This window comes from Shewanella sp. N2AIL (assembly GCF_022690845.1).
GTDB classification, from domain to species: Bacteria; Pseudomonadota; Gammaproteobacteria; order Enterobacterales; family Shewanellaceae; genus Shewanella; species Shewanella baltica.
In genome coordinates this window covers 1-57,671 of sequence record NZ_JALBYT010000016.1, presented here as the reverse complement: position 1 = coordinate 57,671, position 57,671 = coordinate 1, and the positions used below count along the sequence as shown (strand labels likewise).

Sequence of the window (57,671 nt, the reverse complement as noted above, 5' to 3'; positions counted from 1 at the left end):
GCAAATCGTAATCAATGCCTGAATCCACTAACGCAGCGGCATAGAAACGGCCTAAACGCGCCAAGTCACGGCCAGTATTGAACAAACCCGCATTGAAGAAATAAGGACTGATACGACCCGATTTAAGGGTAAATTCGCCAAATCGCAACACCTGACGTTCTAGGGCAAATTCAATAAACTCACGTTGATAGGCTTTCACAATATCTCCTTACGTCTTTGTATTTTATTGGTTTTTATTAGGTAATGTTTTATTGGGTAACATTTAATTCGGTACAGGGCTTGTCTAACACTAGCATCTTGCTGCAGATAAAAAGTTGCAGCTAATAAAAAGCCCCGCACTTATAACATGACGGGGCTTTTTCATCACCACACTATTAGTTCAGTGCGGCTTTCTGCACATCGACGATTTCACGAATACTGTTCTTCGCCAATGCCAACAGTTCGAGTAATTCTTCATGGCTGAATGGCTCGCCTTCGGCGGTGCCTTGAATTTCGATGATCTTGCCCGTTTCCGTCATCACCACGTTCATGTCAGTTTCAGCGGCGCTGTCTTCGATATATTCTAGATCGCTTATCGCTTCACCCTTGTAAATACCGACGCTGACAGCAGCGATAAGGAATTTCAGCGGGTTAGATTTAATGATGCCTTTACCACGCGCCCAGTTCAACGCATCCACTAAGGCCACACAGGCGCCAGTGATAGAGGCAGTGCGCGTGCCACCGTCAGCTTGGATCACATCACAGTCGATCACGATAGTGTTTTCGCCTAGGGCTTTCATATCCACACAGGCGCGTAGAGCACGGCCGATAAGACGTTGAATTTCTTGCGTACGGCCAGATTGCTTACCGCGAGCGGCTTCACGATCCATACGGCTATGGGTCGAACGTGGCAACATGCCGTATTCCGCCGTCACCCAGCCTTGACCCTGACCTTTAAGGAAACGTGGCACACCTTCAGTAAAACTGGCGGTACAAAGCACTTTCGTTTCGCCAAATTCCACTAACACAGAACCTTCGGCATGGGCCGTAAACTGGCGAGTGATAGTGATGGGACGAGTTTGTGCTGGCGTTCTGTTACTTGGACGCATGCGAGATTCCTGTATTCTGAGTCATTGACCGATTTTGGCAGCATATTATAAGGGCTTGAGCCTTAGGATGCCATGCTTAGGGTGATTCTCAGGCAAACTCATCTAGGCAAAGTACCCATTAACTTGCAGTCTTATACTGTATGCCTTTAATCCTAAAGCCATTGACTCTATAATCGCCTCTCATTATGACGATTACACCATTAGGACAACCCATGATCCAAAGCATGACAGCCTACGCTCGCATCGAGCACAAAGCACAATGGGGCACTGCCTCCTGGGAAATTCGCTCAGTCAATCAACGTTATCTCGAAACTTACCTACGTTTACCCGAGCAATTCCGCAGTTTCGAACCCGTACTGCGCGACCGCCTACGTAAACGCTTAAGCCGCGGCAAAGTTGAAGTCAATCTCCGCTACGAACTGGCAGACAACAGCAATAACGAGCTGCAGTTGAATCAAGCGCTAGCAAAACAGCTATTAGGCGCCGCCACTTGGCTCAAGCAAGAAGCGGGACAAGGCGATGTCAATCTGACCGACATCCTACGCTGGCCGGGCGTGCTAGCGAGCGGTGAACAAGATATGGATGCGATCGGCGCCGATCTGATGACAGCCTTCGATTCAGCCATAGATCAATTCATCGAAGCCCGTGGCCGTGAAGGCGAAGCCATCAAAGACATGCTGCTAAGTCGCTTAGATGGCGTGAGCGAGCAAATCGCCGTCGTACGCGAGCACATGCCTACTGTGATGCTATATCAACGCGAAAAGCTCACCAACCGCCTTGCAGAAATCAAAGGTGAACTCGACCCAGCCCGCATCGAGCAAGAAATGGTGCTACTGGCACAGAAACAAGATGTGGCCGAAGAAATGGATCGCCTCGAAGCCCATGTCGCCGAAGCCCGCCGCATCCTCAAAAAAGGCGGCAGCGAAGGTCGCCGTTTAGATTTTATGATGCAAGAATTTAACCGCGAATCGAACACGCTCGCCTCTAAATCCATCAGCACTGAGATCACCTCAGCCGCAGTGGAACTTAAAGTTCTCATCGAGCAAATGCGCGAGCAGATCCAAAACGTTGAGTAATGATAGTAAACACATTTTAGATACCAAAAAGCCCTTAATGTAAGGGCTTTTTGTATTTTATGGCACAGAGGAAAAACCTGTTAAAAGTGCTTTTGAAATGCTCAAAATCGGACGCTATACAGTGCTTTAATACACAAGGATTTGTAATGGAACTAAATACCATACCTACGATTGAATCGCTTTTAGAGCAAAATGCCATCCACTTTATCGGCAATCCTGAATGGACTTACCGTTTTATTGATTTAGTCACCCCAAACAATATCGCGTCACTTTTTTGCTATGGTGGACCCCATGCCCCGAGATTCAAACCTTTTGGCTTATTGGACTCTGTAGAACTATGTACGAATACGCCACTCATCGAGTTGGAGACTGAAAAAAACGATTTTTAACACCAGAGCTCAAACAGTATCAATCAGTGAAGAAAATCCATACATTGCAAAAAGATGAAGAATATTGGCCACATGTTTAATAGCGACACATGCCATACCTGTGCATCCAACTTATATGATGTCGTGTATTAATTTAACACCTAGTCCAAGCCACAGTGTTTGCCTCAACAAGATGAAAATGGGTACAGAAAATTAGCATAATTAAGTTGTGGCTGATGTCGATTCAATCGACATGTATTGCAAACATGTTTACAAAGCAGCAATTAATCGACACATACAACTGATTTAAAACTGGAGTAAAAATTGAAACGGCTTGAGTCGATACGATTAATGTCACCTAACCATTACCGTTTCTAAGCTATGCGCTTAATTCTGTCAGTTAAACCGTTCAATATTGAATCCTGTATGTGTGGTGGAAAATCATCTGGCAGCTGCGCTTTAACCTTAACAACCACAGCCTCTACCTTGTCAGCAATGTCGCGCATCATCTCCATCATAATCCCAGTATCAAAGCCCACAGCTTTGGCTGTTAGGATAAAGTGCCGTGGAAAAATTTGATTGATTTGATACTTCTTACCCTTAGCCGCTTTGAGGCCCATAGCGAGCTTGGCATCACGAATATTTAGACCTTTACCACCAATGACGGGGTACATGGATAAAATATCGTAAAAAGGCGTTAGTCGATATCCGCCATCGGCCTCGATGAAGAGTGAGAAGTTTTTAGCATGACCATCGGTTGCGGCTAAAAGCCAAAACAAAACCTGAGACTTGATGAAGTTATATCTGTCGCGCTCCGAGTTCATCGAACCCAATAGATAAGGCATAATTTGTTCAATACCCGGGCCACCATGGCTCTCATATTTCTTCGCTGGTGGGATATTTAATGTCTGACAAAAGTCTTCTTGGGGCAGCCGCATAATCCATGTGCCATCTGAAGAGAGCCTGCGATCGAATCGCTCCACAGCAAGCGCTTTAATATCACCCACTTTGATTATTGAGCACTGGGGTGCATCTAAGCCAAACTCTCTGACTATCATCATGCACAGGTATTCATTCTCGACACTGTCAGACATATCTATGCTGTGGGAGTGGGTGTCGATTTGATAGGTAATCGCCACTCTCCATTGAGTTTAAGTAATGCCGTCTTTTCTTGGGCACCGGCAATAGAAATCCTAAAGTCATCGTCATCGGCTAGCATCCCTAAGGGGATATTGGACTGATAACCCTTAAGTACTTTTTCCAACTGCTTATCGGATAGCGGTTTAGACTCAATCTTTTTTATATCAAAGGGAGGCTGACCATGGGGGACAAGCTGTAATGCACCCACACTGTCTTGACCAATTTTAGCCAGTAGGTCAAATGCTTGTGTCGAATCAGCATTATGACGAGCAACGACTCTGTTTCTCACGTCGTGATTGTCAGGTAGCAAATTATCGAAGAAGTTATAAACTTCATCACCTTTATAGGCTTGATTGCGTAGCGGCATAGACAAAGAAATTGGGCGACTACCGGGTATCGCTAGCCACTGCTGGGCATACGCAAACTGATGAGAGCCTGTGGATGATTTGGTCAATTCACGCACAAGGTAGCCATTCATATAAACATCAAGCACTGCCATTACCACTCCTCCTTCCATTCTTGCTCAGGCACTGTGGCGTTATCATGGCGGCGCTCATCCACCAGCTGTGGATTCCGAACCTTTATATCTAGCTCTAGGTTTAATGCAGAAAGGATCTTAAACAGCGTTTCTAATTTGGTCGAATCCGGGTTCAACTCAAAGCTTGAAACGGTATCCTGGCGAATACCTACCTTGCTCGCCACCTTGCTTTGCGAGAGCTGCGCGTTCAGCCGCGCATCTTTTAGATACGTACTCAACTGCTTTGCGTTGGTCACCTTCATGATAGCTTTACCTTTAAACTGTTCTTAACTCTTACTGTACACGCTAAGCAGGTAAGTCAAAGTTTACACGCCTAAACCGTTAAAAACACATTCACACGCTATAGGCGTTAAACATAGTTCACCCGCTACGGCGGGTAGCCTGACCATAAAAGACAAAAGAAATGGGGGGAGTCATTGCCAAGGAGCGCTGAATTTAATTGAAATGCAGAACCGACATTCAGTTTCAAATGTCGAATAGTGTGTTGTCGTGTTCAACTACAATCTAATAAACAAAAAACCTTATTTATCATGAATTTATCTTGGCTACTCAATCTAATTCACTTTTAATAAAGCAAAACACATCACTCGATCACAGCGCCATAGCTATTGGCATTAAAATAACTAAATCAAAGCGATAGCATAATTTTCTGTAACGGTTCTAACCGCTTAATCAGTGCTTTACGCTGTTTATTTTTGCTAATAAAAACATCAAAATTTTGTTTAAACTCGCTGGAAGATTGTTTTAGTTGATAAGCATCGAACAACACTTGCAAGGTACGGCCGGCATTATCATAGCCACTGGCACACCCACGAGCAGCCTCCTCAAAAGCACTATCCCAATGGCTTTGATGCGCTTTATAAACCGCTTCAAGATGTTCATTACGCAATAACGTCTCACGGGCAAGACGCTCGGCCTCTGCCATGCGATCTTCTTGCATCACTTCTTTTTCTGCTACGTGCCAGAAGGGATGCAACGATGCAACTGTTACCCAGTGGGAGTACTCTATTGGTGTTTCTTGCGTTCTGAGGAGCACATACGCATCCGCCGCAAATATTTTCCCTTCATCAAATAAGCGACAAAGCAACGCGTCCTTCTCGGCATCCGTTAGCTTAGCCACCTGCTGCTGTGCCGTTAATACTTTGGGTTGAGGAACATGTGCAGGCATTGACTGCAGCAAAAGATGTAAAGCACGTATCGATGGTAAAGGAATGTCAAAAAGTGTGGTAAATGCCAATTGCGCCTGGGTTAACTGGTGAAAATCAAAGGTTATAAGCGGCAAGGGCTCTAAGGCCATATCATCGTTGGCTTGGCTTAACCAATGAAAATACAAAGCACGATAATCGCCAGTTAATAGTTCTGTCCTTAGTGCCACCAAATGCAGCATAAAGGATTCGGCACTCTCATCGTCGCGGTAGCGATAATCATCTTCTAAAGTAAATATCAGTAATTGGTTCTGCTTATTCTCGACAAAAGACACATAAAAGTCAGCATTTATTGCCTTGAAATCACAGGGGATTGTACCGGCTGGCAATTTAATATACGCATTTACTTGCCCCCAATCGGCGTAATAAAAGCCAATATCAAAAAAATCCATCATTAAGGCTTCTGGGTCGGCCTTTAAATCACCGTAATGATATTGAACACAAAAGGAGTGGCTGGTGATCTCTGCTCGGCTAGAAATATTCCTTAATCTATTTCGCTGCGGGACCGACAAGCTACTGTTAACACATTCGAATCGATAATACTGATATTCACTCATAGCTAACTCACATTGATTTTCTAGCGCTGTCTAAATGCAGCTGGCCAAACGAACAGATATAGGTAGAACTAAATTTTAACTAGGCGACTCAGAAAGCTGAAGACAACTTTTGTGCTTGTTGTTCAGCCTGACTACACTCATAAACAATCCTGAATATGTCACTCGCTTGAGGTCACTAAAATTGGCAGCGGCTAAAATCCCTCTCTTTTATGACGATAGAGAACATGCAGAAAAAATCATCTATGAGCTGTCACTGCACGAAGATCTCTCACTCATCAAAAAACGCCTAAAATTGGGTGATTATCAACTCAATGGTTGGCTGATTGAACGTAAAACGTTGCCCGATTTCGTGCAATCATTATGCGATGGGCGCCTATTCTCACAGGTGGCCAGATTAGCCCAGAGCCCAAATCATACCGCCCTGCTTATCGAAGGTTATACACAAGATATCGCATGTTACCAGATACGCAGAGAAGCGTTAATCGGGGCGCTGTGCTCGATTTCAATCAATTTCCACATCCCAATACTGCGCAGTTTATCGCAAACTGAAACAGCCAAAATTCTGTATTTTTGCGCCACTCAGTTAAACCGTAGAGAACATGAATTAACCCTCACGGGACGTAAGCCCAAACGCAAGAAAAATCAGCAATTATTCATCTTGCAAAGCCTACCCGAGGTAGGCCCTAAACTCGCCAATAAACTTTTATGCCATTTCGCCAGTGTCGAGGCAGTCGTAACAGCATCTGAAGAGGCATTGATGCAAGTGGGTGGTATAGGTAAAAATAAAGCAAGTAAGATCCGTGAAGTGCTGACTCGCTAAGTGACTTCACAGCATAAGCTGAGTGCCTGTTGACTTACCCGAACAATAAACTATATAGCTCTTGGTGCGAGCTCACTTGATAGTGCGGGGTGATACCGGCAGGCACGTCGTGGTCGTGGACGTTATACCAACAAGTATGAATACCGGCGTTGATACCGCCTTGAATATCTGAATGCGGGTTATCACCGACCATGAGCACAGCATCGCGCTCAGGATGGCCCATGAGTTCGAAAGCATGTTCGAAGATGCCTACATCGGGTTTAGCGATACCGACTTTTTCTGAAATCACTAAAATATCAAAATGATGCTGCAAGCCTGTACGTTCTAATCGCACTGTTTGCAGCTCAGTGAAACCGTTGGTGATGATGCCCAATTTAGCTTTACCTTGCAGCGCGGCTAATAACTCACGGGCACCGGGTAGCGGCGAACAAATTTCGGCCATCGCCGATAAAAAGGCGCTATTGAGCGTCATGGCAGTAACGTCTAATTTGGCAGCCCAAGGTTCGAAACGTATGGTCTGCAACTCGGCGGCAGTTATCTTGCCATCTTGATAATCAACCCAAAGTGGTTTGTTAACTAACTGATACTCGTCAAAATCGGCTTGGGTAAAATCGACCCCAAACTCAGTAAACATCAACTTAAGCCCTTTTAAGGCATCGAAATAAAATAGGGTTTCATCGGCATCGAACAAAATCCATTGGTAAGGCAAGGACATAGGAACTCTCTTTCTGACAAAATAGCTAAGACCCATCCCCATGCCGTTCAGTGGCATCGAGAATGGTACATCGGCGATTGCGGCAATGCTGTGGCTAGCTGCCTAGCAGTAATCAAGATAAGCGATAAACATGAGCAATGAGCGCGAAAATAACTAGGCTCCACAGTCGACACCCGCAATCAGCAAGTGCATTAGTCTACCTTGCATCAAGGGCAATGATAACCACGATAATAAAAACTGACTATTGAGGTATCATCAACAATAATGGCAGGAGAACGTTATAATCTAAGGACACTATGGAGCACTTTTCGGCACTACCTATCTTTGTCACTGTAGTGGAATGCGGTAGCTTTTCGCTGGCAAGTCAAAAGCTTGGGCTGAGTAAATCGGCGGTGAGTAAACGCATTACCCTATTAGAACAAAGTCTGGGTATTCAACTCTTGCACCGTACCACTCGCAGCTTGAGTCTTACCGAGGCGGGCGCCCGCTACTTCGACTACGTTCGCCCTGCAGTTAAGCTCGCAGCAGACGGCTTGGACGCTATTTCCGAGCTACAACAAGCGCCTCAGGGCAGTCTGCGCATCGCGGTTCCTATGGTATTTGGCCGCTTGTATATCGCCCCTTTGATCCCCGAGTTTCTGCGCCGTTACCCAAAAATACAGCTGCAAATGCAGATGGATGATAAGACCACCGATTTAATTGCTGGCGGATTCGATCTGGCGATTCGCATCGGCGAACTGCCAGATTCGAGCCTGATTGCCCGTAAAATTGCCCCTTGTTTAAGTGTCATTTGCGCGTCACCCGAATATCTCGCTCGCCACAGCGCACCACAAACGCCGCAGCAACTGAGCCAACATAACTGTTTGTTCTACTCATATTTTCGTGATGGTGTTGAATGGACCTTCTTAAGCCCGCAGGGCTCCACTCGCATTCAGCCGAACGGTAACTATCAAGTCAACAATAGTGATGCCATCCACCAAGCCACACTCGATGGTCTAGGCATCGCCAACCTGCCCCGCTTCATGGTCGACGCCGACTTACAAGCTGGCCGCCTACAAGCTTTGCTCACAGACCATCCCCTCCCCGAACATGGCATTTATGCGGTTTACCCGCAGCGAAAATATTTGCCGACTAAGGTGAGTGTATTGATTGAGTTTTTGATGGAGTTGTTGGCAGAAAGACTGGGGAAGTAGTACTTAGCCCACTGCCAGTTTAGCCGCGTCATGCCACATTACATTAGGGATTGGTTGTTCTAATCGCCATGTGACATTCATGGGTTGTGAACCGTTATGACTGACATAATGTACTTTTCCAAAATTAACAAATCCCATTGTGCGGCCATTTTCGTCTTTTGACTGCTCTCGAACAAACAACAACACCGTTTTCCCCAGCTTTTGTTGCTCAATATAGCTTAGGCCCCTACCTCTTTCTGGCCGTGCGCTATTTTGTGATTGCCAATGGAATAGATGCTCGCTAATGGCATAGTCGTGATACATGGTTGTCGGTGAAAACTGCTTCTCTGATTTGTTTAACGTCACAAATAAACATTCAAGATTTTGCTCATTAATCGCAAGCACGCCCTCCCTAGAAGGCGATTTAGCTGTAAATGTGCTTGCTCCTATCGCCGCTAAAATTTGCTCACGGGTATAACGAGAGTGCACTTTCAACGCTGTGGGTTGGAGTAACTCCAAATCCATTTCTTGATGGTGTATCCGGTTGATCAGTATCGCCAATACGGCCAATAACTCTTCCTGTAATGGCTTGTTGCGTAGCATCAGCAAGCTAGCTGCTAAACTGTTAACGTTTAGAGCTGTACCTGACTTATCCCAAAAGTTGTAATGACACATCAAAGCAAACTGATTTTGAATAGGATCCACCCCATTAAAGACAAAATTATTTTGGCATAACTGTTTGATAAAGATTAAATAGGATAGTGAAGTACAACTGAGTAAATGAAAGTTAATCGCGCGATAATATGCTTTGGCTAAATCGGACTGCGCAGTAGGTTCAGCAATCTGATTACCCTGAACAGCCTCGACTAATAAAGTCCATCCACATTGGCCATTAATCTTTATTCGATAAACATCTTCCAAGGTCACTTGCGGGTTAAGGCGTAAAAAATTGCCTAGCGTGAGCGGCAAGTTAGTCTGATGTTTAAAGCTTGCTATTAGACTGGTTAATCGATTGGCATTGAGCGTTGCGCGGCTAATATTACGCAAAATCATTGACTGCGCTTTTTCCTCAAGCTCAATTCGACACCCTAGCGGTAGATGCGGAAAGTCATTGAGAATTTCATCTTTTATCGACTGATTCGTTTTACCGACTAATGCTCTAAATTTTTGCGAGAAATCATATTCATCACGTGAATTTCCGACAAAATCTAATATTGTGCAGCACTGCTTATCATCGGTGAGACGCAAGCCACGGCCAAGTTGCTGCAGGAATATGGTCAAGCTTTCCGTTGGCCGTAAAAACAACAAAGTATCCACTTCTGGAATGTCGACACCTTCGTTAAAAATATCCACCACACACAAAATGGATAATTTGCCACTGACCAAGCTCTGCCGCTTTTGTTGGCTTTCAGAGCGATTATCACTGGTCAGCACATCGGCGCTGATCCCCGCCAAATTGAACTTCTTCGCCATATACTCGGAGTGTTCCTTGGTAACACAAAAGGCTAACGCCTTAATATTGCCCACATCTGTTACGGTTTCAGCTAGGCTGCGAATAATACGCGTCACACGCTGTTCATTGTCAGTATATAAATTGCTCAGCTCAGCAACGTCGTATCGGCCACGGCTCCAATTTAACTTGCTAAGGTCGGTGTTATCGTCGATCGCAAAATATTGAAATGGACATAAATGCCGTTGATTGATGGCTTCTGGCAGACGTATTTCTGCGGCAATGACACCGCAAAAGTCCACTAAAATATCAACACCATCATGGCGTTCAGGGGTTGCCGTCAGCCCAAGTAAAATCGTCGGCTCAAAATGTTCTAATAGTCCTCGGTAACTACTCGCAGCAACATGATGGACTTCATCAATCACAATATAATCATAAAAATCAGCTGCTAATGGCAGGTTATCAAGTTGCAGATTCAAGCTTTGGATTGATACAAATAAGTGTTTGTAACTATTTGGTTTATGCTCTGCCACCCATAGCTCGCCAAATTGATTATTCTTTAACACACCGCGATAAGCGCCGAGGGCTTGCTGTAAAATTTCTTGCCTATGGGCAACAAATAGAAAATTGGCTTCTGGATGCAGTTTATAAAACCGCGCGAAATCGAACGCGGAAATAATAGTCTTACCCGTGCCGGTTGCCGCGACGATGAGATTTTTAAAACGGCCATGAACGCTTCGCTCTACTACAAGCTGTTCGAGGATTTCTCGCTGATGCGCAAACGGCTTAATGTCAAAATGAAATGAGCTCGATTCAGTACCACTGCCTTTCGCTTCTTTGAGCGCATTGTTTAACTTTTCTTTACTGCTCGCATCACCGCTAAAAAGCTCAAATTCGTTCGATTCCCAGTAAGTTTCAAAGGTACTGAGTGATTTTTCTATGATGTGTGGAATTTCTTGGGTGGTGATCTTAAGGTTCCACTCAAGCCCGCTGGTCAATGCAGAATGCGATAAATTTGAAGAACCGATATAACCAGTATGAAAACCCGTATTTCGTAGAAATAAATAGGACTTTGCATGCAGCCTTTCGCGTTTAGTGTTGTAACTTAATTTGACTTGGGTATTGGGTAAACTGGCTAGAAACTCGACGGCTTTAGCATCAGTCGCGCCCATATAAGATGTCGTGATGATGCGTAACTCTTTACCACTGCGTGTAAACTCCTCAAGTTCATTCTTGAAGATGCGAATCCCAGCCCACTTGATAAACGACACCAGCCAATAGATTTTATCTGATGATCGAATCTCACGTTTAAGCTCACTTTCAAGCGATAATCCCGCATTACTGCCACAGAAAAGCTCACTCTGAGTGAGCCCCGTTAATGGAAATATGGCGGCCGTATATTTAGGCAAATCAGTCGCAATAGGATTTTGCTTGTTAAAGAGAGCGGTGAGTATCCGACCTTGGCTATCGATGAGATTTTCATCAATAAAATCATCATCGTTAATGTGCTCTTTGAGCCACATCACTAACCGATTAGCCAAACTGATTTGATTGATAACTTGGTTTTCATCTGCAGGAACAGAATTAATTACATATTCAATAACTTTAGTCAGAAAACGCGACAGCCAAATACTTGCTTCAGCAACCTCTAGCTTCCTTTCTCCAACAAAAAATATGTCCTTATCTAAGCGCTGCTCAACGAGTTGAGTAATCAGCTTTTCGTAAATCCCGACCTGTTCCATAGCCAGATACGCCCCAAGACTAACAATCAAAGTTGTAGCGAATATATCACATAACAATTTGATTCAAATTGCGATTTGCAGAATGGTTTTGTCTTTTTCGATAGGGAGTTAATACTGCTTGGCTTTAGTGGAACATATTACCGATGACTGACTCAGTAGGAACATTTCCAAACGCGCTTTAGGCTATTGATAATTGAGTATCCAATACCAAGGTAAACTTGCCTCTATTTCCCACTCGGCAATAAGTACCTGGTACTTCGGCCGCTGACGTCGGTTTTAGACCAGTATCTATCTCAAATATTAGTTCTACTGGCTAACAGATATGCGCGAAGGCTAACAGGATCAGGCACTAGCATGGAAGTGACCATCCGTGACAGGACGTCACGGTTGAGCATCCAGGGATGGACTTGCTGCGAGTCACTGGAATGCAAGTGCTTGATAATATGCCTCACCCTTATCGTTTCAAACTGAGTGGCAATAAGTATCTCGTACTTCGTCCGCCTGCGTCGGCTTTTACTAAAAAGCGCTGTTCGACCATTTGCGCAAGATGACGGGTGGCGGTGGCGCGACTCACCTTCGCGACCTTTTGGTACTGGCTACTATTAATCCCTAGTTCAAAATCGCCGTCTAACATCCGATTGAGCACTTTAGCTTGCTCCTGACTCAATAAAGATTGGTCGACACTTTGCCAATACTGAGTTTTCGACAGTGTTCTGCTCACATCTGCCATCGCATTGAGTAAGCAGTCATTGAGGGTTTCAAAAAACCAGACTAACCAAGGAGTAATATCGACATAGCCCCTTTGAGTGGACTCTAAAATGTCATAGTAGGCTTGGCGACGGGCAAGAATACTGACCGACATAGCGTAAAAATGAATCGAGCGTTTCTCCGCTTGCGCCAAAGCTAAATCAGTCAATAAACGCGTGATGCGCCCATTACCATCATCAAGCGAATTTTATGCGCATTTTAATGCGCATTTTAATGCGCATAAAAATGATAAAATACCCACTTTTATGCGCGTAAATGTGTAAAATAGGTTATTGTGTAGGCCGATTAACAATCTTAATAGGCAGGAAAAGACAATGCAGCGCATCTTACTCAACGCCTTAATTGCGTGGAAAAACCAACCTATGCGTAAGCCATTATTGATCGATGGCGCGAGGCAAACGGGTAAAACGTACCTGCTGCAAGAGTTGTTTGGTAATACGTTTACCAACGTCCTTCGTATCGATTTCCTTGAAAACCCAGCTTACAAACAAGCGTTCGATGGCTCATTGTCTCCTGACGAGCTGTTAATGAACATTGAGCTGTTGACCAACCAAACGTTCAACCCAGAAACCGATCTGCTGATCTTAGATGAAATTGGCGAATGTGAACGTGCCGTTACCTCACTAAAGTATTTTGCTGAAAAAGCACCTTCCTATTTTGTCGCGGCCAGCGGCTCGAACATTGGTTTGCTCAACACCTTTCCCGTTGGCAAGGTAGAGCAATACAATTTACGACCACTGACCTTCCAAGAATTTATTTACGCATCCAACGAGCAAGCACTGATCAAAGCCTTTGAAGCCCAGGCAAGCACGGCGGCAGTACACACTAAATTGATGGAGAAACTGACGGACTACTTTTTTACAGGAGGTATGCCGGAAGCGGTTTCTGCTTGGTATCAGTTTAAAGAATCAAGCATTTTAGAGCGTGTTGAAAAAGTCTCTAAAATTCATGCCGATTTAGTTGAAGGTTATCGCCGCGATTTTGGTAAATACGCGGGCAAGGTCGATGCCACACTAATTGAATCGGTGTTCAATAGCATTCCAGCGCAGCTATCACTTGTGAGCGATGAGTCCGTTAAACGCTTTAAATTTAAACATGTGCATGAGCGTAAATCTCGTTATAGCGATTTTGAAACCGCAATCCATTGGCTTAACTGCTGCCGCTTAGCCTTGCCAAACTATCCTATTGAAGGGTTGCCGAAATCGCCTCTGGCGGCCTATAAAAAAGAAAATATGGTCAAGCTGTTTCTGTTTGATGTAGGCCTGCTCAATCATATGCTGAGTAGTAGTTATAAAGAGATCAAGCAACAAAACTATGAATACAAAGGGTATGTGGCAGAAAACTTTGTGCAGCAAGAACTCACCGCCATTGGCATTGACCCAAGTTATTCATGGAATGACGCCCGTGCCGAAATCGAATTTATTTTGGCAACGGATGAAGGGGATATCATCCCTGTCGAAGTAAAAAGTGGCAAACGCACAAGAGCTAAATCGCTACAGTCATATATAGAGAAATGCAATCCACATAAAACGATCAAGTTGACAGGAACTCAAGGCTCGTCGGCCCTTAAGCAAAAACATCTCGTTTTTCCGCTGTATTACACTGAGCATGTCGTTAAGAAACACTTATTAAGCTAAATGATCCGTCGCCAAGCAACTCAAACAGCTAGCTTCAACAACTTGAGGTTGCTTAGCCATTTATTTAGCGAATTAAGCTCATTGAAACAACCTATTTCCCACTCGGCAATAAGTATCTGGTACTTCGGCCGCCGGCGTCGGCTTTTACTAAAAAGCGCTGTTCGACCATTTGCGCAAGATGACGGGTGGCGGTGGCGCGGCTCACCTTCGCGACTTTTTGGTACTGGCTACTATTAATCCCTAGTTCAAAATCGCCGTCTAACATGCGATTGAGTACTTTGGCTTGCTCTTGACTCAATAAGGATTGATCAACATTTTGCCAATACTGCGTTTTCCGCAGAGTCTTGTTCACATCTGCCATCGCATTGAGTAAGCAGTCATTGAGGGTTTCAAAAAACCAGACTAACCAAGGAGTAATATCTACATCGCCCCTTTGAGTGGACTCTAAAATGTCATAGTAGGCTTGGCGACGGGCAAGAATACTGACCGACATAGCGTAGAAACGAATCGAGCGTTTCTCCGCTTGCGCCAAAGCTAAATCAGTCAATAAACGCGTGATGCGCCCATTACCATCATCCAGCGGATGCAGAGTCACAAACCAAAGGTGAGTTATCGCCGCACGGATAAGCGGATCTAAACCCAGATCTTGCCGTGAAGCATTAAACCATTCCATAAACTGCGAGAGTTCAGCGTCCAAAGTCGCTCGAGAGGGGGCCTCAAAATGCACCGTTGGTTTATCAATGCGGCCTGAGACAACTTGCATAGGCGTATCGCCACGTAGCGTTCCACCAATAACGGGGTTAAACAATGTATAACCCTGCGGAAATAACTGCTGATGCCAGCCCAATATCCGTTCGAGGGTTAATTCAGTCTCTAAATTTTTTAAAGCATCGAGCATAATGTCAGCTAAACCATCGGTTTGCGCTGTGGTCGGATACGGTTTTTCCTCAGTCACGCCGAGTTTTTTAGCTAAGGATGAGCGCACTGAAGCAGCATTGAGCTTTTCACCTTCGATGGCACTGGAATGGATAATGTTAGCGAGTAAGGTGTCGAGTGCAGCGTCTGACGTTAACAGGCTGTCGTCGTGACTTAGCATTTGCTTGCCAAGCAGTTGGCCCTGATTGAAATAGACCTGACGCAGCAAGGCATCAATGCTGCTGGTATTCCAATGAAACTTAGGCCAATCAGCTTGCTGCCAAATCCACATATCTTACCCCACGAGTCAAATAACAAGTCTATTCTACTCAAATAATGAGGCGATTAACAAGCATATTCGCCTCACTTTATGAGTCGAATAGCGCTAGTAATCGCCTCATCAATACCAACATGGCTATGCAATGCAGGGAAATGAGCCTTGTTGGTAATCCGGGAGCTCAGTTTCTAAGCCTTGTGGTCATCCATTTTTATCGTACAGCGGCCATACAATACTGTGGCGCATTGCCGTTGTTCGTGACTTTTATGTATATACCCAAGCTACCTGAATATACGAGTTTCAGAGCGTCTAGGGTGATTCAATTCAAGGCGCACCAATGACAGAATGTCGGCCACCTTTTGAATTGATGCAACACGGAAGTGGAGTGCCCTAGGCGCTCCGTCCCGGCGGGTTTTAACGCACTTTATGCTGTGTTGGTTATTTTTAACTTAGCCCGCTAGGTCTGCAAATAACCGCCTTGCCTAAAGTGCGTTAAACTCCCGCTGAATCCTGCATCTTCAGGTTGTTTGGGTATACTACCGACAAAGCCTTCGTGCTGAGATATACTGTCGCCGCTGATTTGACACGCCAATGCGAAACGCCGATATGAAAACTCATTGCTTACACTGCACCGCTTGCACACACATTCTGAGCCCAATCTATGCCTGATAATGCCTACAATTCAACAGCTTCTGCTCACGCACAATGTTCAGCTAATGCACAACATATTGGCAATGCAGATCATGCCGCAAATACGCAGCACACTGGTCATTCACAGATTACCACGCCAGATGAGATGCATCCCGAACAGTCCAGTACGCTCAGTAGTGAACCGGCAAGTGTAGAGAAACAGAAGGTTTTTATCATAGGTTTGCCGCGTACGGGCACGACGAGTGTGAGTGTGGCGTTGTTGGAGCAAGGGCTTAAAGTGGCGCACATGGCCTTTACTAAACAGGCGTTTATGCTGGCCGATGCGATTTCTGACGTGCCCTGTTTTAGTGATTATCGGCAGCTTGATGGTCTATTCCCGCAGGCCAAATTTGTCTACCTCGATCGTGAAATGGCGAAGTGGGTGCCTTCAATGCAGATGCTGCTGGGTAAAATGCTGCCGCATTTAGAAGCAAAATCGGGGCGATTTCACCCGATTATGAAACGCAGTTTTCGGCACACGTTTACTATTGATAAAGTGGCGAATCCCGCAGACGAGGCACATCTTGTTGATTGTTATCAAAGGCATCAAAACGAAGTGTTCGCTTACTTTCATGGCCGAGAAGATTTTATCTCACTCGATATAAGCCATGCGGGGAGTTTGAGTCGCTTGTTGCAATTTTTAGGGTTAACCACGGATTGCCCGACCTTAGGCCAAGTGACAGATAGGGCATTCTCGGACTCTCAAATAAAAAGTGCACCAACCCAGATATCACAGGAAGGAACGAGTCAGGCAAAGGCAGCCGTTCAACCACAGCCAGTCAACACCAGCGAGCATGGACTGGATTTCCCTAAATTAAACGCTGGCACACACGTTGCGGCTTGGCATGAATATAAACATCCCAATAAGGTGAACAGTAATAGCGCTGGCCCGCAAAGCCGTAAGTTTTTCGACTACACGCTTTAGCTGTACGCCCTATTGCTTGCGGCGTTTCACCACAGTGAGCCAATCGAGGCTCACGCCCGAAATAGCATTAAAGCCGCGGATACGGAAGATAAGTTGCAGTAACTGCGGCCTTGGACGCACTTTAGGTTCGACCGAGCGCGGAATAAACCAGAGTGTCACTAAGGATCGCAGCACGGTCGAAACTAAGAACACCACGAAGATAGGGCTAGATAACACGCTATCCCAACCCGACCAGACTAAAAAATCCGCCGCATGGGAGGCAATAGTGCCGCCCAATATCGCGCCAACAAATACACAGGCCGCACTCAAGGCTGCTTGCAAAGCGGCGTAGGTCGCAAAGTCACTGCGAAAGGGGCGGATATCATAAAGGTAATTTGCCGTGCTTAAGGTGAAGCCGCTCCACGCCAAGCCAGAGAAAGTTTGGATTGCTAATATATACAGATAGTTATCCGAGAATAGCCACATCAGCGGCAAGCTTGGGATCATACAACTGGTGATGATCATCACTAAACGATTGCCGAATTGATCGCTAAAGCGACCCCAAAATCGCAAGGTGACAAATTGAGTCGCTATCGAAGCCACGCTGGCGAACACAAATTCGAGATAAGTAAACTGCAAGCCTTCCAACATATAAACGGCAAAAAATGGCGCCGAGATCGCCACCATGCCCTGCATACTGGCGACAAATAAACTGTACTGGCGAAAGGTTTTATCCTTCCACGCCTCGCGAAAATGACCAATCGTCTGCAAAAATACGCCGCGCTGTTTGGGTTCGCGCGGATCGGGATCGTGCATCTGCAGCAGTAACCAAGCCGACACAAACCTTCCCATCGCAGCGATAGAAAACAACAGACTAAAGCCCAGCCACGCCATCTGCATCGAATCGGTTAAGGTAAGTATGCCGCCACCAATAAAGAACACACTCAAAGAAGCGCCCATAGTGAGCCGAGTGCGAGCGGCGAAAAAAGCACCACGGCGCCGTTCGGGAACAATAGAGCCCATCCACGCCCGCCAATGGGGTTGAATTAGATTGATAAAGCCATGGTAACCAACGGCTAAAGCGATAAAGATCCACACCGCATGTTCAGGGCCAAAAGCGGCTAACGCGCCCATCGCCAGCACAACACAGGCCTGAAAGGCGGCGCAAAAGACGATAAAAGTTCGGCGGGAGAAATGGCTGGCGAGCCAGACAGATAAAAGCTGGGAGATAGCGCCAAAAAGCTGAGGTAAACCTGTGACAAAGCCCATCTGCGCCAGGCTGGCACCGAGAAAAATAGCGTAGGCATTGAAGAAGTTATCGCTGGTCGCCGTCATCATAGACGAGGCAACCGCCTCCTGCTGCGAGCGACGCAGGGTACATCTTAACCAAGAGTTACGTTCGCTGCGCCGTGAACAAGTGACTAACGGCTGCGCCACAGGTGAATCCATACCAAGCACAAATCCATATAATATTAAGGGATATTGCTCGATTATGTCGGATGAAATGCCATCTGCCTAGGGCTTATACCAATCGTATTAAAGCAAAACGCCCAAAGCAAAGCCTTGGGCGTTTTGTTTATCAGTGCATTGGATCGAAAAACTGGCGCAATCACCAAGATCCATATCCTGACTTAGAAATAAGCTTTAAGTACCGTCTCTTGGTCGAGCAAACTTTGGTACAAGGTAAACTGGTTGGCGGCGCGGTCCAGATTGTGGCCTTCGCGGTGAATATGGAAATACACATCACCGTTAAGGTAATCCGTTAAAAAACGCACACCTATCATCAAACAAATCACCCGCGCACCGAGCCACAGACTGCGTTTTTCGTCTTCCGTTAAGACATCACCCAACTCGCTCAAGTAGCCACGGCAAATCGCGGCGAAGATATCTTGGCGCACTTGAACTTTATCCAAGGCTGTAGAGTCTTCTTCCTCAGGCGAGCAGAAGGTGCGGACCATATCGCCAAAGTCATACATCAGATGACCTTTCATGCAGGTATCTAAATCGATAATCGCCATACTGGACATGTCGCGTTTATCGAAAAGCATGTTATTGATTTTAGTGTCGTTATGACAAATTCGCAGCGGCAGCTTTGGCGATATTTCCGCGAGTTCATCCAGCAAAGCCTGCTGAGATAACGCGTAATCAACCCAATGACGGCAGAGATCTAAACGGTGTTGGCTATCGAGTTCGGCGGCCTGTTGCAACAAGGCCATGCGTCCCGGTAAATGGTGAAATTGAGGGATCACATCTTCAAGCTCTGTCGCATCAAAGTCACTCAAGGCTGAGGCAAAATGACCAAAGGCCTTGGCCGCCATTTCCGCTTCTTGTTCCGACTTAACCACTTCAATGCTGAGACTATGTGGCAAGTAACTGATCGCGCGCCAAAATCCTTGTTCGCCTAAATCAATAGCCAACTCGCCCTCTTGGGTTAAACAAGGGCTAACGACTTTCAGGCCGTATTGTTGCTGCAACGACTTAGCGCATAAATGATGGCTAATTTTATCGGCATTGCTAACCAAAGCGTTGGGCGTTTTAAATACCTCAGTATTAATTCGCTGCAATACTAATTCGCCCGCAGGCCAGCGCACCAAAAGGGTGTCATTGATGTGGCCATTACCGAGGGCAGAAATTTTTGCCTCGGCAGCTTCAATACCAAAATGAGGCAACACTGACTGCCTGATGAGTTTAATCACTCAATAACTCCGTTAATTTTTGTTTTACCCAGACAGTGTCCTGCGGATAAGTCACGCCGAGCCAGGGCTCGCAGGCAACATCGACATAGACAGGCAAACCTTGCTCAATGCCCGCTTGTACTATGGCGGGCAAGTAACATTCAGACTTAGGTTGTTGACCCTGTTGCCCAATAAATTCGGTGAATTCACGTTTAATAACATCAAATATGCTTGGGGAGAAGCCCCAGCAAGTCATAGAGACCAAGGACTCGGGCGGCAAACTCGCATGTCCCTGTGGGCCATCACCCACCAATTGCCCACCTTGCTCGGCGATATTGAGCCATTCGGCAACCGATTTAAGCTGACCATTTTCTACCTGACACAGACCACGGTTAACGCCGCCGTGCTCAGACAATGTGAGTTCTATGGGATAAGCCACCATCATCCACTCTGTCGGTCTCATTCTTAAGCCTTTGGCTAACGAGTCAAAAGCGCTATCACCATAAAAATCATCGGCATTGATAACGGCCATTGGCCCTTTAACGAGATGGCGCGCACTCCACAGTGCATGGGCCGTGCCCCAAGGTTTAAGCCTGTGACTGAAATCCGCCAGCTGCGCCGCTTCGGGTAAATCCGTTAGGGCTTGATAGCAAAAATGATAGGCAAAATCGGTGGGCAAAAACCGTGTCAGTATCTCAGTTAATTCAGTTTCTAACTCAGGGCGGATCACCAGCACAGCACGCTGAAAGCCACTGCGAATGGCCGACATGATCGATAACACCAACATGGGTTCGCCAGCGGGACCGAGCGCTGCCAATTGCTTATCGCCGCCGAAACGACTACCTAGCCCTGCAGCCATAATGACTAAGGTCAATTCTGTATTCATGCTGGATTGATATATTCAGTTCAAATTTAAAGATGTTTCCCCAAACCGCCGCGCTCAATACCAAGGCATAACGCATTTAAAACGCGGTTTGAGAAAAAGAGGAGCAAAAGTGTAATCTACCCCTCTAATTGTGACTAGCATTTAAGCAGAAATTTTATCGACTTATGTTGCTGACCTAACTTGCAGTCTAAATCAACGCGCGATGTAATCACCAAAAGTGCGATTCTGTTCCAATATCGCTTGGCTGCCCTTAAGGCTGAACTTATAACCGCACAGGCTGATACTGCCACGGCGCGCAAGGTCCACTATGATGGCTTGGGTGTCGAGTGGGGTGAATCGTGCCTCGGTTGCTGAGTCGGCTTTCAAGTCCACTGTCACAGGGCGATAGTCAGTGCCATTGTTAAAGGACAACAGACTACAGGTTTTATCGCCCTTTGCCGTCGCTAAGGACCACAGATTTTGCGCTTTACCTTTCTCCCCGAGCCAACGCATGATCAAGATGTCATCCTCAAGCGCTACAGAAAAACCGTCAGGTAACGCGAGCGTCACCCGCTCACCCGCATAGGGCGCAATCGCGTTAACCGTTACCACGTCTGCCCCGTCGCCTGTCTCAGCAGCGCCATTTGGCCAAAGGCCCCAGACTAAGGCGCACAAGGCCACAACACCACAACCTATCCCCGCAGGACGCCAATAACGGCGTTCCAGTTTAGGCAGCTTAATCTTAGGCAGTACGAAGAAACGTTTCAGCGGCGCTAAAAACTCGAACAAACCGCGAAACAGCTCGGTCATCGAGCCAGAATCTTTCGCTTCTGCGCGGCGTTGACGCACTTCTTCGGCATGATCTTGATCGTTAAAGCTGTCCGGCTCTTCATCTTCTTCGGCGGCAAAACGCCAACCCGGTTCTGTACTGCGTTCGGCGGGATCTAATTGGGCTGCGTTAAAGTCGACATGTTTTAAATCAACATTGGCGACATCAACGTCGACTAAATCAATGTTGGTCTGTTCGACACGACTGGCGTTAGCGGGGCGAAAATCCGCATGACTGTCGGGCACCACAAAATCGGCAGGATTTTGCGTCATCCGAGTAAGGGCATCAAAACGCAGTTCATCTTGGCGCTGGGCCTCAAGCTCGGCATCCGCCGCACTCATAGTCGAGGCGACAATAGGTTCTGCAACTATTGATTCAGCGACTATTGGTTCAGAGGCAATGGGTTCAACATGGGCAGATAAATCCACCACTGCCTCAGAGGCCGTTGCGGCGCTAATGGCCTGTGCATGCGACTGCTCAACATGCGGCTCATGTCGCTCAACTTGAGGCTGCGCTTGAATATGGGCGGTCGATTTAGCTGCCTGTCTTGCGGCAACATCTTGAGTTTCTATCTCTTTAGCCGCCTTTGGAACGATCGTCGGCTCAACACGGCGCCTAGGCATAGCTTGCGATGTCGGCGCATCCAGCTCAGGGCCGAAATAACCGTAGCGATAATCGACTATGGTTGGCGCAGGTAAACGCCAGCCCCAAAACGTCAGTCCAGCGGCTAACACTAAACTCAAGCCGATCAAGGCAATATGCACATCGGCCGTTAACAGCCCGATGAAAATAAATAAGGGTAATAGGAATACGCCAATCAAGCCTTTTGATTTATCGGCATCGGCCAAACGACGCAAACTGGCGAGCCCTAATAAAGGTAAGCCCAACAATGCCAGTAAATACATCAGGAAATTAGCCCCAAAAGCAGCGGCGGCAAGTGCAATACAGACGTAAACGCCAACACTGATTGCGACAAAGCGGGGACGAGAATCACGCCCGTGAAGGCAGAAAAGAGATTTTAACAGCACGACCCTTCCTTTATTGTTGTAAAAACGAGATACAAAAAGACACTCATTGCCTTATTCGCACGAGCGTAACCAATTTACCCGCAATTGTCAGTGCCTACGACCCTAGTCGGATAAAAATGCGCATAATATCGAAGTAAATCTAAAATAGGCTTAAATTGCTGGCCTACTAGCCCTAGTATTTCTATGGTCAAAATCGGTATAATGCTCGGCTTTCTGGGCCCTTCTTGCGTTAACCAATTGGATATTTAGCTCATGACCGCACGCGGAAATTTATTTATTGTGTCGGCGCCAAGTGGCGCAGGTAAATCCTCGCTGATCTCGGCCTTGCTTAAAGACAAGCCCGCTGACATGCAGGTTTCGGTATCACATACCACCCGCGCGCCACGCCCAGGTGAAGTCGATGGTCAGCACTATCACTTCGTTAATGTTGAACAATTCAAAGCGTTAATTGCTGAAAATGCCTTTTTTGAATGGGCAGAAGTGTTCGGCAATTACTATGGTACCTCGCGCCATGTGATTGAGCATACGCTCACACAAGGTATCGATGTTTTCCTCGATATCGACTGGCAAGGTGCCGAGCAAGTGAAAGCTGTGATGCCCGATGCCGTTGGTGTGTTTATTCTGCCACCCTCGAAAGCCGAGCTAGAACGCCGCCTCACTGGCCGTGGACAAGACAGTAGCGATGTGATCGCCAGCCGTATGGCACAAGCCGTATCGGAAATGTCCCACTATAAAGAATATGATTTTATTATCGTCAACGACGATTTTGACACTGCGTTAGCTGATTTGCGTGCCATCATTCGCAGTCAGCGCTTAACCTGTGCTAGTCAGATCCACGCGCAAAATGATATGCTTGACGATCTGTTGGCAAGCCAACTGTCATAGTGTACAATTTTGCGTCATTTTTTCCCTAGATAAACTGGAGTTTCAACACATGGCTCGCGTAACTGTAGAAGACGCCGTAGAACAAATCGGCAACCGTTTTGATATGATCTTGGTTGCGGCGCGTCGTGCTCGCCAAATCGCCGTGCAGGGTAAAGACCCTATGGTTGAAGAGATGAACGACAAACCAACGGTTATCGCCCTGCGTGAAATCGAACTCGGTTTAGTTAACGCTCACACCTTAGATGCCGATGAGCGTCAAACGGTACGTGAACGTGAAGCCGCTGAAATTGCAGCAGTTTCAGCCATTGCTGAAGGCCGTTCATTATAAGAGTTGTTGAGTAAACACCTGTTTAGGTAAAAGGAGAGCTGCCACTTGTATCTGTTTGAAGGTCTAAAGGAGTCTGCTTCCGGTTACTTAGAACCCGAACAGGTAGAATTGCTCAAGCAGGCGTACCAGATTGCGCGTGATGCCCACGAAGGGCAAATGCGCACGAGTGGCGAACCTTATATTACTCATCCGGTTGCGGTTGCCCGCATCCTTGCTGACATGCGTCTTGATCATGAGACGCTGATGGCAGCACTGCTCCACGACACTATCGAAGATACTCATGTCACCAAAGACGATTTAGCCGAACTATTCGGTGTCGCGGTGGCCGAGCTCGTCGAAGGCGTGTCAAAACTCGATAAGCTTAAATTTCGCGACAAGAAAGAAGCTCAGGCTGAAAACTTCCGTAAAATGATGATGGCGATGACGCAGGATATCCGCGTTATCCTCATCAAGCTTGCCGATAGAACCCACAACATGCGTACCTTAGGCGCCCTGCGTCCCGACAAACGTCGCCGTATCGCCCGCGAAACCTTAGAAATCTACGCGCCCATCGCTAACCGTCTCGGTATCCATAACATCAAGACAGAGTTAGAAGACTTAGGTTTCCAAGCGTATTACCCCATGCGATATCGGGTGCTTAAAGAAGTCGTTAAAGCTGCCCGTGGCAATCGCAAAGAATTGATCCAAGGTATTGAAGCCGCTGTTTATACGCGCTTAAACGATGCGGGTATTCCAGGAAAAGTTAAAGGCCGCGAGAAAAATCTCTACTCCATCTATAACAAGATGCAGAGTAAAGAGCTGCAATTCCAAGAAGTGATGGATATCTACGCCTTTAGGGTGATAGTCGATTCCATCGACACTTGTTATCGCGTACTCGGCGCCATGCACGGACTGTATAAACCTCGCCCCGGTCGTTTCAAAGATTATATTGCTATCCCTAAAGCCAACGGCTATCAGTCACTTCATACCTCTTTGTTTGGTCCACACGGCGTGCCCGTTGAGATCCAAATTCGTACCGAAGATATGGACCAGATGGCCGACAAAGGGGTCGCTGCACACTGGGCCTACAAAGGCGGTGCGCAAACAGGCCAAGGCACGACGACTCAAGTGCGTGCCCGTAAGTGGATGCAAAGCTTGTTGGAATTACAACAAAGCGCCAGCACCTCATTCGAATTCGTTGAAAACGTGAAGACGGAACTCTTCCCAGAAGAGATTTATGTGTTCACCCCTGAAGGTCGCATTCTGGAATTACCCGTGAATGCCACCGCGGTAGACTTTGCCTACGAAGTGCATACAGATGTGGGTAATACCTGCGTCGGTGCCCGCGTTAACCGTCAAGCGTATCCGCTCAGCCAGCCGTTAATTTCAGGCCAAACCGTTGAAATCATTACCGCCAAAGGCGCGCGTCCGAATGCCGCCTGGCTGAACTTTGTGGTAACAGGTAAGGCCCGCGCCAAAATCCGCCAAGTGCTGAAAAGCCTTAAGGGTGATGACGCAATTGCGCTTGGTCGCCGCCTGCTCAACCATGCGCTCGGCAAGACTAAGCTCGACAGCATTCCGCCTGAGCAGATTGAAAAAGTCATTCGCGATACTAAACATACCACGCTCGATTCACTGCTCGCCGACATCGGCCTAGGCAATGCCATGAGCATTGTTATCGCCCAGCGTTTGATTGGCGATAATCTTGAAAATCAAGAAAGCCGCGACGGCCACATGATGCCAATTCGTGGCGCCGAAGGTATGCTCGTTACCTTCGCCAACTGTTGCCGCCCAATCCCTGGTGATGCCGTAATTGCCCACGTGAGCCAAGGTAAGGGCTTAGTGGTACACATGGAAAACTGCGCCAACATTCGTGGTTATCAAGGCGAGCCTGACAAGTATATTCCTGTGCAATGGGATAATGTCGAAGGCGTTGATTACCAAGCTAACCTGAGGGTGGAAATTGTTAACCACCAAGGCGCACTGGCGAAGATTACCTCGATCATTGCCGCCGAAGGCTCGAACATTCACAACCTCAGTACAGAGGAACGAGATGGCCGCGTGTATTTGATCAACCTGCGGATTTCGGTGAAAGACAGGATCCATTTAGCCAACGTGATGCGCCGAATTAGGGTACTGCCCGAAGTGCTGCGTACGTCCCGTAATCGTTAATTAACTCAACATTAGAGAGAGCGTCATGGCAGAAAAAATCATCATAGTGACCGAAAACGCCCCTGCGGCCATCGGCACTTATTCACAGGCCGTCAAAGTCGGCAGCACAGTATATTTATCCGGCCAAATTCCGCTTGTGCCAAGCACAATGCAAATTGTCAGCGATGATTTTGAAGCTCAAGTGGTGCAAGTATTTGAAAACCTAACGGCAGTTTGTACTGCTGCGGGCGGTTCAATCAACGATATCGTTAAGCTCAACATCTTCCTGATTGATTTAAGCCACTTTGCAAAAGTGAATGAAATCATGAGCCGTTACTTCAGCCAGCCATACCCTGCCCGTGCAGCTATCGGCGTGAAGCAATTGCCGAAGGATTCTCAAGTTGAAATGGATGGCGTGATGGAGCTGTAAGCTCAAGCATGCCCCTTCAACCAACAAAAAGGCGCTGCGGCGCCTTTTTTGTTGCCGTCACCAGCCTCTCTGACGCTTGCCATTCTCTTCATCTTATTTTCATACTCAGCTTGTAGGCTTTGGGCTCCATTCTCATATTTTACAATCCTGTAAACTATTTGCGCAGGCTCACAAAACTCGCCATACTGGGTGCAGCCAAAATAACAATAAAGAACAGGAATTGCCAATGGATACAGCGATTAAGACGCCAATTGAAATGCTGGCGCACTGGGCTAAGACTCAGGGGGATCAAGTCTATTTACGCCAACCTATCGAGGGTCAATTCCTTGATTTTACTTGGGCCGAAGTTCAAGAAAAAGTTCAGCAACTGGCCGGTGCCTTACAGCATCTAGGCCTAGAGCGCGGTGATAAAATTGCCGTACTCTCTAAAAACTGCGCCGAATGGTTTATCACCGACCTCGCGTTAATGCACGGCGGCTATATTAGCGTGCCGATTTACCCAACGGCCAACACAGATACCATTCGCTATGTGCTGCAACACAGCGGTGCAAAAGCCATTTTCCTCGGCAAGCTCGACCATTGGGCCGACCAAGAAGCCGGTGTCGGCGGCGAGCTGCTACGCCTTGCTATGCCCTACGATACAATGCCAGCCCAATATCAATGGGAACAATTGCTTAAACTAGGTTATCCACTCGTCGATGCGCCGCTGCCGCTGCCTGATCAAGTGATGACGCTTATCTATACCTCTGGCTCGACGGGTCAACCTAAGGGCGCGATTCAAACCTTCGCCAGCTATGGCTGGACCTGCCAAGCGGTAGTGCGTGATTTACGCACCGACGGCAATGACAGACTGTTATCCTATTTGCCTTTAGCGCACATCACAGAGCGCGTCGCGATTGAAGGTTCATCCTTCTATTCCGGCAGCGTGGTCGCCTTCGTCGAGAGTCTCGACTCCTTCGTCGCCGACGTGCAAAGGGCAAAACCGACGGTATTCTTCTCAGTGCCGCGTTTGTGGAGCCTGTTCCAGAAAAACATCATAGACAAAATTGGTGTTAGTAAACTGAATCTATTGCTGAAGATCCCGTTAATCAGCAGCTTAGTGAAGCACAAAATCCATAAAGGCTTAGGTTTGAACCATTGTCGTTTGCTCGGCTCTGGCTCTGCGCCGATCCCGCCGTCGCTGATCCACTGGTATCACAGCATTGGTCTGAATATCTGTGAAGCTTGGGGTATGACAGAAAACTGCGCCTACTCGATTATCAACTACCCTTTCGATGCCCGAAAAATTGGCACAGTAGGTCGCCCGGTCGAGGATTGTCAGATCCGCCAAGGTGAAGATGGGGAGTTGCTGCTTAAGAGTCCAGGGTTGATGACGGCTTATTACCAACAGCCCGAAGCCACTGCTGCGGCCTTCGACGCCGATGGTTTCTTCCACACTGGCGATTTGTGCTCTATTGATGCCGATGGTTGCGTGACCATTACTGGCCGAGTGAAGGACAACTTCAAAACCGCCAAGGGAAAATATGTCGCGCCCGTGCCTATCGAACGTAAATTGGCGCAGGACCCGCATGTTGAACTGATCTGCGTGATTGGCTCTGGCCTGCCGCATCCGGTCGCATTAGTGCAATTATCCGAAGGCGCTAGTTTGCAAGCCCGCGAAGAAGTCCGCGCTTCACTCAAGGCGACACTCGATAGCGTGAATCCGCACTTAGAGTCACACGAACATGTGGATGCGATTATCGTAGTTAACGATCCTTGGACGATTGAGAACGATGTACTGACACCGACGCTTAAGATCAAACGCCATGTGCTTGAAAAAGCCTTTAGCGAAAGAGTTGATGGCATTCGTGGCGCCCAAGTTCGCTGGGAAGATGAGTTAACACAAAAATAACTCGGCTAAACAGAGAGATGGCCAATGTGGTTATCGACATAAATCAAGCACGCCTCGGCGTGCTTTTTTATGACATATTCTGTCAAACTCCGATAAAACCACGTATCATGTGCGCCTGTCGGCTAAGGGATAATTCCCTTGTACTTTCCCATTCAATATAGGTTTAACAAAGTCCCGTGATGCTCATTACACTCTCGATTATTGGCGGTTTTATTATTTTAACCTTAGGCGCCGAAGCCCTAGTGCGTGGCGCGAGTGCTATCGCCCTACGCTTAGGTATTACGCCACTTATCATAGGCTTAACTATTGTTGCCTTTGGTACTAGCGCACCAGAACTGGCTGTGAGCGTCAAATCTGCCCTCGCCGGAAACAGTGGTATCGCCTTAGGTAACGTTATCGGCTCCAACATTGCCAACATAGGTTTGATCTTAGCGATCACGGCTTTAATCCGCCCTATCCAAGTGCAATCCCAAGTGGTGAAGCGCGATATCCCTTTGATGATCTTGGCTTCTATGCTGTTCTGGGGACTCTTGTTAGACGGCGAACTCAGCCTTATTGACGGTGTGGTACTGCTGTCTCTACTGTTCGGATATTTAACCTTTAGCTATATCAGCTCGAAAAACAGCAAGAATGAAGAAGAGATTGAAGCGGGTCCCAATAACCCACTGCTTTCTGGCCTGTTCATCCTAGTCGGCATTAGCATGTTAGTTGGCGGCGGTATTCTATTTGTGAACGGCGCAGTCGATTTAGCAAAAACCTTCGGCGTGAGTGAAGTCATTATCGGCTTAACGATCGTGGCGATTGGTACCAGTATGCCAGAGTTAGTGACCTCAGTGATTGCGGCACTAAAAGGTCAAAGCGATATAGCTATCGGTAACGTTGTTGGCTCTAACCTGTTCAATATTTTGGGCATTTTAGGCGTTACCGCCATAGTTCATCCAGTGTCGTCACTCGGTTTCCAACCCTTCGACTTTATGGTGATGTTAGCTTTAGCCATAGTGATTCTGCCTTTTGCATGGACGGGATTACGCATCGGCCGCCGCGAAGGTTCTGTGCTGCTACTGACCTATTTAGGTTACATGGGTTACCTGATTAACCAAGCGAGCGCTCAAGCTTTGGTATAACACTCAGCGGTAATATCCACTTAGAACACCGGAGCCTCTCCGGTGTTTTGCTATCTGGGTTTCGCACTTTTAAAAAAGACAAATTTAACACCCTTAAACTGATGACATTTGTCATGCTAAAGCCATGACCTTTGTGTCTGCATTTTTCCTGTCGAATTTCTGATAATGAGTCCGTCCCCAAACACGGGGAAACTTACTCAATAAGGAAATACCATGAAAACATTATTAATCGTCTCAAGCTTAGCGCTTATCAGCAGCCACGCGTTTGCAGCGTCGCCCTCTAACGCCAACATCACCAGCATAGATGCGGCCTCAAACTCGATGAACCTAGCGCAGCTGCAACAACTGAGTGCCAGCACCCAAGATTACGATAAAGCCTATGCGAACTATCGCTTAGCCATTAGCGCCAATGTCATGGGACAAAAAGCCCTCGCCAGCAGTGCACTGACTAATGCGCAAACTGCATTAGAAGCCTTAGAAACCAGCCAAGCTGACGCGGAATCCCTCGCGCTGTTATCGTCGGTTTATGGCCTGCAAATCGCCTTAGACAATAGCAAAGGCGCAACTCTCGGGATGAAATCAGCCAATGCCATTGCCAACGCCGAACAGTTAGAACCCCAAAATCCACGGATCGCATTGGTTAAAGCCATCGCCGCCTATAACACGCCAACTATGTTTGGCGGCAGCATGCAAAATGCTAAGACGCTCGCCACTACCGCCATAGAAAGATTCACCCAACCTTGCAACGACATTTGTTGGGGTGAAGCCGAAGCTTACACGTGGCGCGGGCTCGCTAAACAGGAATTAGGCGATAGCCAAGGCGCGAGTGAAGATTGGCAACAGGCGATGAAAGTGCAAGCAGATTACGGTTGGGCAAAATTTTTGCTTCAACAAAATCAGCAATTAAGTGCAAACTAGACCAAGTTGTTAACAGGGACTGATGACGCTGACCCCAGCGCCAATCCCTAAACAGATGAATCAACACAGATGTCACCTTCGGGCATTCAACGAACAACGATTAACAGTCAACACAGTTTCATAGAGGCATTATGATCAGCACGCATCTTCAGCTCGAACGAAAACTCGCTTGGGTGTATTTGATAAACTTAGTGTTTTATCTTATTCCGCTTGCCATCAATACGTATCCAGCATGGAAAATCGCCCTTAGCTTTGCCGTGCTCGTTCCTTTTATTGCCAGTTATTTTTGGGCCTATAAGTGCAATCAGAATAGCGCCTATCGCCCCATTCTGATGATGGTGGCCATCGCCACAGCAATCACCCCAATCAACCCAGGATCTATCTCGTTATTCACCTTTGCCGCTTTTTTCATTGGCTTTTTTTACCCTCTCAGAACCTGTCTGTTGGCTATTGCCGCCTTAATCGGCCTGTTGTTTGCCCTCAATGAAATTTACGACTTTAACAGTTACTACTTTCCGCTTTACGGCTCAGGATTAGTGCTCGGTGTAGGCATGTTTGGCGTAGCCGAACGCAGGCGTCATCAACATAAATTGAAAGAACAGCAAAGCACGCAAGAAATTAGCACCTTAGCGGCTATGGTTGAGCGAGAACGCATTGCCCGCGATCTACACGACATCATGGGCCACAGCTTGTCTTCGATTGCGCTTAAGGCGGAACTGGCAGAAAAACTGCTGGCAAAACAGCAATACCAACTGGCCACAATCCAGCTTAATGAACTCGGCCAAATTGCCCGCGAGAGCCTCAGCCAAATTCGCCACACCGTATCTGACTACAAACATAAGGGTCTCGCGGATAGCGTGACACAACTGTGTAAACTATTGAGGGAAAAAGGAGTCAGTGTCGAGCTGACAGGCAATATCCCTAAACTGCCCGCCAGAATGGAGAGCCAGCTGGGATTAATTGTCACTGAACTGGTGAATAATATTTTACGCCATAGCGGCGCAAGTCAATGTATTATCGACTTTATTCAGCAAGCAGATAGGCTAGTCGTTGAGGTCAAAGATAATGGCACAAGTAAACCTATCGCTGAAGGCAATGGCCTCACGGGGATACGCGAACGTCTTGACAGCTTAGGCGGCAGCTTGAGCTATAATCTCGAACAGGGATATGCATTTACCGTCAGTTTACCTTTGCAGGGAGCAACAGATTAATGAAGATTTTATTGGCGGAAGACCAAGCCATGGTGCGAGGCGCACTCGCGGCACTCCTCACGCTTGCGGGAGGCTTTAATATCACCCAAGCGAGTGACGGCGACGAGGCCCTAGGCCTACTCAAACAGCAAAGCTTTGATCTCTTGCTAACCGACATCGAAATGCCCGGCCGCACAGGCCTAGAACTGGCAACTTGGTTAAAGGATCAACATAGTCAAACTAAGGTCGTGATCATCACCACCTTCGGCCGCGCGGGCTATATCAAACGCGCTATCGAAGCTGGAGTCGGCGGTTTTCTACTAAAAGATGCGCCCTCGGAAACCTTAGTCAACGCGATTCAACAAGTTATGGCGGGTAAACGGGTCATCGATCCTGAACTGGCCATGATGGCAATTGGTGACGCCGACCCACTCAACGATAAAGAGCGCCGCGCCCTACGCCTCGCCAGTGAAGGCAAATCCACCGCCGACATCGCCGAAACCCTTTTTATCGCCGAAGGCACAGTGCGTAACTACCTCTCCGAAGCCATAGCTAAACTCAATGCTAGCAACCGAATCGATGCAGCACGCATCGCCAAACAAAAGGGCTGGCTGTAATCACGCTCACGGTTAACTACTCTTTCGTTCATATCGACAATTTTTGCGGCCTTAGCCGAAACCTAAGGGCCGCAAACTGACGTTAGTTATGCTAGCAAATAAGTCCCTCATTCTGCTTGAGATTGCCTTACGCTTATTCTCTGTTAATATATGTATAAATTCACAGTGATTGAGTGCTAACGACTTGCAGCAATTGGATCTTGTTCCGATCACCGACCTCAAAGGCGTCGCCAAAAAGGTCGCGGAGAAACTCGCAAAGCTCGGCATCACAACAGTACAAGATCTGCTGTTTCACTTACCCCTGCGCTACGAAGACAGAACCCAAATCTATCCGATTGCCGCCCTTATGCCCGGCAGTTACGGCACCATAGAAGCTGAAATCCAATCGACGCAAATCATCCAAGGCCGCAAGCGTATGCTGGTCTGCAATGTGCGCGACGATACGGGTAGCTTGAGCCTGCGCTTCTTTAACTTTTCCGTCGCCCAGCGTAATGCCATGCAAAACGGTTTGATGATCCGCGCCTACGGTGAAGTGCGCCGTGGCGGCCATCAAGCTGAGATAGTGCATCCAGAATATAAAGTCGTGTATCCCGGTGAAGATGTTCATCTGAGTGATACCCTAACGCCGATTTATCCCACAACTGAGGGCTTAAAACAGGCAAGTTGGCTCAAGCTGACCGAGCAAGCTTTGGTATTGCTGGAAGATGGCGGCTTAACTGAGCTGCTGCCACCGCAGTTGCAACCGAATAACATTAGCCTTAAACAAGCGCTGCAGACGCTGCATCGGCCTCCTGCGGGGATATCTCAGTTCGATTTAGAGTTAGGCCAACACCCTGCACAGCAGCGACTCGTACAGGAAGAATTACTCGCCCACAATCTCAGCATGTTACGCCTAAGACAGCGCAGTAATCTAGACGCTGCCGTCACCATGCAGGCCACGGGGCAGTTGCTCAATCCCTTCCTTGCCGCTTTGCCTTTTAAGCCCACAGGCGCCCAGCAAAGAGTGGTGGCCGATATAGGCAAAGATTTAGAAAAGCCGCACCCTATGATGCGCTTAGTGCAAGGGGATGTAGGTTCAGGTAAAACCTTAGTCGCGGCGATGGCTGCGCTGCAAGCGATTGAAAACGGTTATCAAGTTGCCATGATGGCGCCAACAGAACTATTGGCCGAGCAACATGCGACTAACTTTGCCGCTTGGTTTGAGCCACTCGGACTTAAAGTCGGTTGGCTGGCGGGTAAACTCAAAGGCAAGGTCAGAGCGCAATCCCTTGCGGACATAGAATCCGGCGCCGCCCAGATGGTGATTGGTACCCATGCCATCTTCCAGCAGCATGTGGTCTTTAGCAAACTTGCGTTAATTATCATAGATGAGCAGCACAGATTCGGCGTACACCAACGCTTAGGTCTGCGTGAAAAAGGCGTGAGCCAAGGGTTCCACCCGCATCAATTGATCATGACGGCAACGCCGATCCCGCGCACGCTGGCGATGACGGCCTATGCAGATCTCGACACATCCATTATCGATGAACTGCCGCCGGGACGGACACCCGTGACCACAGTGGCGATTGCCGATTCACGCCGCAACGAAGTGCTTGAACGGGTACGTAACGCCGTCATCACAGATAAACGTCAGGCCTATTGGGTGTGCACTCTGATTGAAGAATCCGAAGTGCTCGAATGCCAAGCCGCCGAAGACACGGCCGAAGAACTGCGTCTCGCCCTGCCCGAGCTCAATATTGGTCTCGTGCATGGCAGGTTGAAGAGCGCCGAGAAACAGCAAATCATGGCCGATTTTAAGGCGGGCATAATTCATTTACTGGTGGCAACAACCGTGATTGAAGTCGGCGTCGATGTGCCTAATTCCAGCCTGATGATCATTGAAAACCCTGAACGTTTAGGTTTGGCACAACTACACCAACTGCGCGGACGAGTCGGTCGAGGCGCCATCGCAAGCCATTGTGTGTTACTCTACAAGGCGCCATTGAGCCATACCGCCACCCAAAGACTGAGTGTACTCAGACAAAGTAATGACGGTTTCATCATAGCGCAGAAAGATTTAGAAATTCGTGGCCCAGGTGAAGTACTTGGCACTAAGCAAACGGGACTGGCCGAGCTGAAAATTGCCGATCTGGTGCGCGATCAAGCTTTGATCCCGCATATTCAAAAACTGGCAAATCATGTGATGGCGCAGGCCCCCGAAAAAGTCGATGCGATTATCTTACGTTGGCTCGGGCACAAGCAGCACTATGTGCAGGCTTAGGCAGTAAAGGGGAAAGGCCGAGGAGTGACATCTGCCTCGATACTCAAAATAAATTGTTTATGTTCAGCTAAGCGCTATAGACAAGCGCATGGAAACTTGCAAAATGAACCAGCGGCATTCCAATAGTCCGCTCTTGCACTTTAATGTTAGCTGCATGTATTCACCAAGTTACCTTGACACTCAAGCGAAGGATGTAAAATGCAAGTTAATCAAGATGATAGAATAACACCTCAAGAGACTTCTTCTAGCAGTAATCGCTTTGCGCTTTTTGCGATAGTGCTCGTCGTGCTACTTTCTGCCGGAGGATATTATTACTACAGCGGTGACTCAGATTCACCTAAACTCATCCCTAACGCGCCAATTGTATTGCCTGAAACACCGCCATCTGAGCCAATGACGCTCGAAAGTGCGCCAGAGCCAGAAACCACTGAAACGACGCCTGCTGTTACAGAAACAAACACCAACAGCACAGAAGCCCCTGCGGTAACGGAGCCTGAAGTGGTTGCTGAACCTGTACCTGCACTGGCTGAAAGTGATGCATTCGTACAACAAAAAGCCCTCGCCATTATCGATAACAATGTGCTGGGTTCTGCATTAGTGCAGCAAGATCTCGCACGCCAATTTGTGGTGTTTGTTGATAACTTAGCTCAGGGCGAATTGACCCGTAAAGTGAGTCCACTCAAAGGCCCAGAGAAGCATTTCTCGGTTTCTGAAATCACCAACAAAGTGTATTTAAACCCTGAGGGTTTCCACAGATACGATGCCTATGTTGACTCGATTGCCAAAATGGACGAACAGACGTTAATGGTCACCTATAAGCAAATGACGCCTATGCTAGAGGAAGCCTTTACCGAACTCGGCTACAGCAACGCAAAATTCAACGACAGAATGCTGCAAGCGATTAAAATACTGCTCGCGGCGCCTATCATTGAAGATCCGATTGAGCTGAGCTCTATTAGCGTTAACTATCAATTTGTTGACCCTAACTTAGAGGCACTACCTAGCGCGCAAAAACTGCTGATCCGTATGGGTCCAGAAAATACCCGCAAGCTAAAAGTGGCTCTACGTAAACTCGAGAACCAACTGGCACAGTAAAACCTTGCCGTGGATAAGACAAAAGGCGCTCAGTGCGCCTTTTTTCATTTTGAGCGCAAATCGCTAGGATAAAAAAGCCTGTCGAATGAGACTGCCATTGCGATATATGTTACAGAAATTCGATCGTTCTGCTGAAAATCACAGCACTTGATCCCATTGCGTTAACCCATACAATGCAAATGGCTTCATAAAAACGCGGGGCATAGTGTAGAATGGCCACGCTGTAGAGGGCATTCCTAGCGTCATCGTCATTCATCAAACGCGTTTACACCTCACTATGGTATGACAATCCATCAATGTTCTAACTTAGTTAGGGATAACTAAGACAGCTTAAATTTAGTGTCGAGGCAAAGTAGTGCAACTAACATTCAGCATTCTCTCTTGGGGCGCTTGGGCCCCTCAATATCAGCATCCGCAAAGTTGGCAAACTTGGTGCAAAAATTCGGCTGAATTAAATCTCGACACACCACAGTCTGATACGACCGCTCCCGCACTTAAACACGTTCCCGCCATGCAACGCCGCCGTTTTAGTCGCTTAACTAAGATGATGTTAGAAGTGAGTTTTCAGTGCGATATGCCGGCGAACTGCCGCTCTATTTTTGCCTCGCGCCACGGAGAGTTGCAGCGCACTATCGGACTGCTCGAAGACATTATCGCCAAACAGCCCTTATCGCCCTTAGGGTTTAGTCAGTCGGTGCACAACACCGCCAGCGGCATTTTTGGCATAGTGGCGGCCAATACCGCACCGTCGACCTCAGTTGCGGCAGGTACCGAAACCCTGTCACAAGCTATGGTTGAAGCCTTCGCCCAGTTACACCAGTCACCAGAACCCTTGCTGTTAGTCTTCGGTGATGATCCTGTGCCACCTGTGTACGATGAGTTTACCCAAGAATTTGAATTGCCTTTGGCCCTAGGATTACAGCTCGCGCCCTTCGATGCGCCCGCTTCGGTCAAGCTCACAGTGAGCCGCATCTCTGAGTCAAGCGCATTAAATCCTTTGACCTATGGCGCCTTGCTCCATGCACTCGCGACAGCACAAAATATTTCAGGCTGCTTATCCCAATGGTATTGGAAGCTAGAGCATGTTTGATACAGCCCACAGCCATGACGCCGCCAAGGGTTATGAAGATTCAATGCACAATGCCGCTTATACCCCGCCGGAGACTCGCCGCGCAGGGCTGAACTATGTGTCACGTTGGCTAGGCGGAGTGAGTTGTTATATCGCCTTTGGCTTAGGCGGCTTATTAAGCTCCTTGACCATTTTACCTTTGCTACGTTTCTGGCCTGGTACATCCGAGGCGCGGATTATTCGAGTCCAAAAGGCCGTGCATCTGATGTTCAAAGGCTTTGTCGCCATGCTCACTTGGGCGGGCGTGATCCACGTTAGTACCCATAGAGCACAACAACTGCACGACGCCAGAGGCGTTATCGTTATCGCCAATCATCCCAGTTTAGTGGATGTGGTCGTGTTGATAAGCCTCATGCCCAATGCGGGCTGCATAGTCAAACAAGGTTTATGGCGTAATCCGTTTTTGCGTGGTGTCGTGTCCTGCGCGGGTTATATTCCCAATCGCGGCGCCGAACTTATGCTAGAGGATTGCCGCGAAGTGCTCGCGAGGGGCACCAATTTAATTATCTTCCCCGAGGGCACACGCACGGTTGTCGGCGCGACCATTAACGACTTTGCCCGCGGCGCCGCCAACATTGCCTTAAGGGCCGAAGCAGATATTTTACCTGTGGTGCTGCGTACCAATGTCCGTGGTTTGACAAAGGAGCAACCTTGGTATGAGATCCCAAGGCAAACCATGGGGATGGCCGTTGAAATCGGCGCAACAGTTTCTTACCAAAAGTACCAAGCGGCTTTAGGTGAGCATGCAAAAATGGCCCGGCAGCTGACGCGGGATCTTGAACACTACTATAAACAACAACTCGAAAATAATTATGAACTTAAACAATGAAATAAAGCAGTTAATCATCGACTGTCTCGATCTTGAAGACGTCAGTATTGATGATATTGAAACCGATGCGCCGCTCTTTGGCGAAGGTCTAGGCTTAGATTCAATCGACGCCCTCGAACTCGGCTTAGCCATCAAGAAAAAATTTGATGTAAAAATCGAAGCGAACTCGGATGCCACTAAGGCCCATTTTCACAGTGTTGCCAGCTTAGCTAGCTTTATCGAATCACAGCGTCCATAGGAGAGGAATATGCAAAATCGTGAACAAATCCTCGCTATGCTGACCACTATTTTAGTGGACGAATTCGAAATTGAGGCCGAGGCGATTACGCCTGAGGCCAACCTGTATGAAGAGCTCGATCTCGACAGTATTGATGCCGTCGACTTAGTGATCAAGCTGCAGCAACTGACGGGTAAAAAGATCCAACCCGATGAATTTAAATCCGTTCGCACAGTCAACGATGTGGTTAATGCCATCGAAGGTTTAGTTAAAGACTAATGCGCGCCTTGCTACAAGTCTTAACCGCCCTCACATTGCTGGCCTATCCGGTTGCCGTGTATTTCGGGCTGAATTATTTGCCTGCTGGCACCATAGCGCTCGTGCTGTGTGTATTGCTAATTGTGCGGTTAATGCTACAAAAGCAAAAGGTTAAGACGTTAGTATTGCCCCTGTTGGTGGGGATTGTACTCACCGCAGGCAGTTATCTTGCCAAGCGCAGCGACTGGCTTTTGTATTACCCAGTGGTAATAAATCTGACTATGCTGGCTCTGTTCAGTTATTCACTGCACACTGGCCCATGCATGATAGAGCGTTTAGCCCGCTTGAAAGAACCCGATTTACCGGATGAAGCCATTCCGTATCTTAAAAAAGTCACCCTACTTTGGTGCGGCTTATTTATCTTAAATGGCTCTATGGCGGCTTATACCGCTGGCTTTACTAGCTTAGCAACCTGGACCTTGTATAACGGTTTGATTGCATACGTACTCATGGGACTGCTCCTCGGTGGGGAATGGTTATATCGCAGCTTTTGGTTGAAGAAAACATGACACAGCTACTCAAAAACTGGTTAACCCAAGGGCCATTTGCCCAACAATTGATCAGCTTTAATCACCACGACATAGTCACAGGTGCATTATTTACCAATCAGGTGGCGTATTTTTACGAGCAACTGCTCGCCGCGCCCGAGAAAAAATGGCTGCTCGCGAGTGATACCAGCGATCTGTTTGCCGTTGGATTATGTGCCGCGCTGTTAGCGGGCAAAGAAATTATCCTGCCTCCCAACACCCAAACCGGCACCTTGAGCGAGTTAACGCACCAGTTTGATGGCATATTGTCAGACAAGCCTTTGTGCGAATGCCAAGCTTTTGTGTTGCTGAAAAAAGAACTGAGTCTACCCAACAAACCTTGGCCCGCGAGCGAGGCTATCGGCGAGTTAGTGCTCTTTACCTCTGGCAGCAGCGGCGAACCTAAGGCGATCCGTAAAACACTCGAACAGTTAGATGTCGAAGTGTCTGTGCTCGAACATACTTTTGCCGAGCATTTGCCCCATTGCAGCGTAGTATCCACGGTTTCCCACCAGCATATTTACGGTCTGTTATTCAAGATTTTGTGGCCGCTCGCCGCCAGTCGACCGTTTTTAAGCGAGCAGATTGAATATCCAGAAACCCTAAGTTATTACACTGCCTTGCTGCCAAACCTGTGTTTGATCAGTAGCCCAGCCCAGTTATCGCGCCTGCCTAAAGCGCTAGAGCACGAGCGGCAGCTGCGCTCACCGAGCTTAGTGTTTAGCTCTGGCGGGCCATTAAGTTTTGCCGCGGCCAAAGGCGTCAACCAGTGCTATGGTCACTTACCCATCGAAATTTTTGGTAGTACAGAAACCGGTGGCATCGCCTATCGCCGTCAGCATGAGGCCGATGAACCTTGGCAAGTGTTTGACCGCATCTCAATAGATCAAGATCCGACCGACGGCGCCCTGCTGCTGAAATCGCCCTATTTGGCCGACGATGAATGGCTACGCTGCGAAGATAAAATCGAACCAACCGAAAATGGCCAGTTTAGACTCAAGGGCCGACTCGATCGCATCGTTAAGATTGAAGAGAAACGCCTGTCACTGGCGCAAATGGAAACCCTCATGTGCAGCCACGCCTACGTTGAGCAAGCCGCTCTGGTAGTGCTACCACAGTTTAAATCCCAACTTGGCGCGGTTGTAACCCTGTCAGAACTCGGTAAAAACGTGCTGCAAGAACAGGGCAAACTCAGTATTAACAATGCCCTAAAAGCACATTTACTGACCCAATTTGAGCGCGTCACGCTGCCACGCCGCTGGCGTTATCCCGATATTTTACCGCTTAACACTCAGGGGAAGCGTGTCACTGCCCAGTTAGTCGAGTTATTTGATCATGATTAAATCGAGTTTACCGCCGATCCTGCATTCCGATATCGGCATTGATAACATTGAATTACGTCTGTTAGTGGCGGCCGACCTTGAGTATTTTAACGGCCATTTCCCCGAACAAGCCGTGTTGCCGGGCGTGACGCAATTAGATTGGGCGGTGCGTTTAGGCTGCCAACATTTCGGTTATTCAGAGGCGGTTGCTAACTTAGAAGTGCTTAAGTTTCAGCAACTCATACTGCCGGGCCAAGAAGTCACCTTAAGCATTAGCAATAATGCCGCTAAGGCAAAACTCACCTTCGCCTATTGCGATGGTGAAAACCGTTATGCTTCAGGCCGTATCGCCTTTGATAGCACGCCCGTTAACAGCAAATCTGCTACCAACAATGGCGATGAGGCAAGTCAGTGCTAACGCCTCCCAGCGACCTCGTTGAGTCGGTGCCCATCAAACTCGCCTTAGTGATCCCCAATTACAATCACAGCGCCGCGATTGCCCAGACCTTGGCCGAACTCGCCCAGTTTAATCTGCCCTGTTATTTGATTGATGATGGCAGCAATGATGAAACCCGTTATCTACTGCAATCCTTAGCCCAAACCTATCCTTGGGTGACTTTGCTGCTGCATCCGTACAATCGTGGTAAGGGCGCCGCTGTGATGACAGGGCTGCGCCGTGCCTACCGCGACGGCTTCAGTCATGCGCTGCAGGTCGATGCTGATGGTCAACATAATCTCGCTGATATTCCGGCTATGTTAGCAAGGGCACAAGCTAAACCCGATGCGCTGATTTCGGGTAAGCCTGAGTACGATGAATCTGTACCTAAGGGCAGGCTTTATGGCCGTTACCTAACCCATTTTTGGGTATGGGTCGAAACCTTAAGCTTTGATATTCAAGATTCTATGTGTGGCTTTCGTGTTTATCCGCTGGCCGCCACCGAGCGATTACTGTGCCAGCAAGCCTTAACCGAGCGAATGGATTTTGATATCGAAATCCTGGTTAAACTTTACTGGCAAGGGGTAGAAATTCTATTCCAACCGACTAAGGTGATTTATCCCGAAGGCGGCGTCAGTCACTTTCAAGCTGTGGCCGATAATGTGCGCATCACTAAGCTGCACACTAAGTTGTTTTTCGGCATGCTCAAACGCCTGCCTTGGCTATTGAAGCGTAAATCACAGCGTAAATCGCAGCAACAAGTCGTGCAAACTTCCGATTGCTCGTCAGCAACACAATCGACTTCAGCAACATCATCAACTTCAGCCACCCATTGGTCTGGCATGAAGGAGCGCGGCAGTTACTGGGGCATCAAACTGTTAGCCGAGAGCTATCGCTTTGGCGGCCATTGGTTGTGCCGCGCCATTATGTATCCGGTGATTTGCTATTTCTTCCTCACAGGCAAAGTCACCCGTGAAGCCTCGTTAGATTTTCTGCGCCGTGTGCAAATACTTGAGCCGCAACATCCTAAGCTCAATCAGCCTGTAGGCTGGCGCGATAGCCTGAATCACTTTTTAGCCTTTGGCAATGCCGCACTCGATAGAATCGATGCCTGGTGCGATCGTATACAATTGAGCCAAGTGGATTTCCCCGACCGCCAAGTGCTGGCCGACCAGCTCGAAAGCGGCAAAGGCGCGGTGTTATTAGTGTCGCACCTTGGTAATTTAGAACTTTGCCGCGCCATTTCAATCCACCAGCGCAAAGTCAAAGTGAATGTCATGGTGCTAACTAGCCATGCGGAAAACTTCAATAAGGTGCTCAAACAGTTAAACCCAGATAGCACGCTCAATCTTATTCAAGTGACCGAGCTGAATCCTGCAACGTCTATGCTGTTACAGCAAAAAATTGAGGACGGTGAACTGGTGGTGATTGCGGGGGATAGAACCTCATCGAATACCCAAGGCCGCGTCATGTATGCGCCGTTTATGGGCCAAGATGCCGCGTTTCCACAAGGGCCGTTTATTTTGGCGGGCTTACTCGATTGCCCAGTGTTTTTAATGTTTTGCCTGCGGGAACAAGGGCGTTATCGGGTGCATTTAGAACGCTTCGCTGAAACACTGAAAGGCCCAAGAGCGGGCAGAATGGACAGATTACAGCAGGCGGTAAATCGCTACAGCGAACGTTTAGAATACTTCGCCAAACGCGAGCCTTTACAATGGTTTAATTTCTTCGATTTTTGGCGCAAAGACAGCGAGCTACAACGCACCCCATCGCCTTTAGTACAGCCTAATCCGTTACCGACAACTTCAGCATCATCGCCGATCCCAGAGCAGGATCATAAGACAGACAGGACACAGCATTCATGAGCCACACCAAAGCAGCCGACTCCGGGAGTCAATCAGACCTACAGACTGTTGAGTTCGGCCGTCAATTTCTCACCTTAGAACAAGTGGTTGCCGTCGCCAAGGGCGCACCAGTCAAGCTCTGTGACGATGCGGATTATCAAGAATATATCCAAAAAGGTGCGCGTTTTATCGATAGCCTGCTGCACGAAGAAGGCGTGGTCTATGGCGTAACCACAGGTTATGGCGACTCTTGCACAGTCAATGTGAGCTTAGATCTAGTCCACGAGTTACCGCTGCATTTAACCCGCTTCCACGGCTGCGGTTTAGGCGAGATCTTAAGCATAATGCAGGCCCGCGCTGTGATGGCTTGCCGTTTAAACTCCTTAGCCATTGGCAAATCTGGCGTGACCTATGAGCTATTAAAGCGCATCGAAACCTTGCTCAATCTCAACATAGTGCCAGTGATCCCAGAGGAAGGTTCGGTCGGCGCCAGTGGTGATTTAACGCCGCTTTCGTATTTAGCCGCTGTATTAGTCGGTGAGCGCGAAGTGATTTACCAAGGTGAGCGCCAAGCGACTCAAGCTGTGTACGCTAAACTCAACATCACCCCGCACGTGCTGCGCCCAAAAGAAGGCTTAGCCCTGATGAACGGCACGGCTGTGATGACGGCCTTGGCCTGTTTAGCCTTTGATCGCGCCCAATATCTTGCCCGCTTAAGTAGCCGCATTACCGCCATGGCTTCGTTAACGTTAAAAGGCAACTCGAACCATTTTGATGAAATCTTATTTGCCGCTAAACCGCATCCGGGACAAAACCAAATCGCCACTTGGATACGGGAAGATTTAAATCACCACGAACATCCACGCAATTCAGACAGGCTGCAGGACAGATATTCCATCCGCTGCGCACCGCACATTATCGGCGTGTTGCAGGATGCGCTGCCGTTTATGCGTCAGTTTATCGAAACCGAAGTCAACAGCGCCAACGACAACCCAATTGTCGACGGCGAAGGCGAGCACATTCTCCACGGTGGCCATTTCTACGGCGGCCATATCGCCTTTGCGATGGATTCGCTGAAAAATACTGTGGCCAACTTAGCCGATCTTATCGATCGCCAAATGGCACTCGTGATGGACCCTAAGTTTAACAATGGCTTACCTGCGAACTTATCCGGCTCAACCGGAGCGCGCCGCGCGATTAATCATGGTTTTAAAGCGGTACAAATTGGCGTGTCGGCTTGGACGGCAGAAGCACTCAAGCACACTATGCCCGCCAGCGTGTTCTCACGCTCGACCGAATGCCACAACCAAGACAAGGTCAGCATGGGCACTATCGCCGCCCGTGACTGTATGCGCGTACTGCAATTGACCGAACAAGTCGCTGCCGCCGCCTTGCTCGCCATGACCCAAGGTATTGGTTTGCGTATCGCCCAAAATGAACTGAGCGAAGCCTCGCTCACGCCATCGTTAGGGAAAACCCTCGCCCAAGTGCGCGCCGATTTTGAGACCTTAATTGAAGACAGACCGCTCGAAGCCGTGCTGCGCCAAACCATAGCAAAAATCCAAGCGGGTGAATGGGAAGTGTGCCGATGAAATCATTGCTCACTATCGATATGGAAATGCAAATTCCCTTCCACGATGTGGATTCCATGGGGATCACTTGGCATGGCAATTACCTGCGTTATTTCGAAATAGCCCGCTGTAAACTGCTCGATGAGCTAGGCTATAACTATCGACAAATGCAAGCATCTAACTATGCGTGGCCGATTATCGATTTGCAGATTAAGTACGTTAAAGCCAGCACCTTTGAGCAAAAAATCACAGTGCGCGCCGAGTTAGTTGAGTGGGAAAACCGTTTAAAGATCAATTATCAAATTCGCGATGTCGAAACCGGTGCGCGCATCACTAAGGGTTATACCATTCAGGCGGCGGTCGATATGAGCACTCAAGAATTGTGCTTTGTCACCCCAGACGTATTCCGTGACAAAATCGCCACCCTGCTCGCTAAGGTAGAAAACCAATGAACGCCACGCTAACACACATCAAGCTTATGCTTATCCTGTGTTTTTGCAGCGTATGGATATCGGCACAGTGCAAGGCTGACACATCGACAACGGCAGTTTCTGCCAACAATTACCAGCAACTATTCACCCAAACTGCGGATAAAGCACAACTTGTGGACTTAAGCCAAAAGCTTAACTTGGGCGAAACAGTTCGTGGCAACTTTGTGCAATCTCGGCAGTTAAAGGTGCTCAAAAAGCCGTTAATCAGCCAAGGTCAGTTTATCTTCGACAAAGAGCAAGGGCTGATTTGGCAACAGATAAAGCCCTTTGAATCCCTACTGATTTTAAAAGATAAGCAACTTATTCAGCGCGATAGCCAAGGTCGAGTCCAAGTCAGCAAGGCCGATGCCTCGGCAAGCGCCGCCGCTATGGGGGATTTATTGCCCAGCCTAGTGCGCGCTATGCTCGGCGGTGATATTTCCGGTTTAAGTGAGAACTTCGAGCTGCACTTCCTCAGCACAGACAAGTTAAACACAGCAAAGTTAAGCCCTGAGAAGTTAAACCCAGAAAGCTTGAGTCCAGGCAGCCAATGGCAATTAGGCCTAACGCCCAAAGATCCCTTAATGAAAAAAGCCATCGCCAATATGGTGTTAGAGGGTAGCGATACCTTGCAATCCTTAGTGCTGCTGAGCGCAGCGCCGAGTGTGAGCCCGCAGGATATGACCCGCATCGACTTTAGTGCGCTTTCCCAAGGAGCACTGAGCGAAACCGAATTGGCTCAGTATGCGTTAGCGCTCGAGGCGAATAAACCTTAACCATGCCCTCCAACTTCGCCGTGCGCGCCAGTCAAGCTTTGATGCAATCTTCCCCCAAGTGGCGCCTCGCCATTTGGCTGCTATTGATGCTATCTGCCAGTCTGTGGACGCTGCAACTCTGGCAAAACGGCGCACGGGTGCAGAGCGATATCCTCGCCATGTTGCCGCATTTACAGCAAGATAAACTCACAGAGCGCGCCCTTAACCAAGTTGAAGCCACGCTCGCTGACCAAGTCTATATTGCGCTCGTCACCAAGGATGAAACCACGGCAATCGCTGCAGCTAAGCTGTTGATGCAAAAGCTTGAAACAGACCTTGTTGCTACTGGCAAAAATGCTGCACTCACAGAGATTCGCAGCGCCGATATGCAGCTCGGTGAAGCCTTGGGGCAATACTATTTCCCCCACAGATTTAAATTACTGACAGCGCCACAAGCTGAGGCGTTAGCAACGAAAGACATTGGAAATCTGATTGAAGCGGCCACCGCACAGCTTTACAACGCCTTTAGTTACACCAATAGCAACTTGCTTGCCCAAGATCCGCTGCTGTTATTCCCAGCCAATTTACTCGCCCTCGCGCCGAGTTCAAAAGTCAGAGCCAGCCAAGGGATACTGCTCGCGAATCAAGGCGATAATGTTGCCGCGGTCGTCATGGCAAAGGGGCGAGAAAGCGCTTTTAATCCCAATGCGCAATTAGCGCAGATGACGGCATTAACAGCGGCCTTGGATGCTGTTAAACAAAGCTATCCCGATATCAATGTGCTTAAGGCTGGCGCTCTGTTTCACGCGATTGCGGCGACCCAAACGGCTAAGAGTGAAATCTCGATCCTTGGTCTTGCATCCTTACTTGGGGTGATAGCCTTAGTCTGGTTGGCATTTCGCTCTGTAATGCCGCTACTGCTGGCAATCGTCACCATTTCCAGCGGGCTCTTGCTGGCCGTGACTTTTACCTTAAGCGTGTTTGGCGAGCTGCATTTACTCACCTTAGTGTTTGGCACTAGCTTGATTGGCATTGCTATCGACTACAGTTTTCATTTTTACTGCGAGCGCTTAAGCGATAGCGAACGCAGTGCGAAGGCCACGGTCGCGTATATTTTCCCAACGGTGACACTTGCCTTTATCACCAGCGCCTTGGCTTATGTCGGCATAGGGTTAGCGCCGTTTCCCGGTATGCAGCAAGTCGCCATCTTCTGCGCAGCGGGGCTGCTTGGGGCCTATCTCACCCTCATTCTCGCCTACCCGCTACTCGCGGGCAGTCGCTTGCCTGAAGGCTCCCGCCCATTAGCATTCGCGGGGACTTACCTTGCTAGTTTAACTAAGTTATCCAACAAATTGACCACGCCGTTAGGCATGGGCCTATTTGCTTTAGTGATAGTTGTTTGGTGTCTGATTGGCGTATCGAAGTTAACCGTCGATGACGATATTCGCCATTTGCAGCAAAGCCCCGCAAGCGTGACTGAACCTGAAAATAAGCTCAGGCAGCTACTCAGCGGCGGCACAGATAATCAATTCTTACTGGTACGCGCCGCGAGTGAAGAAGCGCTACTACAACAGCTTGAGCGAGTGTCACCCCTGCTCGAGGCCGCTATAGCTAACCAAGAGTTAGGCAACTATGTCAGCCTCAGCCGTTATCTGCCCAGCCAGCAAAAACAAGACACGGCTTACCGCTTACAGGGCGAAATCTATCAAACTCAGCTAGATACAGTGATCACAAGCCTTGGGTTGGATGAAAATCTAAAGCCAGAACTGCAAGCCGCCTATTTGGCAGCAAAAACAGAGTACATCACGCCAGCAGGATTTTTTAAGTTAGAGGCAGGCAAGCAACTCGCACCGCTATGGCTTGCGCCGAATGAGGCTAACAGTCCAGTCAGCAAAGGCGCACTAAATGATGATGGGGCGAGCGCGGAACATGGCGCGGATCAGGGTGCCGATTATGGTGCAATAGTCCTCCTTGGTGGCATTCAGCAAATCGATACCCTTAAGGCCCGTTTTGCCCATGATGAAAGCGTACAACTTATCGATAAAGTCGCGGATATCTCAGCCGTCATGGGACATTACCGACTGTTAACCCTAAAACTGTTAGCCCTTGCACTTGGCATCGCACTCTTGTTATTTAGCCTGAATTTCGGCTTTAAAAATGCGGCGGTTGTGGTTGCCGTGCCAGCCCTTGCGGCCCTGCTAACGCTGGCAACTTTAGGCTTAACGGGCTCACCACTGAGTCTGTTCCATGCACTGGCACTCATTTTAGTTTTCGGGATTGGGATAGACTACAGCTTGTTTTTTGCCTCAGCCCAGAACCACGGCAAGGCCGTGATGATGGCGGTGTTTATGTCCGCCTGCTCGACCCTATTGGCCTTTGGTTTACTTGCCTTTAGCCAGACCCAAGCGATTCACTACTTTGGTTTAACCCTGTCGCTGGGCATAGGGTTTACCTTTTTACTTTCGCCGTTGATTTTGACCACAACACTGGCTTTAACCACCAATCAGCTTCTAACGACAAAAAAGTCCTGATGACTACAAGGAACGTATTTTACATGTCTACACAGGTTCACGATTTATCAACTATGCCAAATTCACTTGATGTCGATGTGGCCATTATCGGCGCAGGGCCTTCGGGCGCCATCGCTGCCAGCCTGCTACACCAGCAAGGTAAGCGCGTGCTTGTGTTAGAAAAACAGCATTTTCCTCGCTTCTCCATCGGCGAAAGTTTACTGCCCTGCTGCATGCAGTTTATCGAAGAAGCAGGTATGTTAGATGCGCTCAATGCCGCTGGATTCCAACATAAAAATGGCGCCGCTTTTCGTCGCAATGGAACTTACACCACCTTCGATTTTACCGATAAATTTACTCCTGGGCCGGGCACCACGTTTCAAGTGCAGCGCGCCAGTTTTGATAAACTGTTAGCCGATACCGCCCAAAGCCAAGGGGTCGACATCCGCTACGGCGCAACGGTCGAGGCGATAGATTTAACCGAGAACCCACGCTTAACGGTGCGTAATGAACAGGGCGAGCTTTATCAAATCAATGCCCAATATGTGCTCGACGCCAGTGGTTTTGGGCGCGTATTACCCCGCTTGCTCAACTTAGAAAGTCCGTCTTGCCTGCCACCGCGCAGCGCCATCTTCACCCATGTAGAAGACAACATCAGCGATGCTAGCTTCGATCGTAATAAGATTTTGATCAGCGTCCACCCTGAACATAAAGACATTTGGTATTGGCTTATTCCCTTTAGCAATGGCCGTTGTTCACTCGGCGTGGTGGCTGAGCCGCAGTTACTTGAGCGTTTACAAGGTTCGCTTGAGCAACAATTGATGAGCATAGTCAATGAAGAACCAGGGCTAAAAGCCCTGCTGACAAACGCTAAAGTGGTACAGGAATGCGCCACGCTCAAAGGTTATTCCGCCAATGTGTCACGCCTTGCGACCGAAAAGTTCGCGCTATTGGGTAATGCAGGCGAGTTCCTCGATCCTGTGTTTTCCTCCGGTGTGACTATCGCCATGCAATCGGCGTCTATGGCAGCAAAATGCCTGACGAAACAACTCAATGGCGAAACGGTTGACTGGCAAGCCGATTACTCAACACCTTTGATGCAGGGCGTGAATGCCTTTCGTACCTATGTGCAAGCTTGGTATGATGGCCGCTTTCAGGACGTGATCTTCTATGAAGAACCGAACGAGCGTATCAAGCAGATGATTTGTTCTATTCTGGCGGGCTATGCTTGGGATACAAATAACCCCTTTGTTAAAGACTCGGAGCGACGCCTTAACATGATAGTCGAACTGTGCCGAAACCCAGCCGCCACTCCAGCATTCGCAGAGGTCTAACCGCATGCCGCTAAACCTTAACGCTAAATGGCCAGTGATCGCCGCCCTGCTGCTCGCAAGCCTTGGGCTGACGGGCTGTAGTGAACTGCTGTTCAGGCAGACCTGTGTCGGGCTCACTAAGGATATGCGTTATTGTTTGGCTCCACTGCCCCATGACTTTGCTCCAGCGACCGATAAGCCGTTGACTCATCCTAGGATACAGCCCGCGACTGAGTCTACAACTAAGCCCGCCATCATGGCGAGTCAGCAAACCGACAGCAATACTGGCGTATCTTCACCCCAGTCCTTTAGCCAAAAAGTCAGTATTAAAGTGGGTAAAGAGTCCCACGAACTGCTCACTCAATTGGAGTTAGAGGGCGAGCGCATGACGCTCGTGGGTTTAGCGCCACTCGGACAGGCTTTGTTTACCTTAGTTTATGATGGGAATACACTCCGCAGTGAGCAAAGCGTGCTGCTGGGCGACAATTTTAAAGCCGAGTATTTAATGGCGATGATGCAACTGATCTATTGGCCTGAGCAGAGTATTCGCGCCCATTTGGAAGGTGGCCATTTAGTGACTGGCCTTTGCGATGCGGCTGGAGACTCACTTGTTAACACTTCGTCCTGTCGCCAGATCTATAGCCAAGATACCTTGATCAGTAAAAGCGCCCTGCAAACCCATGTGGTGCAAATCCGTTATCAACAAAATGTCGGCGATGCCCTATGGCAAGCCCACATCAGCTTAACTATGCCGCAGGCCAAGTTTGAGCTAGAAATCGAACCTATTTAACCTTTTAACACCCGCACTTCACTGTGCCATGGTAAAAAAACGATACGCTATGATGAACAGAGTAGCCATTACACAGATTGGATTGTGTACCCCGCTAGGGCAAGATCCCCAGCAGGTTTTAGACCGCCTGATCGCGGGCGATACCAGCGCGATGCAGCGCAGTGACACACTCCTGTTCGAGCACCCAACCTTAGTTGCGCCAGTGACAGCTGCGCTGCCGGCGATTCCTGCAAAGCTCATTCAGTTCGATTGCCGCAATAACCAGTTACTCCTATGCGCGGCGCAGCAAATTACCGCCACGATTGAACAAGCGAAACGGGATTTTGGTCATACCCGCATTGGCGTTGTGCTAGGCACGAGCACCTCGGGGATTTCTAAAGGTGAAGCGGCCCTGAGCTACCGCAATCAACACGGCCACTTTCCGGCGGATTACCACTATTTCCAGCAGGAGCTCGGCAGCACTAGCGACTTTTTGCGCCAATATTTTGAGCTAGATGGCCCTTGCTACACGATTTCAACCGCCTGCTCCTCCAGCGCCAAAGTCTTTGCCAGTGCCAAACGTTTACTCAGCGCTAACCTCTGCGATATGGTGATAGTTGGCGGTGTCGACAGTTTGTGCCAACTGACAGTCAATGGTTTTAATGCTTTGGAATCTGTGTCGAAAGGCCACTGCAATCCCTTTAGTATCAACCGTGATGGCATCAATATCGGCGAAGGCGCAGCCTTATTCGTGCTGACGGCGGGCGAGTCCGATGTGATGCTGGCTGGCATTGGCGAGTCGAGCGATGCCCATCATATTTCGGCGCCACACCCCGAAGGCGCAGGCGCTATCACCGCCATGCAAGCGGCTTTGCAAGATGCGAATATTGCGGCACAAGACATTGGTTACATTAACTTACACGGCACAGCGACACCCAAAAATGATGCGATGGAAAGCCGCGCTGTGGTTGAAGTCTTTGGCGTCAACACCCCGCCCTGCAGCTCGACCAAACCCTTAGTCGGCCATACCTTAGGTGCCGCTGGCGCGATTGAAGCCGCCTTCTGCTATTTATTGCTTTCGGCACATAATCACGGCCAAGCCCTGCCGCCCCATCAATGGGACGGACAAGTCGATCCACAGGACCCGTCCATTGCCTTAGTCGAACGCCATCAAGTCGCCGCAAAAGGTGCACTTAATTATGTGATGAGTAATTCCTTCGCCTTTGGCGGCAGCAATGCCAGCCTGATTTTTTGCCGTAACGAGGCCTAAAATGATGCCCTTTATTCAATTCAATTTACCCTTTGCCGAGCAGGATATTGCCGATTTCATCCCCCACAGGGCGCCGATGATCTTGGTCGATAAGATCATCTCTTATCAACGCGATACCTTAGTTACCGAAGTCACTATCACAACCCAAAGCCCCTATTTCGACGATAAACATAAAGCCGTACCCAATTATGTGGGTATCGAATATATGGCCCAAAGTATTGCCGCACTGGCCGGAGTAGAAGCTAAGCTACGCAATGATAAAATCCGCGTGGGTTTTCTGTTGGGGTCGCGCAAATTAGCGCTACATGCCAAGCAATATGAACTCGGGCGCACCTATCGCACCCAGGTAAACCGCCTCTATCAAGAGGAGTCGGGATTAGCGGTATTCGATTGCCAGATTTATCTGCTGCCCGAAGCCGGAAGCGATCAAGAGAAAATCTTAGTCGCCACAGCGAATGTGAATGTGTTCCAACCTCAAGACACGCAAGCCTACCTTGATGGAAATCAAGACGCGGGCAATAGAAGCCTTGGGCACTGACTTGGACACTAATATCGAGGCAATGCTGAGACCATGCAATCGCAGCAAACTGAATTAGCCTGTCGATAAAAGCGTTAGATTAAGCGCATTAGCAAGCAGCTTTTTACCATAAATACATGAAACCCCATACCGACTCCTAAAGATAAAATGGGGTGGAGAAAACAAATGAATAACAGAGTATTAGTCACAGGTTCGAGCCGCGGCATAGGTAAAGCCATCGCCCTCAAACTGGCGCAAGCAGGCTTCGATATCGCCCTGCATTACCACAGCAATCAAACGGCTGCCGATGCCACTGCCGTTGAAGTTCGCGCGCTTGGAGTCAATGTGAGCCTGCTGAAATTTGATGTTGCCGACCGCGCGACAGTCAAAGCCGCCATCGAAGCCGATATCGAGGCCAATGGTGCCTATTACGGCGTGATCCTCAATGCTGGCATCAACCGCGATACCGCCTTTCCCGCCATGACTGAAAGCGAGTGGGACAGCGTCATTCACACTAACTTGGACGGTTTTTATAATGTCATCCATCCCTGCGTGATGCCTATGGTACAAGGCAGAAAAGGTGGACGTATCATCACCTTAGCCTCGGTATCTGGGATCGCGGGCAACCGTGGCCAAGTGAATTACAGCGCCTCCAAAGCGGGTATTATCGGCGCAACTAAGGCATTGTCATTAGAACTGGCAAAACGCAAAATTACCGTCAACTGTATCGCCCCCGGCTTGATAGAAACCGACATGGTGGCCGATATTCCTAAGGACATGGTCGAGCAATTAGTGCCGATGCGCCGTATGGGTAAACCCAATGAAATCGCCGCCTTAGCCGCATTTTTAATGTCTGACGATGCAGCCTATATCACTCGCCAAGTGATATCGGTCAATGGAGGCATGATCTAAATGAGCGAGGCGACAAATCAAACACGCTGTAAACGAGTGGTCATCACAGGTGTTGGTGGTATTACCGCACTAGGCCATGATTGGCCAACCATTGCGACGAGCCTTAAGGCGCAGAAAAACTGCGTCGTCACTATGAATGACTGGGATAGATACGACGGCCTCAACACCCGTTTAGCCGCGCCTATTACTGACTTTGACGTGCCAAGCCATTATTCACGCAAGAAAATTCGTTCCATGGGCAAGGTTTCTATTATGGCAACCCGCGCCAGTGAACTTGCATTAATCGATGCGGGGCTGTTGGATGACCCTATCGTATCCTCAGGTGAAATGGGGATTGCCTATGGTTCATCCACAGGCAGTACCGATCCTATTACCGCCTTTGGCGATATGCTGAAAACGGGTGATATGTCGGGCGTCACCGCCACTAGCTATATCCGTATGATGGCGCACACCACAGCGGTGAACGTTGGCGTCTTCTTCGGCTTAAAGGGCCGAATTCACACCACCAGCAGCGCATGCACTTCGGGGAGCCAAGGCATAGGTTATGCCTATGAAGCCATCAAATACGGTCAGCAAACCTTAATGCTAGCGGGCGGCGGCGAAGAACTCTGTCCCACCGAAGCTGTGGTGTTCGATACCCTGTTTGCCACCAGCACCAAAAACTCCACACCCGAACTCACGCCGCGCCCCTTCGATGCGAGCCGTGATGGCCTCGTCATTGGCGAAGGGGCTTGTACGCTGGTGCTCGAAGAGCTAGAACACGCCAAGGCGCGTGGTGCAAAAATTTATGCTGAGTTAGTCGGTTTTGGCACAAATTCCGACGGTCAACACGTCACCCAACCGAATGCCCAGACCATGGAGATCGCCATCAAATTGGCCCTCAAAGATGCGCAGCTTGAGCCTAGCGCCATAGGTTATGTGAACGCCCATGGCACAGCCACCGACCGTGGTGATATCGCCGAGAGTCACGCGACTCACGCGGTATTTGGCACTAACATGCCGATTTCATCCCTAAAAAGCTACACGGGCCACACCTTAGGTGCATGCGGCGCGCTAGAAGCTTGGGTGAGTATTGAGATGATGAATGCGGGCTGGTTTGCGCCAACACTCAATCTTGAGAATATCGACCCACAGTGCGCCGATTTGGACTATATCCGTAACGAACTGCGCCCGATCGACACAGATTATGTCATGAGTAATAATTTCGCCTTTGGCGGCATTAATACCTCGCTGATTTTTAAACGCTGGACCAGATAACACCTACAACCCACATAAGGACATAGCAATGAAACCACTGTTTGCAGGGATGCTGCTGAGCATCAGTTTATTAACCGCGCCACTGTTTGCCAAAGAATACACGGTAGAAACCTACCAAGAAGTCTTTAAGGGCGACAACGAATTTAAGCAGAAACAAGCCATCGAATCGTTAAGCCTTGCAGGCTTATCCGATCCTGCAATTTACGATGTGCTCGAAGCTAAACTGCTTGCCTCTTTACCCCAAGCGACTGAAAAAAATGCCATCGACTACAGTGCTTGGTTAGTCAAAGGCTTAGCCTACTCGGGTAACGACAAGTACAGCGAAACCATCAACAGCATTGTAAATGGTAACTATCACAAAAAACTCAAAAAATACGCATCTCAAGCCAATGAAAACCTAGCGCAATATAAAAAGTGGAATACAATTCTTGGGGATAAAAGCCAATATGCTGCCGACCAAAGTCAGCAAAATAATGCCTTTGCCAATGCCCTACGCAGCGATGATTTAGAGTTAATGCGACTGGCGGCTAAACGCATTATGGATGACCGCCAGTACGATGACTTTATCCTAGCCGTACTCAGTAACGAATTGAAAACACCACGCTTAATGGCCGATGATAAACTCGCCATCGATACCTATGCCAATATGGCAAAAGCCCTAGCTAGTTCAGGCAACGCAGATTACCGCGACGTGATTGAAAGTATTGCGACCACAAGTTCGAACCGAAAACTGCAAAAATATGCGGCAAGCTACCTGAAGAAATTCTACTAAACCTGCCCGTTTTACGCTTAATAGAACAAATCATGGCCGAACTTATCCTCGGCCATTTTTATATTCGCTTGGATAATGTTGAGAATCGGAAAGGATAATTAATAGTGAGCGGATTAGGGAGCCCCCGCAGAATGCCGCACAGCGCGGTTGACCTTGTAGCCAGTGCCTTTTACTGGCGATAAAGCTTTATGACCCGTTTGTTTTCGAAAAGATCGCACGATTTAATCGTTTTGAGCGTTTCGCACAATACACTATACTGCCACTGTATTTCCAAATAATAGGGCTTAATCGTGCAAACATTAACAGCCAATGACGCCAAACGAAATTTCGGTGAGTTACTGCTAAATGCTCAACGCGAACCCATCAAGATCAGCAAAAACAGTAAAGATGCGGTTGTTGTGATGTCTATCCACGACTTCGAACAGCTTGAGGCGATGAAAGCGGATTACCTTAAACACTGCTTCAACGCTGCTAAAGAAGACTTAGCGAAAGCTAATGTCGTTGATGGCGAAGATTTTCTTAACGCCCTGTAGCAACTTACATGAAAAATAAACGCTATAAACTGAGTAAGTTAGCTCAGCCACAACTACCCCAAAATCATCTGAAATAGCCTTTCAAGCCTTATTAGTTCAATCTCTGCATTGCAGAGTTCGTTTCAGAAACTGATATTCGGGGCTATAAAACCTTCAGCGATTGAGATTAAGCACTCTCATTACAGTGACACGCCATGAGCTCGTCCTTGAGGGCTCGACGGCGGCATCCATGCCGCCAACGGTCACTTCCATGACAGTGCTTAATTCCGTTAGCTAAACTGTATTCTGTTAGCCTGAACATGCACTCAATGTTGCCAACAGTGCAATACCTAAACCAAGCTAGCCATCTCAGCAGACATACCTTAGGCGTAAACAAGATAACGTAAATATTCGACTGTTCTGTTTTTCTGCTTTCTGAAACGCAACTATTTGTTTTATAAAAAATAAAAATCCTACCACAAGCCCTTTAAAACATACTTACCAGACTAAAATGGCAGCGACAAAGGTTTTGACAGCGACGTCAACTCAGTCTAATATCTACCGCAACACGACCCTGGCCTCTTGGTTGCTTTGCAACTTACGCTGGGGTTCTTATTTAGCGGCGTTACCACCACTCCTGCCAGTTCTCTATGTACCCCATGTTTGCCAATCCCAGCTTGCGCACCGACTGCTGTGCGGGGAACGTCAGCAGGTGATCCCGTAGGCGAATATGCCACTGGGTATTTGGGCAAATCACCTTGAGTAGATGGCGCGTGATGGCCAGCAACACGAATGGCTTGGCCAGCCTCTCATCATCTTTTGCCAAGAAATCGCACCACAGCACAGCTCCCGGCTTGGGCAACTTCACCTGAGTGGTAACGTTGCGATTCCAAAGGCGGCTATGATGGGCACAGATATTGCGCAGGTAACTGAGACCGTAGATCCAGCTGGCAAACACCTGCCAGTCCAAACCGTATTTGCTGGCGATATGCTGCTGTTCTGACACTTTCATCATGCAGATCAGCTGCGAGATAGCGCCAAAATCAAACACCTCTACCGCCACCCAGATCGGCAGCTCGTCACCATGGCGCTGATGGTAGTGGCGAACAAAATCCTCTTTGGAACGCTTTATCAACCCCCGGTATTTCTCCATCCACGCTTCAAATCGAGTCTGGTGACTTCCCCTGAATGCGGGCTGCCGGATAAAGCTGGGATGGAAGTAGCTACAATCGAGGTGAGCAAAGGTATCTCGCTTGCCAAGGTGATAGGCAAGATCGACCCGTAAGGCAACCTCGATCCGCTCTAACGCATCCAGTACCAGCAGGCGCAATTTCTTGTCGAACAGATAGAGCTCGACCGCATCCAGCAAATGTGTAGCGGTACAAAACTGGTCAGTTGCCCGGGTATCCCGTTTTCCCTCACCCTCAGCTGCTGGCTCAAAGCGGCGAAATGGATACCAGTAACCGCTTAAACGGTAATAACCGATCCGCTCCAGATAGTTCAGAGCGGCATCTTGGTCGGTGACCGTAATACCACGCTCAATCAGCTGATCCAGTTGCTGTTGATAGCTAAGCCAGGGGCGAGCGTAGGGCATCAGGCAAGGGCTCCTTCCACCAGCGACTCAGCCAGGGCAAGCTGGGACTGCTGGCTAGTTTGTAGGCGAGATTTTAGTTGGTCGCAAAACAGAACTAAATCCGTAAGCTTTGACGTTATTTTGTTCATCTCAGACTCCGGACATACTGGCACAAGAATGTTAGATAAACTATCCACATTTAATTTTGGCATTTTTATTCTATTTTATGCAGCTCTAACTTGCGCTAAAAAAACCTCAGATACGATGATTTTTAGCAAGAAATCAGAGCTTATCATTGCGTCTAGAAGGAAACATATCTGCGCTACATAACCCATCAAGGTCTGCAATAATTGCTTTTGACAACGAAGGACGTATTTTTGAGTTTAAAAAATAAATAAAACCATCCATTTCAAATCAATAACATAATGCACTTTCGTTTTGTCAACAACCTGCTTTGGCTAAAATGGCTTGAATGAGAGTAATCAAAAGTGGCATGACTGTATCTGAGGCAAAAATCGACTTAGTGTTAGCTTACCCTTTGCTTATCCACCACGGCGCATTGGCAAACAGATAACAACAAAAAGATCAAAAAGATCGGACAGTCATAATTTTTGCTTCTTAAAGATTGATCAATTACGTAAGAGCCTAAGGGATACACCATCCCCTCGGAGTTGCCGCAGGGCATTTGCGTTCGTTGCGTGATCGAGGCATGGTCGTTCTCGTGCATATATGGACCCATCCGGTTTGCAAGACATTCGATAGCGATTTTGAGAAGAGTTCATTGCACCCATATATCCGGCCTGTTATTGAGGTATGCCTCTGGCCCTGATGGATATCTGCTTCTACTGTCCTTATCATCCTTGCGGCTTCATTATGAGCCTATGCCGAGCTAAGGTTTTCGGTAGATCAGTCTGACTGTCTCATCATCAATTCAAGTGTCTTAGCAACTTGCTGGTTGGTTAATTATTAACGTTTATTGAATCTATTCAGCACTATACTGGAAGTCGATATTCTTCGTCATGCGCCGCGATAACCCATGCCATTCTCGCGAGTTTATTGGCGACGGCTACACAGGCTCGGTTAAAACCTCGGCGTTCTGCTAACTGGATTGCCCAGCAGCTAAATTTATCCTGTTTATGACAACTGTGTTGCAACACGGCTCTGGCGCCGTGGATGAACAGGGTGCGTAAATACGCATTTCCCCGTTTGCTTATCCCAAGGAGGTTATCTTTACCTCCACTGCTGTGTTGCTTGGGAACTAAGCCACACCAAGCTGAAAAGTGCCTGCCATTAGTGAAGTCTTTACCATCACCTGCGGCGGCATAAAAGGCGGTAGCGGTGACTGGACCAATACCTGGGATAGTTTCTAAACGCTGGCAAATCACATTGTTCTTTGTCCCGTCCTAAGATAGGTTGACAGTTTTTAGGCCAGCTCCTGTAGCTGGCCTTTTCTATTGTGCACCTGATTAGGGGTTGCCATATTCAAACTCAGATGCGGTCTCATTTCGTTGTATATTGCTA

49 protein-coding genes and 3 pseudogenes (1 of these 52 running past the window's edge) are annotated in these 57,671 nt (G+C 48.3%); 37 read left to right on the top strand and 15 right to left on the bottom strand.

Going from position 1 to position 57,671, the window contains the following annotated elements; all coding sequences use genetic code 11:
• Positions 1-199 carry the 5' portion of an orotate phosphoribosyltransferase gene (gene pyrE, locus MO387_RS11305; RefSeq protein ID WP_107949515.1) on the bottom strand. 443 nt of this gene lie to the left of the window's left edge, so the window shows 199 of its 642 coding nt (coding positions 1-199); it begins with the start codon at positions 197-199; its stop codon lies off the left edge, out of view.
• A 175-nt stretch (positions 200-374) separates the two neighbouring features.
• Complete coding sequence (gene rph, locus MO387_RS11300; RefSeq protein WP_006079862.1) at positions 375-1,088, bottom strand: ribonuclease PH; 714 nt, start codon at positions 1,086-1,088, stop codon at positions 375-377.
• Between the two features lie 212 nt (positions 1,089-1,300).
• On the opposite strand from rph, the gene MO387_RS11295 reads away from it, so the two are divergent.
• Positions 1,301-2,164, top strand: coding sequence for a YicC/YloC family endoribonuclease (locus MO387_RS11295; protein ID WP_006086670.1), 864 nt, complete (start codon positions 1,301-1,303; stop codon positions 2,162-2,164).
• A 146-nt stretch (positions 2,165-2,310) separates the two neighbouring features.
• Positions 2,311-2,553, top strand: coding sequence for a hypothetical protein (locus tag MO387_RS11290; protein ID WP_234420965.1), 243 nt, complete (start codon positions 2,311-2,313; stop codon positions 2,551-2,553).
• 353 nt (positions 2,554-2,906) lie between these two features.
• On the opposite strand, the pseudogene MO387_RS21330 reads toward MO387_RS11290, so the two are convergent.
• From MO387_RS21330 to MO387_RS11270, 3 genes and pseudogenes are all read right to left on the bottom strand, one after another.
• Positions 2,907-4,171: pseudogene (locus MO387_RS21330) on the bottom strand (type II toxin-antitoxin system HipA family toxin).
• Positions 4,171-4,452 (bottom strand): helix-turn-helix domain-containing protein, encoded by a 282-nt coding sequence (locus MO387_RS11275; protein ID WP_006079858.1) that lies wholly within the window; start codon positions 4,450-4,452, stop codon positions 4,171-4,173. Before MO387_RS11275 ends, MO387_RS21330 begins: the two are co-directional and overlap by 1 nt.
• A gap of 386 nt (positions 4,453-4,838) precedes the next feature.
• The gene (locus MO387_RS11270; protein ID WP_107949560.1) at positions 4,839-5,972 is read right to left on the bottom strand and encodes a hypothetical protein; all 1,134 of its coding nucleotides are present in this window, start codon (positions 5,970-5,972) and stop codon (positions 4,839-4,841) included.
• Positions 5,973-6,153: 181 nt separating this feature from the next.
• On the opposite strand from MO387_RS11270, the gene MO387_RS11265 reads away from it, so the two are divergent.
• Complete coding sequence (locus MO387_RS11265; protein ID WP_006079856.1) at positions 6,154-6,792, top strand: ERCC4 domain-containing protein; 639 nt, start codon at positions 6,154-6,156, stop codon at positions 6,790-6,792.
• Positions 6,793-6,826: 34 nt separating this feature from the next.
• Here MO387_RS11265 and yjjG read toward each other — a convergent pair whose 3' ends face one another.
• On the bottom strand, positions 6,827-7,564 hold the full coding sequence (gene yjjG / locus MO387_RS11260) for a pyrimidine 5'-nucleotidase (protein WP_107949562.1): 738 nt from the start codon (positions 7,562-7,564) through the stop codon (positions 6,827-6,829).
• A gap of 239 nt (positions 7,565-7,803) precedes the next feature.
• Here yjjG and MO387_RS11255 point away from each other — a divergent pair, with 239 nt between their 5' ends.
• Positions 7,804-8,700, top strand: coding sequence for a LysR family transcriptional regulator (locus MO387_RS11255; protein WP_107949564.1), 897 nt, complete (start codon positions 7,804-7,806; stop codon positions 8,698-8,700).
• Between the two features lie 3 nt (positions 8,701-8,703).
• Here the strand turns inward: MO387_RS11255 and MO387_RS11250 are convergent, their stop codons facing one another.
• Together MO387_RS11250 and MO387_RS11245 are read right to left on the bottom strand one after the other, a co-directional pair.
• A complete protein-coding gene (locus MO387_RS11250) occupies positions 8,704-11,871 on the bottom strand; it encodes a DEAD/DEAH box helicase (RefSeq protein ID WP_107949566.1) in 3,168 nt (1,055 codons plus the stop codon).
• A 454-nt stretch (positions 11,872-12,325) separates the two neighbouring features.
• Positions 12,326-12,820, bottom strand: a pseudogene (locus tag MO387_RS11245) (DUF4172 domain-containing protein); the annotation flags it as partial.
• A 133-nt stretch (positions 12,821-12,953) separates the two neighbouring features.
• On the opposite strand from MO387_RS11245, the gene MO387_RS11240 reads away from it, so the two are divergent.
• On the top strand, positions 12,954-14,276 hold the full coding sequence (locus MO387_RS11240) for an AAA family ATPase (protein WP_107949568.1): 1,323 nt from the start codon (positions 12,954-12,956) through the stop codon (positions 14,274-14,276).
• A gap of 91 nt (positions 14,277-14,367) precedes the next feature.
• Here MO387_RS11240 and MO387_RS11235 read toward each other — a convergent pair whose 3' ends face one another.
• Positions 14,368-15,483, bottom strand: a complete 1,116-nt coding sequence (locus tag MO387_RS11235; protein WP_107949571.1) for a Fic family protein — start codon at positions 15,481-15,483, stop codon at positions 14,368-14,370.
• Between the two features lie 646 nt (positions 15,484-16,129).
• On the opposite strand from MO387_RS11235, the gene MO387_RS11230 reads away from it, so the two are divergent.
• Positions 16,130-17,083 (top strand): sulfotransferase family protein, encoded by a 954-nt coding sequence (locus tag MO387_RS11230; protein ID WP_107949573.1) that lies wholly within the window; start codon positions 16,130-16,132, stop codon positions 17,081-17,083.
• 9 nt (positions 17,084-17,092) lie between these two features.
• On the opposite strand, the gene MO387_RS11225 is transcribed toward MO387_RS11230, so the two are convergent.
• From MO387_RS11225 to MO387_RS11210, 4 genes are all read right to left on the bottom strand, one after another.
• Positions 17,093-18,511, bottom strand: coding sequence for an MFS transporter (locus MO387_RS11225; RefSeq protein ID WP_107949574.1), 1,419 nt, complete (start codon positions 18,509-18,511; stop codon positions 17,093-17,095).
• Between the two features lie 182 nt (positions 18,512-18,693).
• Positions 18,694-19,758, bottom strand: a complete 1,065-nt coding sequence (locus tag MO387_RS11220) for an aminoglycoside phosphotransferase family protein (RefSeq protein ID WP_199908766.1) — start codon at positions 19,756-19,758, stop codon at positions 18,694-18,696.
• Positions 19,751-20,623, bottom strand: a complete 873-nt coding sequence (locus tag MO387_RS11215; protein ID WP_107949575.1) for an NTP transferase domain-containing protein — start codon at positions 20,621-20,623, stop codon at positions 19,751-19,753. The genes MO387_RS11220 and MO387_RS11215 overlap by 8 nt, the downstream gene beginning before the upstream one ends.
• 192 nt (positions 20,624-20,815) lie before the next feature.
• Entirely contained in the window at positions 20,816-22,459 is a 1,644-nt protein-coding gene (locus MO387_RS11210) for a hypothetical protein (protein WP_107949576.1), read from the bottom strand.
• Between the two features lie 252 nt (positions 22,460-22,711).
• Here MO387_RS11210 and gmk point away from each other — a divergent pair, with 252 nt between their 5' ends.
• The 31 genes from gmk (at position 22,712) to MO387_RS11055 (ending at position 54,598) form a co-directional block, all read left to right on the top strand.
• Positions 22,712-23,344, top strand: coding sequence for a guanylate kinase (gmk, locus tag MO387_RS11205; RefSeq protein ID WP_107949578.1), 633 nt, complete (start codon positions 22,712-22,714; stop codon positions 23,342-23,344).
• A 49-nt stretch (positions 23,345-23,393) separates the two neighbouring features.
• Positions 23,394-23,672 carry a DNA-directed RNA polymerase subunit omega gene (gene rpoZ, locus MO387_RS11200; protein WP_006079841.1) on the top strand — a complete coding sequence of 93 codons (279 nt, stop codon included), beginning with the start codon at positions 23,394-23,396 and terminating at the stop codon, positions 23,670-23,672.
• A 45-nt stretch (positions 23,673-23,717) separates the two neighbouring features.
• On the top strand, positions 23,718-25,823 hold the full coding sequence (spoT, locus tag MO387_RS11195; RefSeq protein ID WP_006079840.1) for a bifunctional GTP diphosphokinase/guanosine-3',5'-bis pyrophosphate 3'-pyrophosphohydrolase: 2,106 nt from the start codon (positions 23,718-23,720) through the stop codon (positions 25,821-25,823).
• 25 nt (positions 25,824-25,848) lie between these two features.
• A complete protein-coding gene (locus tag MO387_RS11190; RefSeq protein WP_242326287.1) occupies positions 25,849-26,232 on the top strand; it encodes a RidA family protein in 384 nt (127 codons plus the stop codon).
• A 226-nt stretch (positions 26,233-26,458) separates the two neighbouring features.
• A complete protein-coding gene (locus MO387_RS11185) occupies positions 26,459-28,123 on the top strand; it encodes an AMP-binding protein (RefSeq protein WP_242326285.1) in 1,665 nt (554 codons plus the stop codon).
• A 179-nt stretch (positions 28,124-28,302) separates the two neighbouring features.
• A complete protein-coding gene (locus MO387_RS11180; protein WP_071940439.1) occupies positions 28,303-29,247 on the top strand; it encodes a calcium/sodium antiporter in 945 nt (314 codons plus the stop codon).
• A 213-nt stretch (positions 29,248-29,460) separates the two neighbouring features.
• Positions 29,461-30,165, top strand: a complete 705-nt coding sequence (locus MO387_RS11175; protein WP_242326283.1) for a hypothetical protein — start codon at positions 29,461-29,463, stop codon at positions 30,163-30,165.
• 131 nt (positions 30,166-30,296) lie between these two features.
• Positions 30,297-31,376 (top strand): sensor histidine kinase, encoded by a 1,080-nt coding sequence (locus tag MO387_RS11170; protein WP_107949585.1) that lies wholly within the window; start codon positions 30,297-30,299, stop codon positions 31,374-31,376.
• A complete protein-coding gene (locus tag MO387_RS11165; protein WP_107949587.1) occupies positions 31,376-31,972 on the top strand; it encodes a response regulator transcription factor in 597 nt (198 codons plus the stop codon). The genes MO387_RS11170 and MO387_RS11165 overlap by 1 nt, the downstream gene beginning before the upstream one ends.
• Before the next feature lie 184 nt (positions 31,973-32,156).
• Entirely contained in the window at positions 32,157-34,232 is a 2,076-nt protein-coding gene (gene recG, locus MO387_RS11160) for an ATP-dependent DNA helicase RecG (protein ID WP_014620564.1), read from the top strand.
• A gap of 198 nt (positions 34,233-34,430) precedes the next feature.
• On the top strand, positions 34,431-35,327 hold the full coding sequence (locus MO387_RS11155) for a DUF3014 domain-containing protein (protein ID WP_006079828.1): 897 nt from the start codon (positions 34,431-34,433) through the stop codon (positions 35,325-35,327).
• 355 nt (positions 35,328-35,682) lie between these two features.
• Positions 35,683-36,417 (top strand): beta-ketoacyl synthase chain length factor, encoded by a 735-nt coding sequence (locus MO387_RS11150; protein WP_107949589.1) that lies wholly within the window; start codon positions 35,683-35,685, stop codon positions 36,415-36,417.
• Positions 36,410-37,285, top strand: coding sequence for a lysophospholipid acyltransferase family protein (locus tag MO387_RS11145; RefSeq protein ID WP_199908767.1), 876 nt, complete (start codon positions 36,410-36,412; stop codon positions 37,283-37,285). Before MO387_RS11150 ends, MO387_RS11145 begins: the two co-directional genes overlap by 8 nt.
• Positions 37,269-37,523, top strand: a complete 255-nt coding sequence (locus tag MO387_RS11140) for a phosphopantetheine-binding protein (protein ID WP_006079824.1) — start codon at positions 37,269-37,271, stop codon at positions 37,521-37,523. The genes MO387_RS11145 and MO387_RS11140 overlap by 17 nt, the downstream gene beginning before the upstream one ends.
• 9 nt (positions 37,524-37,532) lie before the next feature.
• Positions 37,533-37,781 (top strand): acyl carrier protein, encoded by a 249-nt coding sequence (locus tag MO387_RS11135; protein ID WP_006079822.1) that lies wholly within the window; start codon positions 37,533-37,535, stop codon positions 37,779-37,781.
• Positions 37,781-38,329, top strand: a complete 549-nt coding sequence (locus tag MO387_RS11130; protein WP_071940445.1) for a hypothetical protein — start codon at positions 37,781-37,783, stop codon at positions 38,327-38,329. Before MO387_RS11135 ends, MO387_RS11130 begins: the two co-directional genes overlap by 1 nt.
• Positions 38,326-39,690: an AMP-binding protein gene (locus tag MO387_RS11125; RefSeq protein ID WP_107949591.1), complete on the top strand. Its 1,365-nt coding sequence runs from the start codon at positions 38,326-38,328 to the stop codon at positions 39,688-39,690. The genes MO387_RS11130 and MO387_RS11125 overlap by 4 nt, the downstream gene beginning before the upstream one ends.
• Positions 39,683-40,087: a thioester dehydrase gene (locus tag MO387_RS11120; RefSeq protein ID WP_006079816.1), complete on the top strand. Its 405-nt coding sequence runs from the start codon at positions 39,683-39,685 to the stop codon at positions 40,085-40,087. Before MO387_RS11125 ends, MO387_RS11120 begins: the two co-directional genes overlap by 8 nt.
• Entirely contained in the window at positions 40,081-41,970 is a 1,890-nt protein-coding gene (locus tag MO387_RS11115; RefSeq protein ID WP_107949593.1) for a glycosyltransferase family 2 protein, read from the top strand. The genes MO387_RS11120 and MO387_RS11115 overlap by 7 nt, the downstream gene beginning before the upstream one ends.
• Complete coding sequence (locus MO387_RS11110; protein ID WP_242326281.1) at positions 41,967-43,541, top strand: aromatic amino acid ammonia-lyase; 1,575 nt, start codon at positions 41,967-41,969, stop codon at positions 43,539-43,541. Before MO387_RS11115 ends, MO387_RS11110 begins: the two co-directional genes overlap by 4 nt.
• The gene (locus MO387_RS11105) at positions 43,538-43,972 is read left to right on the top strand and encodes an acyl-CoA thioesterase (RefSeq protein ID WP_006079813.1); all 435 of its coding nucleotides are present in this window, start codon (positions 43,538-43,540) and stop codon (positions 43,970-43,972) included. The genes MO387_RS11110 and MO387_RS11105 overlap by 4 nt, the downstream gene beginning before the upstream one ends.
• A complete protein-coding gene (locus tag MO387_RS11100; protein WP_242326280.1) occupies positions 43,969-44,766 on the top strand; it encodes an outer membrane lipoprotein carrier protein LolA in 798 nt (265 codons plus the stop codon). Before MO387_RS11105 ends, MO387_RS11100 begins: the two co-directional genes overlap by 4 nt.
• Before the next feature lie 2 nt (positions 44,767-44,768).
• Positions 44,769-47,276: an MMPL family transporter gene (locus MO387_RS11095; RefSeq protein ID WP_242326279.1), complete on the top strand. Its 2,508-nt coding sequence runs from the start codon at positions 44,769-44,771 to the stop codon at positions 47,274-47,276.
• Between the two features lie 23 nt (positions 47,277-47,299).
• The gene (locus MO387_RS11090; protein WP_107949601.1) at positions 47,300-48,589 is read left to right on the top strand and encodes an NAD(P)/FAD-dependent oxidoreductase; all 1,290 of its coding nucleotides are present in this window, start codon (positions 47,300-47,302) and stop codon (positions 48,587-48,589) included.
• Between the two features lie 4 nt (positions 48,590-48,593).
• Positions 48,594-49,358, top strand: a complete 765-nt coding sequence (locus MO387_RS11085; RefSeq protein ID WP_242326278.1) for a DUF3261 domain-containing protein — start codon at positions 48,594-48,596, stop codon at positions 49,356-49,358.
• Positions 49,359-49,407: 49 nt separating this feature from the next.
• Positions 49,408-50,607, top strand: coding sequence for a beta-ketoacyl-[acyl-carrier-protein] synthase family protein (locus MO387_RS11080; RefSeq protein ID WP_242326277.1), 1,200 nt, complete (start codon positions 49,408-49,410; stop codon positions 50,605-50,607).
• A 4-nt stretch (positions 50,608-50,611) separates the two neighbouring features.
• Complete coding sequence (locus tag MO387_RS11075) at positions 50,612-51,145, top strand: hotdog family protein (RefSeq protein WP_014620562.1); 534 nt, start codon at positions 50,612-50,614, stop codon at positions 51,143-51,145.
• Positions 51,146-51,310: 165 nt separating this feature from the next.
• Positions 51,311-52,036, top strand: coding sequence for a 3-ketoacyl-ACP reductase FabG2 (locus MO387_RS11070; protein WP_242326276.1), 726 nt, complete (start codon positions 51,311-51,313; stop codon positions 52,034-52,036).
• Positions 52,037-53,293: a beta-ketoacyl-ACP synthase gene (locus MO387_RS11065; protein WP_107949609.1), complete on the top strand. Its 1,257-nt coding sequence runs from the start codon at positions 52,037-52,039 to the stop codon at positions 53,291-53,293.
• Between the two features lie 28 nt (positions 53,294-53,321).
• Complete coding sequence (locus MO387_RS11060; RefSeq protein WP_107949611.1) at positions 53,322-54,065, top strand: hypothetical protein; 744 nt, start codon at positions 53,322-53,324, stop codon at positions 54,063-54,065.
• 290 nt (positions 54,066-54,355) lie between these two features.
• Positions 54,356-54,598 (top strand): type II toxin-antitoxin system Phd/YefM family antitoxin, encoded by a 243-nt coding sequence (locus MO387_RS11055; protein ID WP_107949614.1) that lies wholly within the window; start codon positions 54,356-54,358, stop codon positions 54,596-54,598.
• A gap of 604 nt (positions 54,599-55,202) precedes the next feature.
• On the opposite strand, the gene MO387_RS11050 is transcribed toward MO387_RS11055, so the two are convergent.
• On the bottom strand, positions 55,203-56,171 hold the full coding sequence (locus MO387_RS11050; protein ID WP_107949616.1) for an Abi family protein: 969 nt from the start codon (positions 56,169-56,171) through the stop codon (positions 55,203-55,205).
• A 971-nt stretch (positions 56,172-57,142) separates the two neighbouring features.
• Positions 57,143-57,547, bottom strand: a pseudogene (locus MO387_RS11045) (IS110 family transposase); the annotation flags it as partial.
• Between the last annotated feature and the right edge of the window lie 124 nt (positions 57,548-57,671).

What these genes read in the sequence shown, in the direction of transcription:
- rph (WP_006079862.1), bottom strand. Translation starts at nt 1,088, where the DNA reads ATGCGTCCAAGTAACAGAACGCCAGCACAAACTCGTCCCATCACTATC.
- MO387_RS11295 (WP_006086670.1), top strand. Translation starts at nt 1,301, where the DNA reads ATGATCCAAAGCATGACAGCCTACGCTCGCATCGAGCACAAAGCACAA.
- MO387_RS11290 (WP_234420965.1), top strand. Translation starts at nt 2,311, where the DNA reads ATGGAACTAAATACCATACCTACGATTGAATCGCTTTTAGAGCAAAAT.
- MO387_RS11275 (WP_006079858.1), bottom strand. Translation starts at nt 4,452, where the DNA reads ATGAAGGTGACCAACGCAAAGCAGTTGAGTACGTATCTAAAAGATGCG.
- MO387_RS11270 (WP_107949560.1), bottom strand. Translation starts at nt 5,972, where the DNA reads ATGAGTGAATATCAGTATTATCGATTCGAATGTGTTAACAGTAGCTTG.
- yjjG (WP_107949562.1), bottom strand. Translation starts at nt 7,564, where the DNA reads ATGCCACTGAACGGCATGGGGATGGGTCTTAGCTATTTTGTCAGAAAG.
- MO387_RS11255 (WP_107949564.1), top strand. Translation starts at nt 7,804, where the DNA reads ATGGAGCACTTTTCGGCACTACCTATCTTTGTCACTGTAGTGGAATGC.
- MO387_RS11250 (WP_107949566.1), bottom strand. Translation starts at nt 11,871, where the DNA reads ATGGAACAGGTCGGGATTTACGAAAAGCTGATTACTCAACTCGTTGAG.
- MO387_RS11240 (WP_107949568.1), top strand. Translation starts at nt 12,954, where the DNA reads ATGCAGCGCATCTTACTCAACGCCTTAATTGCGTGGAAAAACCAACCT.
- MO387_RS11235 (WP_107949571.1), bottom strand. Translation starts at nt 15,483, where the DNA reads ATGTGGATTTGGCAGCAAGCTGATTGGCCTAAGTTTCATTGGAATACC.
- MO387_RS11230 (WP_107949573.1), top strand. Translation starts at nt 16,130, where the DNA reads ATGCCTGATAATGCCTACAATTCAACAGCTTCTGCTCACGCACAATGT.
- MO387_RS11225 (WP_107949574.1), bottom strand. Translation starts at nt 18,511, where the DNA reads ATGGATTCACCTGTGGCGCAGCCGTTAGTCACTTGTTCACGGCGCAGC.
- MO387_RS11215 (WP_107949575.1), bottom strand. Translation starts at nt 20,623, where the DNA reads ATGAATACAGAATTGACCTTAGTCATTATGGCTGCAGGGCTAGGTAGT.
- gmk (WP_107949578.1), top strand. Translation starts at nt 22,712, where the DNA reads ATGACCGCACGCGGAAATTTATTTATTGTGTCGGCGCCAAGTGGCGCA.
- rpoZ (WP_006079841.1), top strand. Translation starts at nt 23,394, where the DNA reads ATGGCTCGCGTAACTGTAGAAGACGCCGTAGAACAAATCGGCAACCGT.
- MO387_RS11190 (WP_242326287.1), top strand. Translation starts at nt 25,849, where the DNA reads ATGGCAGAAAAAATCATCATAGTGACCGAAAACGCCCCTGCGGCCATC.
- MO387_RS11185 (WP_242326285.1), top strand. Translation starts at nt 26,459, where the DNA reads ATGGATACAGCGATTAAGACGCCAATTGAAATGCTGGCGCACTGGGCT.
- MO387_RS11180 (WP_071940439.1), top strand. Translation starts at nt 28,303, where the DNA reads ATGCTCATTACACTCTCGATTATTGGCGGTTTTATTATTTTAACCTTA.
- MO387_RS11175 (WP_242326283.1), top strand. Translation starts at nt 29,461, where the DNA reads ATGAAAACATTATTAATCGTCTCAAGCTTAGCGCTTATCAGCAGCCAC.
- MO387_RS11170 (WP_107949585.1), top strand. Translation starts at nt 30,297, where the DNA reads ATGATCAGCACGCATCTTCAGCTCGAACGAAAACTCGCTTGGGTGTAT.
- MO387_RS11165 (WP_107949587.1), top strand. Translation starts at nt 31,376, where the DNA reads ATGAAGATTTTATTGGCGGAAGACCAAGCCATGGTGCGAGGCGCACTC.
- MO387_RS11155 (WP_006079828.1), top strand. Translation starts at nt 34,431, where the DNA reads ATGCAAGTTAATCAAGATGATAGAATAACACCTCAAGAGACTTCTTCT.
- MO387_RS11145 (WP_199908767.1), top strand. Translation starts at nt 36,410, where the DNA reads ATGTTTGATACAGCCCACAGCCATGACGCCGCCAAGGGTTATGAAGAT.
- MO387_RS11140 (WP_006079824.1), top strand. Translation starts at nt 37,269, where the DNA reads ATGAACTTAAACAATGAAATAAAGCAGTTAATCATCGACTGTCTCGAT.
- MO387_RS11135 (WP_006079822.1), top strand. Translation starts at nt 37,533, where the DNA reads ATGCAAAATCGTGAACAAATCCTCGCTATGCTGACCACTATTTTAGTG.
- MO387_RS11130 (WP_071940445.1), top strand. Translation starts at nt 37,781, where the DNA reads ATGCGCGCCTTGCTACAAGTCTTAACCGCCCTCACATTGCTGGCCTAT.
- MO387_RS11125 (WP_107949591.1), top strand. Translation starts at nt 38,326, where the DNA reads ATGACACAGCTACTCAAAAACTGGTTAACCCAAGGGCCATTTGCCCAA.
- MO387_RS11120 (WP_006079816.1), top strand. Translation starts at nt 39,683, where the DNA reads ATGATTAAATCGAGTTTACCGCCGATCCTGCATTCCGATATCGGCATT.
- MO387_RS11110 (WP_242326281.1), top strand. Translation starts at nt 41,967, where the DNA reads ATGAGCCACACCAAAGCAGCCGACTCCGGGAGTCAATCAGACCTACAG.
- MO387_RS11105 (WP_006079813.1), top strand. Translation starts at nt 43,538, where the DNA reads ATGAAATCATTGCTCACTATCGATATGGAAATGCAAATTCCCTTCCAC.
- MO387_RS11100 (WP_242326280.1), top strand. Translation starts at nt 43,969, where the DNA reads ATGAACGCCACGCTAACACACATCAAGCTTATGCTTATCCTGTGTTTT.
- MO387_RS11095 (WP_242326279.1), top strand. Translation starts at nt 44,769, where the DNA reads ATGCCCTCCAACTTCGCCGTGCGCGCCAGTCAAGCTTTGATGCAATCT.
- MO387_RS11090 (WP_107949601.1), top strand. Translation starts at nt 47,300, where the DNA reads ATGTCTACACAGGTTCACGATTTATCAACTATGCCAAATTCACTTGAT.
- MO387_RS11085 (WP_242326278.1), top strand. Translation starts at nt 48,594, where the DNA reads ATGCCGCTAAACCTTAACGCTAAATGGCCAGTGATCGCCGCCCTGCTG.
- MO387_RS11080 (WP_242326277.1), top strand. Translation starts at nt 49,408, where the DNA reads ATGATGAACAGAGTAGCCATTACACAGATTGGATTGTGTACCCCGCTA.
- MO387_RS11075 (WP_014620562.1), top strand. Translation starts at nt 50,612, where the DNA reads ATGCCCTTTATTCAATTCAATTTACCCTTTGCCGAGCAGGATATTGCC.
- MO387_RS11070 (WP_242326276.1), top strand. Translation starts at nt 51,311, where the DNA reads ATGAATAACAGAGTATTAGTCACAGGTTCGAGCCGCGGCATAGGTAAA.
- MO387_RS11065 (WP_107949609.1), top strand. Translation starts at nt 52,037, where the DNA reads ATGAGCGAGGCGACAAATCAAACACGCTGTAAACGAGTGGTCATCACA.
- MO387_RS11060 (WP_107949611.1), top strand. Translation starts at nt 53,322, where the DNA reads ATGAAACCACTGTTTGCAGGGATGCTGCTGAGCATCAGTTTATTAACC.
- MO387_RS11050 (WP_107949616.1), bottom strand. Translation starts at nt 56,171, where the DNA reads ATGCCCTACGCTCGCCCCTGGCTTAGCTATCAACAGCAACTGGATCAG.